General features: G+C 59.4%; 49 protein-coding genes (1 of these 49 only partly in view). 30 read left to right on the top strand and 19 right to left on the bottom strand.

Features of this window, described 5'->3' with window-relative positions:
* The 3 genes from HMPREF3135_RS03220 to HMPREF3135_RS03210 all read left to right on the top strand — a co-directional run.
* On the top strand, window positions 1-1,213 hold the 3' portion of the coding sequence (locus HMPREF3135_RS03220; RefSeq protein ID WP_070437986.1) for a M18 family aminopeptidase. Its footprint begins 170 nt before the window's first position; only the last 1,213 of its 1,383 coding nucleotides appear in the window; the start codon falls outside the window, past its left edge; the stop codon is at window positions 1,211-1,213.
* Window positions 1,214-1,348: 135 nt separating this feature from the next.
* A complete protein-coding gene (locus HMPREF3135_RS03215; protein ID WP_070437983.1) occupies window positions 1,349-2,761 on the top strand; it encodes a M20 metallopeptidase family protein in 1,413 nt (470 codons plus the stop codon).
* A 4-nt stretch (window positions 2,762-2,765) separates the two neighbouring features.
* Entirely contained in the window at window positions 2,766-4,106 is a 1,341-nt protein-coding gene (locus HMPREF3135_RS03210; protein WP_070437980.1) for an alpha-amylase family protein, read from the top strand.
* Between the two features lie 156 nt (window positions 4,107-4,262).
* Here HMPREF3135_RS03210 and HMPREF3135_RS03205 read toward each other — a convergent pair whose 3' ends face one another.
* The gene (locus HMPREF3135_RS03205; protein WP_049172707.1) at window positions 4,263-4,460 is read right to left on the bottom strand and encodes a hypothetical protein; all 198 of its coding nucleotides are present in this window, start codon (window positions 4,458-4,460) and stop codon (window positions 4,263-4,265) included.
* Between the two features lie 89 nt (window positions 4,461-4,549).
* Entirely contained in the window at window positions 4,550-6,601 is a 2,052-nt protein-coding gene (locus HMPREF3135_RS03200) for a DUF2339 domain-containing protein (RefSeq protein WP_070437977.1), read from the bottom strand.
* Window positions 6,602-6,758: 157 nt separating this feature from the next.
* Here HMPREF3135_RS03200 and HMPREF3135_RS03195 point away from each other — a divergent pair, with 157 nt between their 5' ends.
* From HMPREF3135_RS03195 to HMPREF3135_RS03170, 7 genes are all read left to right on the top strand, one after another.
* Window positions 6,759-7,367 (top strand): ECF transporter S component, encoded by a 609-nt coding sequence (locus HMPREF3135_RS03195; RefSeq protein WP_049193647.1) that lies wholly within the window; start codon window positions 6,759-6,761, stop codon window positions 7,365-7,367.
* Between the two features lie 8 nt (window positions 7,368-7,375).
* On the top strand, window positions 7,376-8,992 hold the full coding sequence (locus tag HMPREF3135_RS03190; RefSeq protein ID WP_070437974.1) for an ABC transporter ATP-binding protein: 1,617 nt from the start codon (window positions 7,376-7,378) through the stop codon (window positions 8,990-8,992).
* On the top strand, window positions 8,989-9,807 hold the full coding sequence (locus HMPREF3135_RS03185) for an energy-coupling factor transporter transmembrane component T family protein (protein ID WP_070437971.1): 819 nt from the start codon (window positions 8,989-8,991) through the stop codon (window positions 9,805-9,807). The genes HMPREF3135_RS03190 and HMPREF3135_RS03185 overlap by 4 nt, the downstream gene beginning before the upstream one ends.
* Before the next feature lie 19 nt (window positions 9,808-9,826).
* Window positions 9,827-10,171, top strand: a complete 345-nt coding sequence (locus tag HMPREF3135_RS03180; protein ID WP_246818300.1) for a nucleoside/nucleotide kinase family protein — start codon at window positions 9,827-9,829, stop codon at window positions 10,169-10,171.
* Window positions 10,172-10,203: 32 nt separating this feature from the next.
* Entirely contained in the window at window positions 10,204-10,341 is a 138-nt protein-coding gene (locus HMPREF3135_RS11530) for a nucleoside/nucleotide kinase family protein (protein WP_246818299.1), read from the top strand.
* Window positions 10,341-11,186, top strand: a complete 846-nt coding sequence (locus HMPREF3135_RS03175) for a YdcF family protein (RefSeq protein ID WP_070437968.1) — start codon at window positions 10,341-10,343, stop codon at window positions 11,184-11,186. The genes HMPREF3135_RS11530 and HMPREF3135_RS03175 overlap by 1 nt, the downstream gene beginning before the upstream one ends.
* Window positions 11,187-11,293: 107 nt before the next feature.
* The gene (locus HMPREF3135_RS03170; protein WP_016422383.1) at window positions 11,294-12,478 is read left to right on the top strand and encodes an acyl-CoA dehydrogenase family protein; all 1,185 of its coding nucleotides are present in this window, start codon (window positions 11,294-11,296) and stop codon (window positions 12,476-12,478) included.
* Window positions 12,479-12,891: 413 nt separating this feature from the next.
* On the opposite strand, the gene HMPREF3135_RS03165 is transcribed toward HMPREF3135_RS03170, so the two are convergent.
* The 5 genes from HMPREF3135_RS03165 to HMPREF3135_RS03145 form a co-directional block, all read right to left on the bottom strand.
* Window positions 12,892-14,124 carry an amidohydrolase gene (locus tag HMPREF3135_RS03165; protein ID WP_070437965.1) on the bottom strand — a complete coding sequence of 411 codons (1,233 nt, stop codon included), beginning with the start codon at window positions 14,122-14,124 and terminating at the stop codon, window positions 12,892-12,894.
* A gap of 82 nt (window positions 14,125-14,206) precedes the next feature.
* Entirely contained in the window at window positions 14,207-14,704 is a 498-nt protein-coding gene (locus HMPREF3135_RS03160; RefSeq protein WP_048732907.1) for a hypothetical protein, read from the bottom strand.
* 107 nt (window positions 14,705-14,811) lie between these two features.
* Window positions 14,812-15,423: a suppressor of fused domain protein gene (locus tag HMPREF3135_RS03155; protein WP_070437962.1), complete on the bottom strand. Its 612-nt coding sequence runs from the start codon at window positions 15,421-15,423 to the stop codon at window positions 14,812-14,814.
* Window positions 15,424-15,453: 30 nt separating this feature from the next.
* A complete protein-coding gene (locus tag HMPREF3135_RS03150; RefSeq protein ID WP_070437959.1) occupies window positions 15,454-16,098 on the bottom strand; it encodes a ribonuclease FAU-1 family protein in 645 nt (214 codons plus the stop codon).
* Window positions 16,099-16,194: 96 nt separating this feature from the next.
* Entirely contained in the window at window positions 16,195-16,887 is a 693-nt protein-coding gene (locus HMPREF3135_RS03145; protein ID WP_016422388.1) for an Rv1157c family protein, read from the bottom strand.
* A 635-nt stretch (window positions 16,888-17,522) separates the two neighbouring features.
* Here HMPREF3135_RS03145 and typA point away from each other — a divergent pair.
* The 7 genes from typA to HMPREF3135_RS03110 all read left to right on the top strand — a co-directional run bounded on the left by typA (window position 17,523) and on the right by HMPREF3135_RS03110 (window position 25,909).
* Window positions 17,523-19,436 carry a translational GTPase TypA gene (typA, locus tag HMPREF3135_RS03140; RefSeq protein ID WP_016422389.1) on the top strand — a complete coding sequence of 638 codons (1,914 nt, stop codon included), beginning with the start codon at window positions 17,523-17,525 and terminating at the stop codon, window positions 19,434-19,436.
* Window positions 19,437-19,518: 82 nt separating this feature from the next.
* Complete coding sequence (locus HMPREF3135_RS03135) at window positions 19,519-21,663, top strand: ABC transporter family substrate-binding protein (protein ID WP_070437956.1); 2,145 nt, start codon at window positions 19,519-19,521, stop codon at window positions 21,661-21,663.
* Window positions 21,664-21,671: 8 nt separating this feature from the next.
* The gene (gene mshB, locus HMPREF3135_RS03130; RefSeq protein WP_070429519.1) at window positions 21,672-22,625 is read left to right on the top strand and encodes an N-acetyl-1-D-myo-inositol-2-amino-2-deoxy-alpha-D-glucopyranoside deacetylase; all 954 of its coding nucleotides are present in this window, start codon (window positions 21,672-21,674) and stop codon (window positions 22,623-22,625) included.
* Window positions 22,618-23,139, top strand: a complete 522-nt coding sequence (locus HMPREF3135_RS03125; RefSeq protein WP_069358854.1) for a hypothetical protein — start codon at window positions 22,618-22,620, stop codon at window positions 23,137-23,139. Before mshB ends, HMPREF3135_RS03125 begins: the two co-directional genes overlap by 8 nt.
* 232 nt (window positions 23,140-23,371) lie before the next feature.
* Entirely contained in the window at window positions 23,372-23,695 is a 324-nt protein-coding gene (gene fdxA, locus HMPREF3135_RS03120; RefSeq protein WP_069358853.1) for a ferredoxin, read from the top strand.
* A 54-nt stretch (window positions 23,696-23,749) separates the two neighbouring features.
* The gene (gene dapC, locus HMPREF3135_RS03115) at window positions 23,750-24,877 is read left to right on the top strand and encodes a succinyldiaminopimelate transaminase (protein ID WP_016422393.1); all 1,128 of its coding nucleotides are present in this window, start codon (window positions 23,750-23,752) and stop codon (window positions 24,875-24,877) included.
* Between the two features lie 90 nt (window positions 24,878-24,967).
* On the top strand, window positions 24,968-25,909 hold the full coding sequence (locus HMPREF3135_RS03110; protein WP_070437953.1) for a pseudouridine synthase: 942 nt from the start codon (window positions 24,968-24,970) through the stop codon (window positions 25,907-25,909).
* On the opposite strand, the gene dapD is transcribed toward HMPREF3135_RS03110, so the two are convergent.
* From dapD to HMPREF3135_RS03095, 3 genes are all read right to left on the bottom strand, one after another.
* Window positions 25,906-26,877 (bottom strand): 2,3,4,5-tetrahydropyridine-2,6-dicarboxylate N-succinyltransferase, encoded by a 972-nt coding sequence (dapD, locus tag HMPREF3135_RS03105; RefSeq protein ID WP_070437950.1) that lies wholly within the window; start codon window positions 26,875-26,877, stop codon window positions 25,906-25,908. The genes HMPREF3135_RS03110 and dapD overlap by 4 nt on opposite strands.
* Before the next feature lie 116 nt (window positions 26,878-26,993).
* Window positions 26,994-28,397 carry an amino acid permease gene (locus HMPREF3135_RS03100; protein ID WP_172620259.1) on the bottom strand — a complete coding sequence of 468 codons (1,404 nt, stop codon included), beginning with the start codon at window positions 28,395-28,397 and terminating at the stop codon, window positions 26,994-26,996.
* Window positions 28,398-28,521: 124 nt separating this feature from the next.
* Entirely contained in the window at window positions 28,522-29,514 is a 993-nt protein-coding gene (locus HMPREF3135_RS03095; protein WP_016422397.1) for a 2,3,4,5-tetrahydropyridine-2,6-dicarboxylate N-succinyltransferase, read from the bottom strand.
* An 83-nt stretch (window positions 29,515-29,597) separates the two neighbouring features.
* Here HMPREF3135_RS03095 and HMPREF3135_RS03090 point away from each other — a divergent pair, with 83 nt between their 5' ends.
* The 6 genes from HMPREF3135_RS03090 to HMPREF3135_RS03065 all read left to right on the top strand — a co-directional run bounded on the left by HMPREF3135_RS03090 (window position 29,598) and on the right by HMPREF3135_RS03065 (window position 34,964).
* A complete protein-coding gene (locus tag HMPREF3135_RS03090) occupies window positions 29,598-30,488 on the top strand; it encodes a hypothetical protein (RefSeq protein ID WP_224784005.1) in 891 nt (296 codons plus the stop codon).
* 5 nt (window positions 30,489-30,493) lie between these two features.
* A complete protein-coding gene (dapE, locus tag HMPREF3135_RS03085) occupies window positions 30,494-31,630 on the top strand; it encodes a succinyl-diaminopimelate desuccinylase (RefSeq protein ID WP_070437946.1) in 1,137 nt (378 codons plus the stop codon).
* A 69-nt stretch (window positions 31,631-31,699) separates the two neighbouring features.
* Window positions 31,700-32,527: an LOG family protein gene (locus tag HMPREF3135_RS03080; protein ID WP_070429515.1), complete on the top strand. Its 828-nt coding sequence runs from the start codon at window positions 31,700-31,702 to the stop codon at window positions 32,525-32,527.
* Between the two features lie 45 nt (window positions 32,528-32,572).
* Complete coding sequence (folP, locus tag HMPREF3135_RS03075; protein WP_070437943.1) at window positions 32,573-33,385, top strand: dihydropteroate synthase; 813 nt, start codon at window positions 32,573-32,575, stop codon at window positions 33,383-33,385.
* Between the two features lie 222 nt (window positions 33,386-33,607).
* A complete protein-coding gene (locus tag HMPREF3135_RS03070; RefSeq protein ID WP_005509573.1) occupies window positions 33,608-33,775 on the top strand; it encodes a DUF3117 domain-containing protein in 168 nt (55 codons plus the stop codon).
* Between the two features lie 313 nt (window positions 33,776-34,088).
* Window positions 34,089-34,964 carry a methyltransferase domain-containing protein gene (locus tag HMPREF3135_RS03065; RefSeq protein WP_048732862.1) on the top strand — a complete coding sequence of 292 codons (876 nt, stop codon included), beginning with the start codon at window positions 34,089-34,091 and terminating at the stop codon, window positions 34,962-34,964.
* Between the two features lie 3 nt (window positions 34,965-34,967).
* Here the strand turns inward: HMPREF3135_RS03065 and budA are convergent, their stop codons facing one another.
* The 3 genes from budA to glgA all read right to left on the bottom strand — a co-directional run bounded on the left by budA (window position 34,968) and on the right by glgA (window position 38,770).
* Window positions 34,968-35,717, bottom strand: coding sequence for an acetolactate decarboxylase (budA, locus tag HMPREF3135_RS03060; protein ID WP_083280597.1), 750 nt, complete (start codon window positions 35,715-35,717; stop codon window positions 34,968-34,970).
* 130 nt (window positions 35,718-35,847) lie between these two features.
* The gene (locus HMPREF3135_RS03055; protein WP_070429514.1) at window positions 35,848-37,371 is read right to left on the bottom strand and encodes a glycoside hydrolase family 5 protein; all 1,524 of its coding nucleotides are present in this window, start codon (window positions 37,369-37,371) and stop codon (window positions 35,848-35,850) included.
* 202 nt (window positions 37,372-37,573) lie between these two features.
* Window positions 37,574-38,770: a glycogen synthase gene (glgA, locus tag HMPREF3135_RS03050; RefSeq protein WP_049190040.1), complete on the bottom strand. Its 1,197-nt coding sequence runs from the start codon at window positions 38,768-38,770 to the stop codon at window positions 37,574-37,576.
* Window positions 38,771-38,882: 112 nt separating this feature from the next.
* Between glgA and glgC the strand changes: the two genes are divergently transcribed.
* Window positions 38,883-40,100 (top strand): glucose-1-phosphate adenylyltransferase, encoded by a 1,218-nt coding sequence (gene glgC, locus HMPREF3135_RS03045; RefSeq protein WP_042388575.1) that lies wholly within the window; start codon window positions 38,883-38,885, stop codon window positions 40,098-40,100.
* A gap of 334 nt (window positions 40,101-40,434) precedes the next feature.
* Here the strand turns inward: glgC and HMPREF3135_RS03040 are convergent, their stop codons facing one another.
* The gene (locus tag HMPREF3135_RS03040) at window positions 40,435-41,109 is read right to left on the bottom strand and encodes an O-methyltransferase (protein ID WP_049193703.1); all 675 of its coding nucleotides are present in this window, start codon (window positions 41,107-41,109) and stop codon (window positions 40,435-40,437) included.
* 158 nt (window positions 41,110-41,267) lie between these two features.
* Between HMPREF3135_RS03040 and sigE the strand changes: the two genes are divergently transcribed.
* The 4 genes from sigE to tatB all read left to right on the top strand — a co-directional run bounded on the left by sigE (window position 41,268) and on the right by tatB (window position 44,370).
* A complete protein-coding gene (gene sigE / locus HMPREF3135_RS03035; protein WP_070429357.1) occupies window positions 41,268-41,921 on the top strand; it encodes an RNA polymerase sigma factor SigE in 654 nt (217 codons plus the stop codon).
* Window positions 41,922-41,972: 51 nt separating this feature from the next.
* The gene (locus tag HMPREF3135_RS03030) at window positions 41,973-42,365 is read left to right on the top strand and encodes an anti-sigma factor family protein (protein ID WP_239271898.1); all 393 of its coding nucleotides are present in this window, start codon (window positions 41,973-41,975) and stop codon (window positions 42,363-42,365) included.
* On the top strand, window positions 42,365-43,684 hold the full coding sequence (locus HMPREF3135_RS03025; RefSeq protein ID WP_070429356.1) for a S1C family serine protease: 1,320 nt from the start codon (window positions 42,365-42,367) through the stop codon (window positions 43,682-43,684). Before HMPREF3135_RS03030 ends, HMPREF3135_RS03025 begins: the two co-directional genes overlap by 1 nt.
* A gap of 110 nt (window positions 43,685-43,794) precedes the next feature.
* Window positions 43,795-44,370 carry a Sec-independent protein translocase protein TatB gene (tatB, locus tag HMPREF3135_RS03020; protein ID WP_070437941.1) on the top strand — a complete coding sequence of 192 codons (576 nt, stop codon included), beginning with the start codon at window positions 43,795-43,797 and terminating at the stop codon, window positions 44,368-44,370.
* 281 nt (window positions 44,371-44,651) lie between these two features.
* Here the strand turns inward: tatB and HMPREF3135_RS03015 are convergent, their stop codons facing one another.
* On the bottom strand, window positions 44,652-45,785 hold the full coding sequence (locus tag HMPREF3135_RS03015; protein WP_038628370.1) for an Mrp/NBP35 family ATP-binding protein: 1,134 nt from the start codon (window positions 45,783-45,785) through the stop codon (window positions 44,652-44,654).
* Window positions 45,786-46,104: 319 nt separating this feature from the next.
* Here HMPREF3135_RS03015 and HMPREF3135_RS03010 point away from each other — a divergent pair, with 319 nt between their 5' ends.
* Complete coding sequence (locus HMPREF3135_RS03010; RefSeq protein ID WP_038628373.1) at window positions 46,105-46,587, top strand: YflT domain-containing protein; 483 nt, start codon at window positions 46,105-46,107, stop codon at window positions 46,585-46,587.
* A 43-nt stretch (window positions 46,588-46,630) separates the two neighbouring features.
* Here HMPREF3135_RS03010 and HMPREF3135_RS03005 read toward each other — a convergent pair whose 3' ends face one another.
* Window positions 46,631-47,854, bottom strand: a complete 1,224-nt coding sequence (locus HMPREF3135_RS03005) for a magnesium and cobalt transport protein CorA (RefSeq protein WP_016422415.1) — start codon at window positions 47,852-47,854, stop codon at window positions 46,631-46,633.
* A gap of 43 nt (window positions 47,855-47,897) precedes the next feature.
* Between HMPREF3135_RS03005 and HMPREF3135_RS03000 the strand changes: the two genes are divergently transcribed.
* A complete protein-coding gene (locus tag HMPREF3135_RS03000) occupies window positions 47,898-48,653 on the top strand; it encodes a type 2 periplasmic-binding domain-containing protein (protein WP_069358843.1) in 756 nt (251 codons plus the stop codon).
* Between the two features lie 352 nt (window positions 48,654-49,005).
* On the opposite strand, the gene HMPREF3135_RS02995 is transcribed toward HMPREF3135_RS03000, so the two are convergent.
* The 3 genes from HMPREF3135_RS02995 to HMPREF3135_RS02985 all read right to left on the bottom strand — a co-directional run bounded on the left by HMPREF3135_RS02995 (window position 49,006) and on the right by HMPREF3135_RS02985 (window position 57,533).
* The gene (locus HMPREF3135_RS02995) at window positions 49,006-52,674 is read right to left on the bottom strand and encodes a multifunctional oxoglutarate decarboxylase/oxoglutarate dehydrogenase thiamine pyrophosphate-binding subunit/dihydrolipoyllysine-residue succinyltransferase subunit (RefSeq protein WP_038628381.1); all 3,669 of its coding nucleotides are present in this window, start codon (window positions 52,672-52,674) and stop codon (window positions 49,006-49,008) included.
* A 103-nt stretch (window positions 52,675-52,777) separates the two neighbouring features.
* Window positions 52,778-56,623, bottom strand: a complete 3,846-nt coding sequence (locus tag HMPREF3135_RS02990; protein ID WP_246818298.1) for an ABC transporter ATP-binding protein — start codon at window positions 56,621-56,623, stop codon at window positions 52,778-52,780.
* Window positions 56,624-56,714: 91 nt separating this feature from the next.
* Entirely contained in the window at window positions 56,715-57,533 is an 819-nt protein-coding gene (locus HMPREF3135_RS02985; protein WP_224783718.1) for a hypothetical protein, read from the bottom strand.
* Window positions 57,534-57,671 lie beyond the last annotated feature (138 nt).

The following is a 57,671-nucleotide window of genomic DNA, read 5'->3' as shown; positions in this document are numbered from 1 at the left end:
GAGTGCAGCCGGTGCCACGGTCGTCGACGAGCACGAGCAGTGGCCAAGCGAGCCCGGTGCCTACGTCCTGCGTCGCGATGGCGCTGCCGTTGCTTGGGTCGTCCCGGAGACGCCGGCTGCCGATTTCACCGGTTTCCGTATTGTGGGTTCTCACACGGATTCGCCCGGTTTTCGTATGAAGCCCAACGCGCGCACCTCCGCCGCAGGCTATGCGCAGGTCGCTGTAGAGGTCTATGGCGGCGCGTTGTTGGGAAGCTGGACCGACCGTGAAATCGAGTTCGCTGGTCGGGTAATTGATAAAAACGGCCATGAGCACCTTGCTCGCACTGGCCCGGTCGCGCGTATCCCGCAGTTGGCTATCCACCTCAATCGTGCAGTTAACGAAGAGGGATTGAAGCTCCACAAGCAGAATCACACTGCACCGATCATCGGACTGGAGACCTTCGGTACCGATGTGCACCAGGTCATCGCCGATGCTGCGGGACTGTCTATCGACGACATCGTCGCCTGGGACCTCATTTCCTTCGACACCCAGCAGCCGCGCACCTTTGGTGCTCACGATGAGTTCCTGGCTTCAGGTCGACTCGACAACCTGCTCAGCGTCCACTCCTCCCTGGTCGCCTTCGAGACCTTGCTCCGTCAAAACTGGAGCACGTCAACCACTATCCCTGTCATGGTCGCTTTCGACCACGAGGAAGTTGGGTCCGCCTCCACCACGGGCGCTGCAGGGCCACTGCTTGCCGACGTTCTGTCCCGCATCGCAGCGGCCACAGGCGCAGACCTGGAACGCACCCAGCAGCTCTACCGCGGTTCCATCTGTCTCTCGGCCGACGGCGCACACGGTGTGCACCCGAACTATGCAGGCGAACACGAGCCGGGGCACCAGCCGGAACTCAATGCTGGCCCAGTGGTGAAGATAAATGCCAACCAGCGCTACGCCACCACGGCGGCCGGTCAGGCGGAGGTTGTCCGAATCGCAGCGGAAACCTCCAAGCGCATTGGCCAGGAAGTGCCGGTGCAGTATTTTGTCTCTGCGAACCACAAGCCATGTGGCTCCACTATCGGCCCGATCACTGCAACGCGACTGGGTATCGACACCATTGATATCGGAGCTGCGATGGTTTCCATGCACTCGGCGCGTGAGATGTGCGGCACGATTGATCCATGGTGGTTGGCCGAACTCACCGTGGATTTCTGGGGTGCCGGAAACTAGCAGCTCGCTGGCAGCGCTGAAGTCACCTCTAGCAGGGGAGATGTCGGGGCGCTGTGGCCGTCGTGAAGCGAAAATGGGTGAGGGAGTTTCCGTAGCTGCTCGTCGTGGAGCCTATTTTCTGTCATGCTATGAACCATGACTGATGCTAACGACACCCTGCCGTCGCACCGCCTTGAAGTACCTATCGAAGAGGCGGTGGCATGGCGTCGCCAACTGCACCAGAATCCGGAGCTGAGCTTCCGGGAGTACAGGACCTCGGACATGATTGAGGATTTGCTCAATCAGTGGGACATCCCGACGTACCGGTTGACCCCGACGTCCGTAATTGGCGTCATCGAGGGAACAGCGGGCGACCCCAGCACTGGCCGTGTGATTGGCTACCGCGCGGATATTGACGCCCTGCCGATTCAGGAGGAAACGGGACTGCCGTATGCCTCGCGCACGCCAGGTGTGATGCACGCCTGTGGTCATGATGTTCACACGGCGATGCTGCTGGGCACGGCGAAGGTGCTCTCTGGAATGCGCGATCAGCTGCACGGCAAGGTGCTGTGCATCTTCCAGCACGCCGAAGAAATGCTGCCGGGCGGTGCTCGTGAGCTGGTCGACAAGGGTGCCGCCGATGACTTGGATGAGGTCTATGCCTTCCACGTCGCGCCGCATCCGGTGGGGCATGTGGGAATTTGCGCTGGGCGAGTGACAACCATGTCGGGCATTGTCTCCATCGCGATTCGTGGCCGTGGCGGTCACTCCTCGAACCCACAGCTGTCGATTGACCCGGTGCTCATCGCCAGTGAGGTGACTCTCATGCTGAACACGATTGTCTCCCGCGATGTGGATCCAAAGCACATGAATATCGTCAACGTCGGCTCACTGCATTCAGGTGAGGCCGGCAACGTGATTCCGGATACGGCCAACCTGGAAGTGTCCATCCGCTCGGTGGATGAGGCCGACTGGGAGATTGTCTGCCAGCGTATCGAGGCCGTCGTCAACGGCGTCTGCCAAGCTCACGGCGCACAGGCGACTTTCGACTGGCAGATTCCGTACCCGATGGTGGTCAACGCCGACATTGCAGTCAATCGTGCCTGGCATGCGGCGACGAAGGCGGTTGGCAACTCTAAGGTGTTCGCTGCCGATCCGTGGGCTCCTTCGGATGACTTCTCCTATTTTTCCCGTGAAGCGCCGGGCTGTTACATGTTCCTCGGCACCGGTGGCCCGGAAGCGGGTAATCCCTTCTTTCTCCACAATTCCAAGTTTAAAATTGTGGAGAGAGCCATGGTCAATGGCATGCGCACGGAAATCCAAATCGCGCTCGACGCACTGAACCCGTCGAAGAATCATCCGCCGGAGCGCCCTGCCACATCTCCGACCATGCCCGCAGCAGGTTCCGTGCCTCCACGGCCGCGGAAGGCAGGTCTTGGCACGCCGCAGTCGCATGCGGGGCAGGCGCGGGTGTCGTCAAGCGAATCGGCGGGGGAGACCTCACCGAGTCCTGAGGCGGCGGCATCAGATAATTCCAATCAGCCTCAGGCACCTAGAGAGGATGCATAGGACAATGTCCACGACCCCCAACGCCCCTGATAAGACGCTCGCTGCCGCACCTGAGTGGTCGAAGTGGGCGATTGGATGGCACGTCTATCCACTGGGGTTTGTGGGAGCGCCCATCCGTGAGAAGGGTCGAGGCGCCGCGCCGGGCAATCGAATTCACAAACTGATTGACTGGCTTCCGTACGTCCAGGAGCTCGGGCTCAACGTGCTGCAGCTGGCGCCAGTATTCGAGTCGACTAGCCACGGCTACGATACCGAGGACTACTACCGCATTGACTCGCGCCTGGGTACCGAAGAGGACATGAAGGCTGTCATCGAAGCTGCCCATGAGCGTGGCATCAAAGTGCTTTTCGACGGCGTTTTCAACCACATCGGGGCAGAGGCACCCGCGTTGAAGACCGCGAAGGAAAACCCTGACTCTGAAGAAGCACAGCTCTTTGCGTTTACTCACTCAGATGGCGACATGACCGCGCCGGTGTTTGAGGGCCATGAGAGTTTGGTCGAATTCGATCACACCAGTGACGCGACTGTTGATTTTGTCGTCAACGTGATGAATTACTGGCTGGCGCGGGGGATTGATGGCTGGCGACTGGATGCGGCCTACGCAGTGGACCCACAGTTCTGGCACAAGGTTTTGCCGCGAGTGCGTGCTGAGCACCCGCACGCCTTTATCTACGGCGAGGTCATCCACGGTGACTATGCGGAGATTGTGTCGGTGTCCGGCATGGACTCGGTGACGGAGTACGAGCTGTGGAAAGCGACCTGGTCTGCGCTGAAGGAGGAAAACTTCTTCGAGTTGGACTGGACTCTGAAGCGCCATAACACCTTCGCGGAGTCTTTTGTGCCGGTGACGTTTGTGGGAAACCACGATGTTTCACGCATTGCGACGCAGGTAGGGGCCGACAAGGCCGTGCTGGCGGCGACGGTGCTGTTTACCGTGGCCGGTGTGCCGCTGGTCTACTACGGCGACGAACAGGGCTACACCGGTCTCAAAGAGGAACGCATCGGCGGTGACGACCAGATTCGTCCAGTGTTCCCGGATAGTCCGGAGGAACTCTCTACGCTTGGCGCGGATTTCTACCGCGCTTACCAGCAGCTCGTTGCGGTGCGACGCCGGTTCCCATGGTTGCACTCCGCTCGCGTGGAGACTGATGAATTGCGCAATGGTTTTCTTCGCTACCGCGTGACCGCAACCGACGCGGCGCTCGTGGACGATGCTGCCGAGGCCTTGGGCGAGACTGGAGCTTCCGGCGAGATGCCCTCGCTCGTTGTCGAGCTGAACCTGGAAAACGGCGCAACCAGCGCCGTGATCCGTGATGGTGACCACGTGGAATTTGAGTTTTCCTAGGCTCTCTTGGCGGCTCTAGGCTGCCCTCGGAGAACCAAAACCGCCCGGACACAATGTCCAGGCGGTAATTCTTTCGTGCCCCATCGATGAGTGGGCACAAGGGGTAGTGACTGCGTTTATGTTTGCTGGCTACCCCTGTTTTCGCAGATGCAGTGATTACATCTCTGCGGTCTCAGCAGGGGTCATCTCGTCGGAGGATGCCGGAGTGGTGGCCTTCTGCTCGAAGGTCTCCGACGGGTTGGCCTGGTCGCCGACCTTCACGTCCGAGTCAACCTGATTCGGGGGAGAGCAAGCGACCAGGGCTGCTGCGGCAATGGCGGATGCGGCGATAGCGCCGGCGATGCGGTTACGCATGGATGTGGCTCCTCTGTCGGAAAAACAATAGCTACAAGGGGCTAATAAACTTTTCTCACATTATCTTAAAGCAATATCTTAGAGGATTCTTAACGGCTTGCGGGAACCAAGGGGCCAATCGCCCCCGCGCCGATGCATAGGGTTGCCCCCGGAGTCGCCTTTTCCACATCGACATGGAGAGTATTTCCGCCACCGTTGAGGTACACATAGCGCGGTCGCAGATCGTTGTTCATCTTCACGACTGTGGAACCACCGCGGGTTTGCTCTTCGGTCTCGAAAGGATTGGGGAGCGACAGGCGCACATCCATGTCCTCGGAGGCGGTGGCCGGGAACTCAAGCACCCAGTCACCGAGCTTGATGATGTTCTCCAACTTGATGTCCTCCGACGCGGTGCCGTCCTCGCCAACTGTGATGCGATGGCCACACTGCTCGACAGGGCCGTCAGTGACACGGGTGACCTCGGAGACCTTGGCGTCGATAAGCGAACCGTCTGTATTGAACATGCGCGGGTGACCGGTGACGCGCTCAAACGGCGGGCGATCGGAGACCGCATCAAACACCCGCGAGTACATGTTCATCGGAGCGGCGACGGGCACGAGAACTTCGAAGGGGACGGGCTGGTCGATGAGATTGTAGTCGATCGCCTTGTCGGGGCCAGCGGCATCGGCTTCCTCGCGCAGCGCGGACAGCGACGCCTTGGTGTTGCCGATCCACTCCATTGCGATGTCATCAGACCAGGCATTGCGGTAAGTGACCACGGAAATCGTGGAGGTGACAGCCAGCGCGATGCCCAGCGACCAAATCAGAATGTGCGTACGAGCCGGTAGCAGCGCTGGCGCCTCGTCCTTCGGTGGGAGTCCAGCCAGGGAGATCGCGACGCAGATTACGATCACGAGCGCGACATCAGAGTAGTAGTGCAAAGTGTGCGCCAGCACGCCAGAGGTGTTCTCTCCCGAGCGGAACAGGGTGATGGCGAACAAGGTGGTGAACATGTACGCCACCGATAGCGTCCACGGAGCCCAGCCACGGTAATCGCGGCCGATGAGGGTGGCGGACAGAATCAACAGGATAATGCCGCCGAGAGTAATCAGCTGAGACGAAGCGGAGGCAAACGGCTGTCCCGGAGCCCAGCGTTCCCAGCTTGTTGGTCCGCCGATGATGCCGGCAAAAATCTGGCCGAGGCCGTTGAAGAACAGTTCGGGCTGTAGCTTGTCGGAAATGAAGCCAGTGGTTTCGGCGGGGCCGAAGTAGTACCACAGTGCCCAGGCGCCGGTCAGCAGCATCGATGGGATCCAGATGACGAGGCCACGGCGGAGAACCTGCAGGATATTTCTGCGTTCCATGTAAGCCAACGTGACGACAACCAGCATGGAAATCGGCGCGATAGCCAGGGACTTCTCAAAGAACCCGAGCGCCACGGCCAGCAGCACGAACAGGCCTACGGCCTCCCCCGGGCGAGGGCCGAAGGAACGACGCATAGTCGTGCGAATAGCGACAATCATGAAAACCACGAATGCTAGGTGGAACGGCTGGGAATTGGCCGCGGCCGACCACCAGGTGTCGCCCGGAAGCATCAGCGGTGTCCAGGCGACGACCGTGATGAGGAAGAGCGATACCAGCGTGCGGCCGGTGAGAAGCTCAAAGAGTTTAGCTGTGGCGTATGTCAGCACTACCGACATCACGGCCATGGTGATAGCCGGTAGCCACCAGTTCCACGGCGCGATGAGGTGATAGAGGCCTTGCACCAAGAAGGCCAGTGGTGCAAGGTGCCCGTCGTGATCCTGAAGCAGGTAGTCCTTGCTCAGCAGTGGGGTGTCGTAAAGGTGGCCAACAATGATGAAGTCATCCCAGTAAAAACCATGGCTAGTCAGCACCAGAATGCGAGCGACAAGCTGTATCGCAATAACAACTCCGATGAGTGGCCACCACTGCTTCGCAGACAGGTCAAGTCTCTCGCCCCACGTCAATGTGGGCATGTAGTATGGGCGAGAACTTTCCTGCTCAGCGGTGTTGTCAGCACCAGGGGCCTCGGCAGTTTTCACTGCGGAATCCGCGACTGTCCCCTCATCGCCCACTGTCGGCGTATGAGGGGTTTGGGCAGTTGGGGTATCTCCTGTAGATGACCGCTCGGCTTTAGTCATGGTTCCTTATGTTATCTAGGCCATCTGCTGGGCGCGGTAGGGTAGGCAAAAGTTAGTGCTTAGGGCGTGTCGACACAGGCTTCATACGCCGCTAATGAATACATCAATAATGTTTGAGCAATACCGCTCGAGTTAAAGAAAAATAGGAGCAAGTGGGATGACGCAATCGGCGAGTGCAGCGCGCACTAACTTCTCGTGGCGAAATATTGACATCATCATTGCAGCTGTTATCGGCGTGGCCGTTGGCCTGATTTTTGTTATCTGGAACATCATCGGCGGTGCGGGCTATGAAGCAGTCAACGCGCTTACTCCTGGTCTTGGCGGTTTGGTCGCTGGTATGTGGTTCCTCGGTGGTCCGCTCGGCGCGTACATCATTCGCAAGCCGGGTGCCGCTATCTTCGTCGAGGTAATCGCAGCGACGGTTTCAGCACTGATCGGTAACCAGTGGGGTATCTCCACCCTGTACTCAGGTTTGGCGCAGGGGCTCGGCGCGGAGCTGGTGTTCCTCATTTTGGCGTATAAGAGCTACAACCTGGTCACCGTGGTTATCTCGGGTCTCATGGCAGGTGTCGGCGCGTGGACTTTTGAGCTTTTCACTGGCAACCTGGCCAAGACTTTCGAATTCAACGTCATCTACCTGATCTCCACGGCGCTGTCGGGTGCCGTCCTCGCCGGTCTGCTGGCTTACTTCCTGGCTAAGGCACTGGCGGCAACTGGAGCGCTGGATCGTTTTGCCATCGGGCGAGAGCGGCACGACGACGTCTAGGAAAATCGATGACAGATGAGGCGTTGACGCGGGGGCCGTCGTCAAGCGGAAATGTCCCTGCGGTGAGCGCGCGGGGGTTCGGATATCGGCACGCGGGGCGCAAAGCTGCGGTACTGAACGACATCACGCTGGACATCGAGCGCGGTGAAAAGGTGCTGTTGCTCGGCGCGTCGGGGATGGGGAAGTCGACGCTGCTCGCCGCTATTGCTGGCGTGCTTGGCGACGACTCCGATGGCGAAGCCACCGGAAAGCTCCTGATTGAAGGTCGTACTCCTGCTTCCGCACGGGGTTCGGTGGGCTTGGTGCTGCAAGACCCTGACTCGCAGACGATTAGTGCTCGCGTTGGCGACGATGTTGCCTTTGGTGCGGAAAACCTGGGCGTTGCCCCAGCTGAGATTGGCAACCGAGTGCGCGCCAGCCTGGATTTGGTGGGGCTGGATTTGCCGCTGGATCATCCCACGCACAGACTTTCGGGTGGGCAGAAGCAGCGCCTCGCATTGGCAGGTGTGCTGGCAATGGGCGCACGGGTCATTTGTTTGGACGAGCCGACGGCCAACATCGACCCGGCCGGTGTGCCGGTACTACGCGATGCTGCGATTACCGCGGCGGAGAGAACCGGTGCGGCACTGATTGTGGTCGAGCATCGAGTGGATGCGTGGGTCGATGTGGTCGACCGCATCATCGTGCTGGGCTGCGGAGGTGTGATTGCCGATGGTGCACCGCATCGGGTCTTGGAAGACTACGGGCAGGCTCTGACGGATGCTGGGGTGTGGATTCCGGGTGCTCCGCCCGCGCTGCCGGATGCGCGTTCAGTTGCCTGCGACCAGGACGGGCACCCTAGCGGTGACATCGCGATCGAAACCCGCGAGCTGGACATCGGCTATGGCGCGAAGAAGTCGTGGTTCAGGGGTAGCGAAACTGTTGAGCCTATTGCTCGCGGAGTATCCGTTTCTATCCCATCCGAAGCTTCCACCTGCATCGTTGGTCACAATGGCAGCGGGAAGTCCACGTTAGCGCTGACGCTCGGCGGCCTGCTTGAGCCGATGGCGGGCACGGTCCAAGTGGCCGGCAGCGGTAGTGCGCCGTGGAAATGGCCGTCGAAGAAGTTGGCTACTCGGATTGGCACGGTCTTCCAAGACCCCGAGCACCAATTCGTCACCGGCACAGTGCTGGAAGAGTTGCAGCTTGGCCCGAAGCTTGTCGGTGTCAACGCTGATAAGCGCATCGAGGAATTACTTGAGCGGCTGCGGCTAACGGCCCTGACCAAGGCGAATCCGTTCTCACTCTCGGGCGGTGAGAAGCGACGTCTGTCGGTGGCGACCATGCTGGCGACAGCGCCGGATATTGTGCTTCTCGACGAACCGACGTTCGGCCAAGACCGCCGGACATTCACCGAGCTGCTCACTTTGCTTCGCCAGCTTGCTGACGACGGCCGAACTGTTATCTCGATTACCCACGATCCATTGGTGGTACAAGCGATGGGGGACTACGTCATCGACATGGATTCGTTTCATCCGGAGCGGTCAGGCCGTGCGGCGCCGGGACAGCGTGGTTCAGGGGAGCAGGCCGGTCCGAGCCGCACTAGCGGTGCGCGCGGCCAGGGCGAAGCAGGAGGGAAATCGTGACTGAAGTCGGTTCCGCCGGTACGGCTGAAGGTACGCAGAGCGCCACTTCGAGTAAGCAGCCTTTCCTCGCGACGGTCAACCCGGTGGCGAGAGTACTGGGCCTGTTCTTGCTCACCACACCGCTGCTGATTTCCATCGACTGGGTCTCCGCAGTGGTCGCGCTTGTCTGCACGCTTTTCTTGGTGCCGCTGTCGGGTTTGGGTTTTCGTCGTTTTCTAGGACGCAGCCTGCCACTTCTTATCGCCGCGCCCATCTCAGGAATCTCGATGGCGCTCTACGGCAACCCGGAGGGCAAAGAGTATTTCTCCTTTCTGCTTGCGCATGTGACGGATAATTCCATTTCCCTGGCCATCGCGATTATGTTGCGTGTGCTGGCTATCGGTACTCCAGTTATCGTGCTGACAGCCAATATCGACCCCACCGATCTGGGCAATGGGCTGGCGCAGATTCTCAAGCTGCCCAGCCGCTTTGTGCTGGCAACGGTGGCGAGTCTGCGACTCGTCGGCCTATTCATCAGCGATTGGCAGGCGCTGACCCGAGCCCGTCGCGCACGCGGTTTGGGTGACCACGGCGCAATCCGCCGCATTATTTCCCAGGTGTTCGCTCTGCTGGTGTTCGCGCTGCGCCGCGGCACCAAACTGGCTACAGCCATGGAAGCCCGCGGCTTTGGTGCACCGATTAAGCGTACGTGGTGGCACACCTCGACATTGGCCGCGCGTGACTATGTCACCATGGCCGCCTGCCTTGCCATCGCCGTCGCAGCAATCGGTATTTCCGTGTGGGCCGGGGAGTTCCGCTTCCTGGGCGTGGCGTAGCAAAGGCGTTTCGATCACGATGATTCTGCTTATCGATGGCCGTTCCGGCAGTGGCAAAACCACCTTTTCGGCAAAGTTGCACAGTATCCTCGGTTGGCCAGTTATCCACTTGGAGGATGTCTATCCGGGCTGGTCCGGCCTGCAGAAAGCATCGGCCGAAGTCGCGGAGACCATTTTGAACCCCGCTCTACCGGCCGACAAGCGCGGGTATCGCCGTTGGGACTGGTACGCCAGTGATTCGCCGAGTGGGTCCCCACGCCACCGGACTCCTCGCTCATCGTTGAAGGCTGTGGCGCTGTCACTGAAGCTAACCTTGCTGCTGCCCGCGCCATCGGCGACGGCAACGCCTGGGGAGTCTGGGTAGAGCTGGACACGCAGACTCGATTTGCCCGTGCCATGGCTCGCGACGACCACTTCGAGGAACACTGGGACATGTGGGCCGAGCAGGAATCCCAGCATATGGCGAAGCACAATCCGCAACAGCTCGTCGACTGGACCATCAACGTCCCAGAACAGTTAACGTGGAAGCTCTGATGAGAAAAACACTCGCGTGCCTCGGTGCAGGCTTCGGTTCCATGCTCCTCGTCGGCGGACTACGCGTCGCCGCTAATTCGGAGCTACGCCCACCACGCCTGCCCAATCGCAGACCTCCGCGGTGGGTTCTTCCCACAGTAGGTGCCGCGTGGACACTGGCCAGCTGCCGCGCCTACTACGCTCGCGCATCGCATCGCTTGACGACGCCCCTGCTCGCCGGCCTCGCAGTACCAGGAGCCGCAGCGATCGTTTTCGAGGCCGTTCGTCTTCGATGTGCAGCCAAAAAACCAACTCTGCCGCCACACACCGTGGTTGTACTGGGATGCGGATTGAAGAACAATCGGCCCTCGGCCCTGCTGGCCAGAAGATTACAGCGAGCAGTCTCAGCGTGTGATGAGCGTACCGAGCGAATCATCTGCTCCGGTGGGGTCGGCAGTGAAGCGGTGACAGATGCCACCTGCTCCGAAGCGGACGCCATGGTGGAGTGGTTGAAGGCGAACGCTGGGGACGTCGTAAAGCGTGGCGACATCGAGTTGATCCCCGAGGACCAATCGACGAATACGTCGGAAAACATTGACTATGCGTGCGAATTGATGCGCGGCATGGACGGTGCGTTGAGCGCTGGAACGGTTGTTGTGACCAGTGATTTTCATGCGCCACGGGTAGCGAAGCTCATGCGCGAACGGGGGCTGGAACCCTGGTGTGTCGTCGGCGCCTATACGCCGTTGAGGTACTGGGCGACATCGCTGCTGCGGGAATTCCTCGCGCAGTTTATTCTGTGGGCGCCGAGCGGCAACGCGAGAATTTTACGAATTTCGCGGGTAGAGCGAAGCGTTAGCCACTAGTATCGAACGAAGATAAATACGTCGTGCGGTGATAGTGCTGCGTAGAAATGCGTAGAGCGCGATATCGAACACGACATCGGAATCATTAAATCGGGAGGAACACCCACATGGCTTTGACCCCAGGATTCGACCTGTTCCAGCTGCCAGAGGAGCACCAGGAGCTCCGCGCCGTTATCCGTGATCTGGCGGAGAAGCAGATTGCTCCGTACGCAGCGGACGTCGATGAGAACGAGCGTTTCCCGGAGGAGGCCCTGAAGGCTCTTAACGAGGCTGGCTTCAACGCCGTCCACGTGCCGGAGCAGTTCGGTGGCCAGGGTGCGGACTCGGTTGCGGCCTGCATTGTCATTGAGGAAGTTGCTCGTGTCTGTGGCTCGGCTTCTCTTATCCCGGCTGTGAACAAGCTGGGCACCATGGGCTTGATCCTCAAGGGCTCCGACGAGCTGAAGAGCAAGGTTCTGCCGGACATCGCCAACGGTGAAATGGCTTCCTACGCACTGACTGAACGTGAGGCTGGTTCGGATGCCGGTTCCATGAAGACCCGCGCGGTCCGTGAGGGCGATGAGTGGGTCCTCAACGGCTCCAAGTGCTTCATCACGAACGGTGGCCGCTCCACCTGGTACACCGTCATGGCTGTCACCGACCCGGAGAAGGGTGCTAACGGCATCTCTGCATTCATGGTCCACAAGGACGACGAGGGTTTCCGCGTCGGTGGCTTGGAGCACAAGCTGGGTATCAAGGGTTCCCCGACCGCGGAGCTGTACTTCGAAAACTGCCGCATCCCGGCTGACCGCATCATCGGCGAAGAGGGCACCGGTTTCAAGACTGCCCTGGAGACCCTGGACCACACCCGCCCGACTATTGGTGCACAGGCACTGGGCATCGCGCAGGGTGCTTACGACTACGCCGTTGGTTACGTGCAGGAGCGTCAGCAGTTCGGCAAGCCGATTGCTGCTTTCCAGAACACCCAGTTCATGCTGGCTGACATGCGTATGAAGATTGACGCTGCTCGTCTCATGGTCTACACCGCAGCCGCTAACGCTGAGCGTGGCACCGCTGAGGGCGGCGCTCGCCTGGGTCTGATGGCCGCAAACGCCAAGACCTTCGCCTCTGACGTTGCTATGCAGGTCACCACCGATGCCGTGCAGCTGCTCGGCGGTTACGGCTTCACCCGTGACTTCCCGGTTGAGCGCATGATGCGTGACGCCAAGATCACCCAGATCTACGAGGGCACCAACCAGATTTGCCGCATGGTCGCAGGTCGCCAGATTCTCGCAGACGCACAGAAGCGCTAATCACCAGCGTAAACGCTAAGCCCTCGCTACCAAGGCGGGGGCTTTTTCATGCCACCGCATCACTCAGGATTTGTCGCTTAACCCCAATGCGAGTTACTGACTGCATTTATGACCAGCGGCGGTGGGGCGATGCGAGTTACTGACTGCGTTTATGACAAAAATGGCCCGAAAAACGGCTTCAAAGTGTCATAAACTCACACAGTTTCACATTTGCAGCCCGTAAATTTTGCGTTAAGTAGCAAGAAGCGTGTCCAATCGGCGTGCACCGGGGTCTACTTTTCTCTTAACCCCCGGTTTTTCGGCCGTCCCGCACGAGCCCCGCACGAGTCCCGCACGAGCCCCGCACGAGTCCGGCACTACACCATCCACCAGCTCGCCAGCAGCCGCACGCATCAGCCTCGCTGATCACACCCTCATTTCGCCAACCAAGCACAGGCCGCTACAACGATTGCCTCTGCTCCCCGGTCAAGAGTGGGTTGGAGGTCAGGGGCGAAAGCTGGGTTGTGGTTGCCAACAGCGCTGCTCTCATCCGCGAAACCGCCGAGCCCCCAGTACGTATATGGCACGCCAAGCGCATCGGGGATGATTGAGAAATCTTCAGAGGCGGGCACTGCGTCCAAGTCGGAGACTTCTTCACCGAAGTACGCGTCGAATGCCTCACGCACAGTATTCGTGGCATCCCCGTCATTATTCGTGAGGGGATAGCGGTCGTAGTAAGTGAACTGCGGGTCTTGAGGGCTGCGGGCAGCAACGCACTCTGCTCGTACAATGCGCTCGATTGCCTCTTTGAGGTGTTCGGTCACGGCGCTGTTGTAGGCACGAGTGTTGATGAGCAGCTCTGCGGAGTCAGGAATGATGTTGGACTTAGTTCCCGCTTGAATCGCACCAACGGTCACCACTGCGGTCTCGGTGGCCGCTACCTCACGCGAGACAATGGTCTGAAGGCGCATCACAATGGTGGATGCCAAGACAACGGGATCGACACTGAGCTCCGGCATGGATCCATGGGAGCCATTACCGTGCACAGTGACTTTGACCGAGAATGCAGAGGAGAGAACTGGCCCGCGGCGAGTTCCCACATAACCGCCGGGCAAGCTAGCTAGTACGTGTTGACCGAGATAAACGTCGGGACGCGGAATAGCCCTCTCCAGATCTGCCGCCAGCATTGCGCGTGCACCTTCGGCGGTTTCTTCAGCGGGTTGGAAAATACCGATGAATGTGCCAGACCACTGATCAAGGTTTTCGTTGAAAGCCTGCAGCGCTGTGAGCAAAGACATCAGGTGGAAGTCGTGCCCACAAGCGTGGGCGACGGGGACCTCTGTGCCGGTCTTTTCATCAATCTGCGTTGCCGTGGAGGCGTAGTCTTTGCCGGAAGTCTCCTTCACCGGTAGCGCATCAATGTCTGCGCGCATAGCTACAATCGGCCCGGCACCGTTCTCAATAATGGCAACGATGCCGGTGTCTCCGACGCGATTTGTGGAAATACCTGAAGATTCGAGCTCCTGAATAATCCGGTCTGCAGTGCTGTGCTCCTGCATGGAAAGCTCAGGGTGCCGGTGGAAATATTTGTACAGTTCCTCGCGCTGGGATTGGGTGGACGCGAGACCATTCAGAATCTTTCTGGCGCTCTCAGTATTAGTGGGCATACCTAAAATGTACGCCGACCTAAAGCGGACGGTGGAGGCCCTGGAAGGCATCCCCGTCCCGCCCCAAACCTCTAAGAGCTGCCTACGTCGTCACAAAGAACTTCTGGTTACGCTCGCCGCGGTAGGACTGGGCGGTTGCAGTTGCGGCGATGATAGAGGCAACAATCAGCAGGCCAGCTGTAATCAAACCGAGCGCCGACGAGTCTCCGGAGCGTACCTGGGAAATCGTTCCGACCAGCGTCATTGATGCATTAATGACAAAAACTGCCGCCGCCACGGACAGCACCGTGCGCGCTGCAGTCGATCCTTCAAGGAGTTTGCCAGCAAGCCACCAGCACGCAATCGCCGTTGCCGTCTGCGCGAGAATCGCAAACGCGAAGCTCACGGCCAAGCTGGTCTGTGCAGCAGAAACCTCGATGTTGTTGGCCTTTGCCGCTTCCGTAACAGTCGCGTCCCATTTCAATAGGGAACTGACCACGGTGAGGATTAGCGCTGGGACGTAAACATATACCGCGAGCCGCCACCACCTAAAGGACTGCGCCGCATGGAAAGGAACGTCTTTAGCCGAATTGACTGCCATAATTCCATACTCTAAACCACGCTGTCGCGGCGCGAAACGTCACTGCTAGGTTGAACTTATCGCTTGCCGACGAGCAGATAACCGGCAACCACCACAAAAGCTAACTTTTATACAGCGCTGGTGCGGTGCGGGTCGGTGAAGTCGACACCTTGGGTTTCCCACACGCGACGCAGTTCGTCAACGCCCTTAGCCCGAGCAAGGGCAAATTCGTTGGTCGTGGCCGGGACCGGCTGGAAGATTGTGACTTCGGTTTCCTCCACCGCGACCGGCGGGATTTCTGCCTTGAACAGCACAAAACCGGTGAAGCGCGACTGATCCCACAGTGGCTGGCCGAAGTCAATAAGTGCCCCCTCGGTCAGGACGAGGCCTTCGATGCTTGGGGAAGCGGCAAGAATACCCAGCGGGCGGATGACTTCGTCCAGTCCACCACGAATAGGCAAGATGAGTTCGGCACGCGGGCCAGAGTTGGTGTCCACCACCATTGCGGACGGATCTTGCATCGCCTCGGCACTGCAACCCAGTGTTGCATAGGTGACAATCCGGTCTGTGTCAGGTCCGAAGCGCAGCATCTTCAGTGGCGCAGAGCCAAGGAAGGTCAGCTGGGCTTCGCCGGGGTTGGACTCTTCAAAATAGGAGGTAAATGCTGCTCGGACTGCTTTGATAATCGCATTGCTATCGGTGCCGGCGGGAGGAATGGGGCCGGTTAAGTTATCGAACACGGGCGGTACTCCTTTGTTGAGGTGGTCGTTCTAGGCCGCAGGCGAAAGCTCAACGGCATCAGCCCACGTCGCATCGAGGTTCAAAGTCTGCATCCACGCATCAATGTTGTCACCGTGTGCGGCGATTGCGGCGCGTGCAGTCAGCGTGGTCTCGATGGCGAACTCGGTGAGTTCATCGCTAATCAGTCCCTGAGTGTGGGCAGCGACAAGCTCGTCGACATCTTCAACTCGAATCTGTGTGGCCGCATCGACGGGTAGGGGAGCTATGGCCTCAGAGTCGGTCGGTGCCTGCAGGATGTCGAGGTACAAATCGGTCATACGCCAGCACTGCGGATCAGTCCGGTCGATGCTGACAATATCGACGTAGCGTTGGTGTTCCACCTTCACGCCCGGGCGGAAGTGATAAATGCTGATGCGCAACCCCTCGTCGGCAAGCAGGAATGACTCAAGATATCCAAACTTTGGATGATCCATCCCACGGCGCATATAAAGGCGGCTGGGAGTGAGAGTTCGGAACTCGTCGACATTGCGCCGAAAGCCCTTGGGGTCGGTGTTGACCATTTCACGTAGGTCAAAGGTCTCGACTTTCGGAGGATGTGTGTCCTGACTCGAGCGAATTGGGGAGAGTGCAGGAGCTGCCGCGGTCGAAGCCGAAGTGGCCGGTGAAGTGGACATGCGAATACCTTAACGTGTAGGGGTTGCCTTTTTGGGCATAGAAAAGCCCTTTCTGCATACGTGATGCAAAAAGGGCTAGGGGAGAACTAGAAAAACTTAGTTCAGGCCGACCGGGAAGACACCGGCGGTCGGAGTGTAGCTGCAGTTGGTGGGACCAGGCTCTTCCTGAGTGGTGATACCGCCCTGCATGACAGCGATGACCACGCCCTTGCCCGTGTCAGCGGTGCCGTTGACAGCGCCCGGGCCCTCCTCGGCGTTGATGCCGTTGTTCTCCAGGGTGGTCTTGCCGTACTTGCCGTTAGCAACGTTGACCCAGTAGACATTCATCTCTGTGTCCTGCTGCTTAGCCAGCTGCTTGGTGCCCAGGCCAGTGAAAATGAAGCCAAGCTGGTTTTCTGGAACACCTGGCAGAGGCAGGTCTGCCGGGCCCGGAACGGTAGTGGCCAGGCCGAAGGAACGACCTTCGCCGCCGATGCACTTGTCGGCAACAGTAGGCAGCAGGAACTGGTTGGTCTTCGGGGCACCTTCCGGAACCTTGAAGCCCGGCTCGCCCTCGCCCTCACCAGTCAGGAAGTCAATTCCCTTGTTCAGTGCGCTGGAAATTTCCTCAGGAACGCCTGGGGAGTTAATGATGTCGCGCGCGTTGCCGTAGAGATTCGGCGAAGCGATGTTCAGGGAGTCCAGCGACGGGGAAGCAGAAGCGGCGGGAGTCATGCCCGCAGTGAGAATTGCAGCTGCACCCAAGGTCGCTGCGGCACGGCGCAGGAAGGAGCGTCCAGTCGAAACCACGGTGAAGAACCTCTCATTCGTGGGCTATTGGAGTCGGAATCAAAATTTCGGAATCGTTGCTCATCTTAGAACGACTCCAACGTGAAATGGAAAGATTTGAAAAAGAAATGTTCAGAATCTTCTCAGGAGATTTACGCACGGATTCCCGTGTGTCGCAAGTTAATTAGAGTTGTTTTTGATGTAGAACGAGATGATTGTGAAAATTGAGGCGAAATGTGTATGTATGGGGTTAATGGTGTTTCGCAGTGTGTAAGCGGGTGAAGTCAAGTCTCATCCCGTGGGGTTACAACTATGGCATTTGGTCACATCTATCACATGGTGGGCTGAGAGATTGCCGTCGTGAAGCGTTGTGGCGCTGGCGGATATGCCGTTATGGCTGTCGGTAAAGCGGGGGTGCAGTAAGGGGGTAATTTATCCCTAAGGGTGGCGCGGCAGTGCCACTTTGCATGACGGATAGGTGCTCGGGGTTGCGAGAATCTCTGCCAGATGTGCAGGGGCATTAAGAAGGAGTACACTGTAGAACGCTTTATTACGCGTTGATGCGGGGCGTTAAAGGCAGTCGTAAAGACAGTCCTTTAGAGCAAGGCCGTATCTTTTTCTTTTAGTCCTCTTAGCTTGTTAGGAGCTATCCGCCTGTGAGCGATACCGAGTTCCGTAATGTCGCCATTGTCGCACACGTCGACCATGGCAAGACCACTCTCGTGAACGCCATGCTGGAGCAGTCCGGCGTTTTCAGCGACCACGAAGAAGTTGCAGACCGAGTGATGGACTCTGGTGACCTTGAAAAGGAAAAGGGCATCACCATCTTGGCGAAGAACACCGCTATTCGCCGAAAAGGTGAGGGCAAGAACGGCGAAGACCTCATCATCAACGTCATTGACACCCCTGGTCACGCCGACTTTGGTGGCGAGGTGGAGCGCGCACTGTCCATGGTTGACGGCGTCGTGCTGTTGATCGACTCCTCTGAAGGTCCGCTGCCGCAGACCCGCTTCGTCCTGGGCAAGGCGCTTGCTGCCTGCATGCCGGTGATTATCGTGGTCAATAAGACTGACCGCCCAGATGCACGTATCGACGAGGTTGTCGAGGAAGCACAGGATCTGCTGCTCGAGCTAGCCTCCACCCTGGAAGACCCGGAAGCTGCTGAGGTCGCTGAGCGCAACCTTGAGCTGCCGGTTCTCTATGCCTCTGGTCGTGCCGGTAAGGCTTCTACCGAGAACCCGGGTAACGGCAACTTGCCGGAGTCTGAGAACCTGCAGCCGCTGTTCGACGTCATCACCGAGGTGCTCCCGGAGCCGTCCGCTGAGATTGATGCCCCGCTGCAGGCGCAGGTTACCAACCTGGACTCCAGCTCCTTCCTCGGTCGAATTGGTCTGATTCGTATCCATAAGGGCCGTATCCGCAAGGGACAGCAGATTTCGTGGATTCATTACGACTCCGAGGGCAATGAGCATGTCAAGAATGCGAAGGTCGCGGAGCTGCTGCGTACCGTCGGCGTGACCCGCGTACCTGCTGAAGAGGCCATTGCTGGTGACATCGCCGCTATCTCCGGTATCGACGAGGTCATGATCGGTGACTCTCTCTGTGATGCCGAGCATCCGGACCCGCTGCCGCGCATCCTGGTCGATGAGCCGGCTATTTCTATGACGATCGGCGTGAACACCTCGCCACTGGCAGGCCAGGGTGGTGGCGATAAGCTGACCGCTCGTATGGTCAAGGCCCGCCTGGACCAGGAGTTGATTGGTAACGTCTCGCTGCGCGTGCTGCCGACCGAGCGCCCGGATGCCTGGGAGGTGCAGGGCCGTGGTGAAATGGCGCTGTCCGTTCTGGTTGAAACTATGCGTCGTGAGGGCTTTGAGCTGACCGTCGGTAAGCCGCAGGTTGTTACCAAGACCGTCGACGGCAAGGTTCAGGAGCCGTACGAGCACCTGACCATCGATGTTCCAGAAGAGCACCTGGGTGCTGTCACTCAGCTGATGGCGGCTCGTAAGGGGCGCATGGAGCAGATGGGTAACCAGGGCACCGGTTGGGTGCGCATGGAGTTCCTCATTCCGTCCCGCGGTCTGATTGGCTTCCGCACTACTTTCATGACGGAGACCAAGGGCACCGGTATCGCCAATCACTACTCGGCCGGCTACGGCGAGTGGGCTGGTGAGATTAAGGACCGTCCGACAGGATCGTTGGTGGCTGACCGTACCGGCCAGATCACCGCTTACGCACTGATTCAGCTTTCTGACCGCGGCACCTTCTTCGTCGAGCCGGGTGACCAGGCTTACGAGGGCATGGTCGTTGGCCAGAATCCGCGTGATGAGGACATGGACATCAACATCACCAAGGAAAAGAAGCTGACCAATATGCGCGCAGCCTCGGCTGATGCGACCGTGACTCTGGAGAAGGCGCACAAGCTTTCCCTCGATGAGGCTATGGAGTTCTGTGGCGCTGACGAATGTGTTGAGGTCACCCCGGAGGGCATTCGCGTACGCAAGCAGATCCTCAGCGCCACCGATCGCGCTCGCGCTCGTTCCCGCGCGAAGGCCATGAATAAGAAGTAATTCGGGTTGCTAGGGGACTGGGCCACCTGAAAACCAGTCTCGGGGTAACTGACTCGGCCAGGTGTCGAGTAATCTCGTGGATATGTTTATTCGCAGCCGTCGTCACGCAGCTTCTCGTCGATTTTTCGTAGCATCGACACTCTGCGTGACGGCGGCTTTGGCGTCTTCGTGCATGGCTCGCCCGTCGGACGCTCCGACTGTGCCCGGGCAGCAGGAAGTGCCGGTGCAGCAGGAAGACACCGCTGACCAGGCTAAAAAGATGCGTGAAGTCACGGTCGGTGTCGACGAGTTTGTCGAAGGCTTCAATCCGCATTTGCTTGCCGACGTCTCCCCGGTGACCAGCCTGGTAGCGCGACTGACACTGCCTAGTGTTTTCACCCCTGCGCCGGTAGAGGGCGAGGCTGGTGACGCTAGTGCCTCCGCGCAAGCTCCCGGAGTGGTGGATAACGCTGCCAACGCTCGCTCGGCAGGAGCTCCCCAGTGGCTGCTCAACTCCGACTTGCTGGATTCCGTGCAGGTCATCGAGAGTGATGACAGCAAAGACGGTGACGCCAGAAACGGAACTGGAAACGGAAAAGCGGCCGATGTTGACATCACGGATCCGACGGTAGCGGCAGAGCATGTCCGCTACCGCATTCGAAAAGGGGCGCAGTGGAGCGATGGCACGCCAATCAGTGGCGAGGACTTCCGCTACCTATTTTCCCAAGTCACGTCCACGCCAGGATCGCTGGATACGGCGACTTATGAGCTGATTAAATCCATTGATGTCTCCGATGGTGGCCGTCAGATTGACGTGACGTTCACTCAGCCGATTACGCATTGGCAGCGCCTGTTTGCACATCTCTTGCCAGCGCATTTGATGCGGTCGAACACTGATGGTTTTTCCGAAGGGCTGGCCAGCCGTTTCCCGGCCTCCGGTGGGCAGTACACCGTCGAGTCGATGGATGTCGGCCGCAACATCATTCGACTGGTTCGAAATGACCGCTACTGGGGTGAGCAGCCAGCAGCCTCGGAGGTTATTACGCTGCGTGCCATGCGTAGTGCCATCGATGGTGCGGAGCAACTGCGTTCGAAGCAGATCCATGCCGTGCAGGTCCGTCCGACGGAGACCTCTGAGCTGACGTACGGTCTGGTCCCCGGTGTTGCTGAGTTCTTCCATGAGCCGAACCGGGAACTGGTTTTCAGTACCAATCTCGCGTCGAGCAGGCTTGCCGACGAATCCGTCCGCCGGGCCATTCTGAGCACCATCAACGTTGCAGAGGTCTCAGAGGTGGCCACCGGGCGCCGAATTGCGGGTGGTTCTGGTGACGGTGGTGACCAGGAGCGATTCGAGACACCACAGGCTGGTTTTACTGAGGACAATCCGCTACGAATTGGCATCATCAGCGACGGTATAGCGGCACGCGCTGCGGCTTTTGCGGTCGCTGACCAGTTGACTGCAGCTGGTATCCCCGCCACCGTTGTTTCGTATTCTCCGGCGGACATGCTGCGGTCTTCGTTGCCCTACGGAACTGTCGATGCCGTGGTGGCATGGGCAGAGCAGCCCAATTCTGTCCAGGCGGCCCGGGAACGCTATGTGTGTACGGAAGGCTCGGTCAGTTCGCTGCCGCCGAAGGACCTGGACGAAGCGGGCGCAGAGTCGGCTGCTGAGTCTGAGTCCGAGTCTGATTCTGAGCTCGTCGATAGTTCGACAAGGCCTGCGCCAAGTGGAGATCGGGAAAAGAGTGCTGAAGAGCAGGGCTCGTTGGACGGGACAACACCATCTGAACAGTCCAAATCTTCTACCTCAGCGGAGCCGGCTGACCTAAATGGAGTACCAGTTGCTCCGAAATCGGCTGCTCGGAGCGAGAATCTCTCCGGTCTTTGTGACCCACAGATTGATGAGCTGCTCGCTCCCGACAGTTCTGCGTTGCCCGCTGAACTCGCCGATATCATTGCTGGCCACAGTATCGAGCTGACCTTGGTGAAAGACGGCTTGCTGACGGTGGTCAGCCCGGAAATTACAATTACCGGGAGGAGGGACTCTTCGCAGTGGACCGATGACCCAGTGTTGGGCCGCCTCGGTGTTCTGGGCGAGGTTCGCCGTGTCTCGACACAGAGTGGGGCTCGAGAATCGTCTGAGAATTCTCAGACGAGAGATAATCCGCGCGAAGATACAGAGCAGGACGGTTCGGGTCAGAACCAAGATGGCCGCGATAACATCGACCAGGAGAACAAGGGGAAGTAAGAAAGTCCGTGAAGTTACTTTTTGTTCACGCACATCCAGATGACGAGTCCATTTGGACAGGTGGTTTGATTGCGGCTGCCGCGCGTTCCGGAGCGTCGGTAAGCGTAGTGACCTGCACGATGGGCGAGCTGGGAGAGGTCATCGGTGCGCCGTACCAGGGGCTAGTTGCTGATGAAGCCGACCAGTTGGGCGGTTTCCGCGTCGCCGAGTTGCGCTCGGCGCTGCGTGCGTTAGGCGCCAACGGTCCTGATAACGCGCCGCGGTTCCTCGGCGGCGCTGGACGTTGGCGTGACTCCGGGATGGCCGGTGACAAGGGCAATGAGCATCCGCGTGCCTTCGTGAACTCAGGTGATGAGGCGGTCGCCCAGCTTCGCACCATCCTCGATGAGCTGCAGCCAGACCTGGTCATTACCTACGACGCCGATGGTGGCTATGGGCATCCGGACCACATTCGTGCGCACGATATCACTGTCGCGGCGTGCGGAAATCGCTTTCCGACGCTGTGGGCGGTCACCGATCGTGAGGCAATGGCGGCGGGGCTGGATGCCATTACCGTGGTACCGGAGAGCTGGCAGTCGTGCGATGTCGACGACTTCGCCACCGTGACTGGCCATTTCGAGGTTCAGCTGGATGACGCCGCTGTGGCTGCCAAGGTTGAGGCCATGCGCGCGCATGCGACGCAGGTGTGGTTCGCCGATGGTTCCGTCAGCGAGGTTAATCCGGATGCTGTCTATGGGCAGACCGATGGCTCTGGTCGTGCGCGAGCCGTCTGGGCGTTTTCCAATTTGCTGTGTCAGCCGGTGGCACCGACTGAGGCATACCGTTTTGGTACGGCGACCGCTGCGTCCCTGGAAGAGCTGGGGGAGCTGGTGAATATCCAATTACCGCCAGAGCCGGTAGCGAGCGTCGACTCTGTACCGAGCGTGGATCTGGAAGCGGAGGGGAGTGCGGACGATGAGTAACCCTCAGCCTCACGAAAGCGAAGACTTGATTAACGCTGCTGGCGGAAAGTTGAAGAACGAGCGCTTGAGTATTGAAAAGCGCACATTCGGGGATGAGCGCTATTGGGGTGACCCGGAACGTTCGCAGCCACGCGAGAACTTCCATCAGGGGGAGGTCACAGTAGCGCTAGTCTGGCTGTCGCTGGCTGCGTTGGCAGCGTTGGTGATTGAAGTAGTTTTCCTCGGAGTGTGGATTACCATCGGCTCGGTTGCTATTCCGTTGCCGTGGACCATTCCGCTGGCCTATATTGCCAATCTGATTATCACCAACACAGCGTTGCTGTGGACACGCGATCGCTCCAAAGCTGCAATTCCGACTGTCATCTGGGTGCTGGGCTTTGCAGGCATTCTGCTGTGGGCAGTGCTGCCCTTCGGTGGGGACTTGGCAATGGGGCAGTGGTTGCGAACAGTGCTGCTGCTTGTTTGCGGTGTGCTGGGCGGTGCCTGGCCACTGCGCCATCTGCGGGCACTCTAGCGAAAACCGCAGCGGATACTGCAGGAGACGGTGAGGAATTGATACAGGGCAGGCCCGCATCAATGTGGCTCTTTCTGGAGCCAGTTGAAAACAACACCCACGTTGGGTGTAGACTCCAATCTGAATATACCGCTCTGTCTATTTTGCTCTGTTTCTCGTCGGAACGGCATAATCGACAGATAGCGAAAGCCTCATCCCATATCTTGTGAGAAAGGTTCTTAAACCTAAAACCATGACTTACATCATTGCCCAGCCATGTGTTGACGTCCTCGACCGTGCCTGTGTTGAAGAGTGCCCGGTTGACTGCATTTACGAGGGCAAGCGCATGCTCTACATTCATCCTGATGAGTGCGTGGACTGTGGCGCTTGTGAACCGGTCTGCCCAGTCGAGGCCATCTTCTACGAGGACGATGTTCCGGATGAGTGGGTTGAATTCATCGATGCGAATGTCGACTGGTTCGATGAGTTGGGTTCCCCGGGTGGTGCCGCCAAGCTCGGCCCCCAGGACTTCGATGTGCCATTCGTGGCAGCTCTGCCGCCGCAGGCAGAAGAATAAAACCACAGATGATTAAACCTATTTCTTTTCCCGGGAAGGACTTCATCACCGCCCATGTCAGCTGCCCGTAAGCGCGTAACTCCCGGTTCTCTTTTGCCTCAGTTTCCGTGGGATTCTCTCACGCAGGCGAAAGCCACTGCGGCTGCGCATGAAGAGGGCATGGTCAATCTCTCGGTCGGCACACCGGTCGATGAAGTCGCTCCGATAATTCGGAAGGGCCTTACCGAAGGTGCTGCCGCACCGGGTTACCCTCAGACCGTCGGCACGCCTGAGCTACGTGCTGCGATTGTTGCAGCGATGGCGCGGCGCTACGGCGTGACGGGACTGGAGTCAGCGGTCAATGGCGGCAATGTGCTTCCGGTCATCGGCACCAAGGAAGCGATTGGCTGGCTTCCCTTCCTCCTCGGCGTAGGCGCGGGGCATACCGTCGTCATCCCCGAGCTGGCATATCCCACCTACGAGGTCGGCGTTCGCATCGCAGGCGCTGAGCTGCTGCGTGCGGACTCGCTGACGCAAATCGGCCCCGCCTCGCCGACGCTGATGTTCATCAATTCCCCGGGCAACCCCAACGGCAAGGTCCTCGGTGTTGAACACCTGCGCAAGGTGGTTGAGTGGGCGCGTGCTCGGGAAGTCATTGTCGCCTCTGACGAGTGCTACCTGGGGCTCGGTTGGACTGAACAGCCAGTCAGTATTCTCGACCCGCGAGTGTGCGACGGTGATTTCACCAACCTGCTGGCTATTCACTCGCTGTCCAAGACGTCGAACATGGCGTCGTACCGCACCGGCTGGTTCGCTGGCGACGCGGACCTCATCGCCGAGCTGGTTTCCGTGCGCCGTCACATGGGGCTGATGATGCCGGGACCCATCCAGCACGCCACGATCGCCGCGCTTAACGACGACTCCCACGAGGCTGAACAAAAGCAGCGCTACAGTGACCGCCGTGAGATTCTGCATGATGCACTGGTAGCCGCAGGTTTTCGTATCGATGACTCCGAGGGCGGGCTCTATCTGTGGGCTACTCGCGGGGAAGACTGCTGGCAGACGGTTGATTGGCTGGCTGAACGCGGCATCCTGGTCGCACCGGGTAGCTTCTACGGGCCCAAGGGTGCGCAGCACGTACGGGTGGGGCTCACAGCGACGCTCAGCGACATCGAAGTGGCGGCGGCGCGTATTCGCGGCTAGCCCCGGCCAGATGTGCTGGCTCTAGCAGGCCGAATGCTGCAAACGGTGCCGACATCGGCATAGACCAAATCATAAAAAAGGGAGTGTGCCGTGGGACGTGCCGCAGGCAACCGAGATGCGTGGTGGGGCCTCGAGAAGAACCGTAAGACTGCGCAAGTCGATGCCGCCGCTCACGAGTGCGAGGAGTACATCCCCTTTGAGCCGGCAATTGTGGCCGACACCGATGAGTTTCTGGTCGTAGACAAGCCACCTTTTCTGCCGGCGACTCCCAACGGCCGCATCGTGGCCAATACCGTGCAGGAGCGACTGCGACGTAGTCTCGAGGAACCGGAGATAGTGGCCGTTCACCGCCTGGATTTTCTGACCAGTGGGCTGCTGTTGCTTTCCCGGAATCCGGCTACCCGTGCGCGCTACCAGCAGCTTTTCCAAAACCAGGAAATCACCAAAGAATACGAATGCCTCACCGTGATGCCCGATGATTGGCATGTGGGGGAAACCAGGGATGTCACGCTTCTGCTCGATCCCAACCCGGCGGGGCGCGGAGTAAAAGTCGTGGAGACCGACGATTTCGCTCGCGCTGCCGCGAAGAATCCCAAGTTCAAGCTCGCACGCACAACCGTGACCTTCCTCGGCCGAGTAGCCGCGGACATCGGCGATGTGCTGGCGAACAGCCATGGCGGTGGTGCGACCAGCACCAGCATTCCGCTGCACGCAGTCGGCTGTGGTTGTGGGCATTGCGGGAGTCGCATGCAGGTGGGGCGCTGGCGGCTACAGCCCCATACGGGCCGCACGCATCAGCTGCGGGCGACGATGGACTGGCTAGGCTATCCCATTCTCGGTGAGGACACCTATGGCCGGAAAGCGGGGGCGCAGGGGCCGTCGGCAAGCGCGGGCAGCGCGCCAAAGTACACGCCGCAGCTGCGATTGACGGCAACCGCGCTGGCCTTTGTCGACCCCGTCACTGGTGAGCGACGTGTCTACCGGAGCGCGCGGAATATCGCGGCCCCGGCAGACGTGCCGACCACCCCTTAGTTAGCGTGCAGCTCCGCGCTGAGCTTCACCTTTTCGGCAGCCCACGGCACAACCTCGACTGCACCAGAGAGCGAGTTGCGGCGGAAGAGCATATTCGATCCGCCCGAGAGCTCGCGGGCCTTGAGCGTCTTCTTCACACCGTCTAGGGCAACGAGGCACTTGGTGCCGGCAGTGATGTAGAGCCCGGCTTCGAGTACGCAGTCATCGCCGAGCGAGATTCCGAGTCCAGCGTTCGCACCGAGTAGGCATCGCTTGCCGACGGACACAACTTCCTTACCTCCACCGGATAGTGTGCCCATGATGGACGCACCACCGCCGATATCGGAGCCGTCGTCGACGACGACCCCCTGAGAGATACGGCCTTCCACCATGGAGTGTCCAAGCGTGCCTGCGTTGAAGTTGACGAAGCCCTCGTGCATGACTGTGGTGCCCTCTGCGAGATGGGCTCCAAGGCGCACGCGGTCAGCGTCACCGATGCGGACTCCGGTGGGAGTGACGTAGTCGACCATGCGGGGGAATTTATCGATGGAGTAGACGGTGACAGGCCCGCGGCGCGACAGCTTGGCTCGGGTTACCTCGAAGCCTTCGACAGCACAGGGGCCAAAATTCGTCCACACCACATTGTTGAGCTTGCCGAAGATGCCGTCCAGGTTGATGCTGTTGGGGGTGGCCAGGCGGTGGGACAGCAGATGGAGACGCAGGTAGGCATCGATGGTGTCGACTGGTGCGTCATCGAGTGAAGCGATGGTAGCTGTGACCAGACGGCGGGTGGTGCCGCGGTCCGCATCGGCTACGGCCAGATCTGCGAGGTAGGTGAAATCTTCGGGCAGTGCGTCGGCGTCGATGGTTCCGGTCGTGGTGGAGGTTGCTGTGCCCTCCTCGATGAGCTTGGGGGCGGGGAACCAGACGTCGAGAACAGTATCGTTGTTAAAAGTGGCAATGCCGGTAGCTTGTGCTCCAAATTTCATGGAAAACAGGCTACCGGCATATCCCTATCTATGAAAAGTGTTCCGCAAATGTGTAGCAAGGAAATGTTCGGATAGGGGTAGCAGGGTGGTTAGGCCCTGCAGTCAGTTGCTAACGGCTAGTTGCTATCGCTGGACTCGAGAGCCTCGCGGGCCGCGGTGCGGCTCTTCTTAGTCAGTGCAGCGAGCACCGCGAGGAACGCAGTGACACACACAACGGCGATAACCTGCTGGCGAGCACCAGAATCGGTGAGCATGCCAACAGCGAGGCCCAGGATCAGGATGACCGCTACCCAGGACAGTGCCGGGTAGGCCCACATGCGAACGGAAAGCTCGTTGTTCGCCTCCATCTGCGGGCGCAGCTTAATCTCGGACAGGGCGATGACCAGCCAGATCACCAGCAAGCAGCCGCCGACAGCGTTCAGCAGGAAGACCAGGACACTCGAGCCGTCGAAGACAACCTGCAGGCCAACGGAGACGAAGGCGAAGACCATCGACATGATGACCGCACGGTTCGGAACTGCGCCCTCATTGGTGTGGGCGAAGAAGCGCGGTGCCTCACCGCGGGTGGACATCGAGTAGACCAGGCGAGAGGTTGCGTAAATCTGAGCGTTGAACGCGGACAGCAGCGCCAGAACGATAATGGCCTCCATGAAGCCAACGGCACCCGGAATGTTTGCCTGCTTCAGAACCTGGGTGAACGGCGACTCAGCTGCGGAGTCAGCGCCGTCAATCTGGGAGTACGGCAACAGCAGGATGATGACGGTCACGCAGCCCAGGTAGAACACAGAGATGCGGAAGATCACCGAGCGGACAGCAGCAGCGATGGAGCGTTGCGGATCTTCAGCCTCAGCAGCGGCGATTGTGACAATCTCGATACCGCCGAAGGCGAAGGCCACAGCCAACAGACCAGCGGCAATGCCGGACACTCCATTCGGGAGGAATCCGGACTCGGCAATATGCGTCGTACCGACGAAGCTGGTGCCTGGCAGCAGACCGAAGAAAAGAAGAACGCCAATGACCAGGAACGCGATAATCACCGCGACCTTGATGAACGCGAACCAGAACTCGAACTCGCCGAAACCGCGCACATTCGCCAAATTCACTACAGCGAAGAAGACAACACAGATCAGGCCTGGAATCCAGCCCGGAATACCGAACCACGCACCCATGATGGCACCGGCGCCGGTGATCTCAGCACCGAGCACCATGATGAGCATGAACCAGTAGAGCCAGCCGAGGACAAAGCCAGCCGAGGAACCAAAGGCCATCTCGGCATAGGTGGAGAAGCTACCCGGTGTCGGGCGGGCAGCGGCCATCTCGCCGAGCATCTGCATGACGAGGACGACAATGAAGCCAGCGATGACATAGGAAACTAGAACACCCGGGCCAGCTGCCTTAATGCCGACGCCCGTACCAAGGAAAAGACCGGCACCGATTGCGGAGCCAAGACCCATCATGGTCAGGTGTCGAACCTGCAGCCCCTTGCCCAGCTGAGCTGTCTCGCCGGAGGTGGAGGTAATTTGCGATTCGGTCATGTCGCAAACATTACCTCGCTGATAACAGGGGCAATAACCGTATTACGGGTTTACCCCCATTCACCGTTTCGGGGCCAATTAATGTGTCTTCAAGAGCACCGAAAGTAGGTTATCCGGCCAGCTCATCCGGCACGTCGGCAAGCTGAGTGAAAGCAGCGGCACCTTCGTCATTGCCCGGGCGTTCCGTGCGGCGGACGCACACCGCCGAGTGGTCCGGGTGATGGTAGAAGTGCATGTTGTCGCGGCCCGAAATTTCCCATGCCTGAATACGGCGGTTCTCCGCGGGGACATCGATGGGCGTATCGGGGGCAATGAGGATGCTTCGGTCAATAATGCAGTCATTACCGAGGCTGACGCCGACGGTGCCGGCCGCGATATCGATGTGGCAGCGCTCGCCAACCGTGAGCGGCTTACGCTGACCGGAATCGTCGTGAGCGGCAATGATGGAGGCCGACAGTCCCACCTTCGTGTGCGCGCCAATGACGACACCGGAGGATAGACGTCCCTCAATCTTGCATGGGCCCAGAGTGCCCGAGTTCAGCGAGACAAATCCCTCGCGCAGTACGGACGTACCCGGTGCCAAGTAAGCGCCCAACCGCACGCGCTCGGCCTCTGCAATGCGCACACCGGCGGGCAGCACATAATCGACCATGCGCGGCATGCGGTCGATGGCGTAGACGTGAATCAGACCGCGGACGCGCAAGTGGGTGCGCAGTTGCTCGAAGTTGTCCGGCAGACATGGCCCCTTGTTGGTCCACGCCACCACATGGAGTAGCTCGTAGAGCCCCTTGGTGTTTAGCTGGTGCGGCTTGACCAGGCGGTGGGAGAGCAAATGCAGGCGCAGGTAGGCATCGTGCGGGTCGACAGCAGGCTTGGACAAATCCTCAATGGACGTGCGCACTGCCACCTGCTCCACGCGGCGATCCTCGTCCAAAATCACCTGACGAAGCAACTGTGGGGTCAAATCAGCGGCGCCGAGCCGGTGAGTGCTCGATTCTACGACCTCATCGCTTAACTGAGGTGCGGGAAACCAAGTATCGAGAACTGTACCGTCCATTGCGATGTTGGCGATTCCCGTAGCGACAGCACCAGATGTAATCATGATTCTTAATATTAGTATCCCTTTAAGGAATCTTCGCGGAAGGATGAACTATGCCCCTAGCTGGCCTTGAAAGCACACAGAAAATGAAGCAGTGGTTCTTAGTGAGCCTCATCATTGCTGTCAGTGTGCTCGGACTCGGCTTCGTCCTGGCCTTGCCGGTGGTCTTCTACGTGGGATTCGCACTGCTGAGTGCCTGGATTCTTGCCGTAGCCAGCTTCTTTGGTTTCGTTCTGCCGCCGCGAGCAATGCCAATTGGCGCAGTCGGTGTGGCTATCGCCGCAGTGGTTGCGCTCATCGCGCCGAACCGTCTTGTGCTGGTTATCGCAGTTGCCATCGCGGTGGGGCTCGGCGGTGGCATGATCGCCCGTCTTCTGCTGGAGCGCAAGAACCGCGATCAGCAGGCACGCATCGATGCCCTGCCGATGTGGGAGCGCGATGAGCTGGGCGATGTCGCCGAAACGCTTCGTCCTGCTTATCGACGAGACATCGATCCCACTCCGGTGCAGCTGCCACATGCAACGGCCAAGATTGTCGCGGCCGTCTGTAAGCCGCTGGCCGGTTCTACGGTTATTGTCAGCACGAATGAGCTGCGTCCGGTAATTGCGGTCTATGGCTCCCGTGTGGCTGTGGTCTATGGTCCCGGCGCGGGCGTTGTCGAGGAAGAACGTGGCAACGGAGAGGCGACCGATTCTGCGGGGGAGGAGCGGGCGCTGGGGTCGTCGGCAAGCGAAACTCCGGAGGCAATCATTGCCCAAACTCTCCCGGAAGGAGCGAAAACCCTGGTCTTTGAGGTGGCTGATGGGCTCAAGCGCCCGGCGGAGGGGAGAATTGGTGTGACCTCCGCCGAACCGCATGAGCTGGCGCTGTTCCTCGGCGGTGGCGCGCCCGCCAATGGAGATGCGATCAATGGTCGTGCGGCGCATATTCATCACAAAATTCTGGTTTCGCTGGCGCACAATGGTTTGTACGCTTAATTGATGTGAAATCGAAGTTAAATCTGCTCCAAGATCCTGTAGACCTCACGGCGGCACTGGTGGACATCGAATCGGTGTCCCACAATGAGACCGCGATAGCGGATGCCGTCGAGGCGGCATTGCGTGAGGTCGCGCAGGCAGATGAGTCGATTGAGGTCCTGCGCATTGACAACAACGTGATTGCGCGGACCCATCGGGGGTTACCGCAGCGCGTGATTTTGGCAGGGCACCTGGATACGGTGCCAACTGCGGACAATGTGCCCTCGACGCGTGGGGTAGACGCGCAGGGGCGAGACACACTGTTTGGGTGTGGAACTGTGGACATGAAAAGCGGTGACGCGGTCTACCTGCATGCTTTTGCGACGCTGGCGGCAAGCCAGGAGTTGCAGCGCGATCTGACGCTCATCATGTACGAATGCGAAGAAATCGCCGCGGAGTTCAACGGGTTGCGGCACTTGAGTGAGTCGCATCCGGAGCTCCTGGCTGGCGATGTCGCTTTGCTGGGCGAGCCCAGCGGCAATGTCATCGAAGCCGGCTGCCAGGGCTCTATTCGCCTGCGTCTGACCGCTCACGGCACACGTGCACACTCGGCTCGGGCGTGGCTCGGCGACAACGCCGTGCACAAGTTAGCACCGGTGCTGTCACGCATTGCCGCCTATGAACCGCAGACCGTGGATATCGACGGCTTGGCCTACCGCGAAGGGCTCAACGTCGTCTGGCTGGAGGCCGGGGTTGCTACCAATACGCTTCCCGACGAGGCGGTGCTGCGAGTCAACTTCCGATTCGCGCCCAACCGCAGCGCCGATGAGGCCATGGCGCACTTCCGAGAGGTGCTTGGACTCGACGAGTTCGCGCCCGAGGACCTCACCGTCGATGTCGAGGATGTGAGCCCTGGGGCGCTGCCTGGACTGCATGCGGCGGCTGCGAAGGAGTTGGTTGCGGTCGCAGGCGACGTCGTAAAGCCCAAGTTTGGGTGGACCGATGTGGCGCGTTTTTCGGCGCTCGGCATTCCTGCGGTGAACTTTGGCCCGGGTGACCCGGCGTACTGCCACAAGAAGGATGAGCAGATTCCGGTCGAGTGCATAACGGCACTGTGGGAGGATGTGCGGCGGTACTTGACCACCGCGCCGGTGGCTGAGTGAGCCTAGAATCACACCCCACCCTCGCCGAGCGGGTGCGCGTATGTCATTGCTGGCATACATTGTGAGGTTATGAAACCTGTACGTACTCCGTCCCCAGCTAAGCGCCGTGCACTCCGCGGCCCAATCGCGATTCGACAGGCGGGCGAACCGCAGGCGTCTACGACCGACCGCAGGCTGTTGTCACACAATCCGAACACGGACTGGCTGCACAACGATACCTGGCGTGTGCTGCGCATTCAGTCGGAGTTCGTTGACGGCTTTGGTGCGTTGGCGGAGATTCCGCCGGCGGTGACGGTATATGGTTCGGCACGTCTGCCAGAGGATAGCCCTTACTACCAGTGGGGCTTCGACCTGGGCAAGGCGCTGGCGGAGGCGGGTTACGCGACCATCACCGGTGGCGGCCCGGGCATCATGGAAGCCGCCAACCGCGGCTGCTACGACGCCGACGGCCTGTCCATTGGGTTGGGCATTGAGCTGCCGCACGAGCAGCACTTGAATGACTGGGTCGACCTGGGCATGAACTTCCGCTACTTCTTCGTGCGCAAGACCATGTTCCTGAAGTACTCGCAGGCGTTTATTTGCCTGCCGGGCGGTTTCGGCACTCTCGATGAACTCTTTGAGTCACTGGTGATGGTTCAGACCGAGAAGGTGGAAAATCACCCAATCGTGCTGCTCGGCACTGAGTTCTGGTCGGGGCTGGTTGATTGGATGCGTGAGAAACTAGTGGCCATGGAGCTGATTTCTCCGACTGATATGGACCTTTTCCTGGTCACCGACTCCATTGACGAAGCGGTCGAGTACATCGAGGCCGCGCACGAAAAGCTGTTGGAAGAGTGTGAGCCGACCTCTGACGTTTCCGAAAAGCTCCGCCGAGTCCGTCGCTTCAGCGAAAGGTAGGACGCTGTGCGGAGTTTTTATCAGGACTCCGCGGTGCCGACGGTGATGGCCATCGTCAATCGCACCCCGGATTCCTTCTATGACCGTGGCGCGACGGCTGCGGAGGAGGCTGCGCTTGCTCGCGTCGACGAAGTTGTTGCGGCAGGCGCGGGCATTGTCGACATCGGCGGCGTCAAGGCCGGTATCGGTGCAGAAGTAACTGTTGCCGAGGAAATCGAGCGCGTGGTGCCGACCATCGCGAAGGTCCGCGAGCGCTATCCTGACCTGCACATTAGCGTCGACACCTGGCGCGCCGAAGTCGGAGAGGCCGCCATTAACGCTGGCGCCAACCTCATTAATGACACTTGGGCGGGCCATGACCCGGAGCTGCTGGAAGTCGCGGGTTCCCACGGGATGGGTTACGTCTGCTCGCACACAGGTGGGGCACTGCCACGCACCAATCCGATTCGCGTGCGTTACGACGACGTCGTGGACGATGTCATCTCAGAAACCGGCAAACTCGCCCAGAGGGCAGTGGACGCTGGCGTGCCGGAGGACCGCATCCTCATCGATCCCACCCACGACTTTGGCAAGAACACCTACCACGGCCTCGAACTTCTGCGGCGCTGCAATGAGCTCGTGGCTACAGGCTGGCCGGTGCTTATGGCGCTGTCGAATAAGGACTTCGTCGGTGAGACTCTGGACCGCCCGGTCGAGCAACGTGTGCCCGGCACCTTGGCCGCGACTGCCCATGCGGCAGCTGCCGGCGTTGCGGTGTTTCGTTCGCATCAGGTGTCCGAAACCCTTGATGTCTGTCGCATGACTCTGGCTATTTCTGGTGATTTTGCACCACTGCATCCGGTGCGTGGGCTGGTGTAAGGGGCGTAGTTTGAGGCGCTTCACCCATGCCGCTGCGTGAAACAAAAGACTATGATGAAGAGAAGTAGTCGAAATGCCGACCGGGATTCTAAACCGGGATTTTAAACCGGGGTCTTAGACCGAGGTCTTGAACCGGGATTGTCAATCTCCCAGCTACCACAGCTGAGCTGGGGTAGCTGTTCGTCTCCTGCATCGACATTGTCTTAGAACGAAGGAGTTCACATGGCAGCAATGAAGCCGCGTACCGGTGATGGTCCGCTGGAGGCAGTTAAAGAGGGCAAGAAGATTGTGATGCGCGTCCCCGCAGATGGTGGTGGGCGCCTGGTGGTGGAACTGTCCCCGGAGGAAGCCAAGGAGCTCGGTGCAGAGCTTGTAGCAGTAGTGGAGTAGCAGAGTAGTGGGGTATCGGGTAGAGGCCGGGTAGTGGCCGGGCCTGTCCGGTTTTGACCCAGCGGCGACCTACACCAGTGGTGTAGGTCGCCTTTTCTTTTTCAGGTGATAACGGCTCGAATGAGGGTTTATGAACAAAAAATACGGGCTGCAAATGTGAAACTGTGCAAGTTTATGACACTTTCAAGCCAGTTTTCGGGCAATTTTTGTCATAAACGTAGTCAGTAACTCGCATTGGAGTTACTTGGCTGAGCTCGACACGGGCTAAGATAGTGAAAATTATTTTTCTAGCTCAGTTTGAGGAGTGACCGACGTGCTAGCTGACATCATTGATGTGCTTGCTGACCCCATCGATGGCACTGATTTGAAGTTTGGTGATGCCGAACGAATGACTCTGAAGTCCGAATCCGGACATAGCTATGATGTCGCCCGCCAGGGTTACGTTACGCTCGCCGGAGGGGCTGGTCTGCGCTACACCGGCGATGACGCCAAGATGATTACCGCCCGCGAGGAGTTCCTCTCTGGTGGCCACTATGCTCCATTCGTTGAGGCAGTTACAGGCAACGTCCAGGACGTGCTTGACGACGCCAACGTGTCCGAGGCCGCCAGCCCAGTCATCTGCGAAGTCGGTGCGGGCACTGGTTACTACCTCGCACACACGCTGGACAGCATTCCCAATTCCCGTGGCGTAGGCATTGATGTGTCTGTGCCGGCCGCCAAGCACCTGGCCAAGAGCCACCCGCGCCTCGGCGCCGTTGTAGCCGATGCGTGGGCGCGTCTGCCGCTGCGTGATGGCTCCATCGATGCGCTTACAGTCGTCTTCGCACCTCGCAACGCGGAGGAGTTCGCTCGCGTGCTCAAGCCGGGCGGCCAGGTTGTGGTTCTGACTGCCACCACTGGTCACTTGGGTGAGCTTCGTGAGCCACTGGGCATCATTGATGTCGAGCGCGGCAAGGTCGAGCGCATGATTTCCCAGGCAGAGGGGCACCTCGTGCCTGTTGGCGACCCGGAGCTGGTGGAGTTCGGTATGAACCTCAACCAGGGTGCAATCGCCGCGCAGATCGGTATGAGCCCGTCGGCACGCCATATTCACCCGGAGGTGCTGCAGGAACGCATTGCGGCGCTACCTGCAGAGATGCACGTCACCGCCCGTGCCTACGTCACTCGTCTTGGCCGCCCGGGAGACTAGCGTTTACTCCTTGACCTCGGTTTTGTGAATCTGCTCATCCAGGTCTTCCGGATCCAGGTCAGCATCCGAGAATTCCGCCGTTAGCGGAAGGCGAAGCTGCAGGTCAGTGCCCGGGCACAGTTCGATAGTGCCCGAGCGCAGCTTAAAGTCCAGCACATGCCCGCCGCCGGTGCCGCCTTCCGCGAGGAAGTGCACGTGACAGCCGGGCACCGAAATTCCCTTCTCATAGACCGGCGTGCGGAAGCCCGCAATCGTGCCCTGCAGGTTCTCAAAATCAACCGAGGCGTCTTCTTCCGTCGCATCAACCATCTTCTGGTACGGCTTTTCCTGCTTTACGACGGTTCGAGTCTTCACCCACTCAAATTCGCCGGTAATCCGCAGTGCGTACATAAAGTTTTGGCTCGGCACCAGGGAATCGATGATGGGGCTAATTTCCTTGCGAGTCAGGTTTTCCGGCGCATCCATCACCGTGTGGGGAACGAAGTTGGTGACCACCGTGTAGGGGCTGCGCTGATCCATGGTGGCCCGGGTCGCGGAGCCGTCGTGACGCACCTGCCAGCAGACACCGTCGAGGATTACCATTTCGCCATCGAGACCGTCGAAGGTGCCGATGCCGAAGTTTCCATGACCAAGGATTTCGCCAATGGTCATCTCGCCGTCGTAGATGCCATCGAGCAGTGCGGACATCAGTGAGTTTTGGAAAATTGTGTGTCGGACCGTTGGAAAATTCTCGTGAGTGGTCATGGAAGCCATTATATTCCCGATATTTGTAGCCCAAGCTGAGGTGGGTTTTCGGTCCGATGGTGTGGGAGGACCCTGCGGCACGAAAAACGCCCTGCGGAAGAATCCACAGGGCGTTATTTGGTGAATCGAGCGGTTGGTTCTACTTCGGCTGGATGGTGACTGACACGTGGTCAGCAGTGGAGACGATATGAACCGTCTGGCCATCGGCAGCGACAGTGGCGTGGCCACCCTCGACATTCACTGTGAACCCATTCGGGAAGTTGATTGAGGGCACAACGAGCTCGCTGGTGGAACCAGGTGCGAAAACTCCGGTGCCGTCGACGCGGCTATTGTTCCAGCTGGCCTTGTAGACACGGGTGTCGCGGTTCCAGTCAGTAGCCTGCGGGGTGCCTGCGACCGCTCGCAGGTGTGGAGCGGCGAGAATGGTCATCTTGTCGCGGTTGAAGGCATCGGCACCTACAGGTCCTGGAACCTTCGGGTCGAAGACCATGCCCTGTTCCTTCTGATTCTGCGTCGTCGGGTCGTCGCATCCACAGTAGGACCAGTACTGCCAGCCGACCATGTGGCGCCGGGCAAGCGAAATTACGCCATTGAGGGTATCGGCATCGTCGGTGGCGCCGAACTCGGAAAGCAGTGTGGCCGAGCCGTTACCGGATGAGACGATTTCCGCATTGTCGAAGGTACGACCATCGAAGAAATCACAGCCCGTGTAGGTGTTGAACAGGGCATTCGTGGTGCAGTAGACATGCCAGCTGAGAGCCGTACCAGCGGTTTCAGGAACCTCCGGGGCTGCCGGATTCGTGTTCAATCCGGTGTTCCACATGGAGTAGGGCTCGTAGTGGACAATAGCGTCCGGGTCCTTGTTGACAATCTGATTGGCAGCCTTCTGGTGCAGTTCATCGAGCTTTTCCTTAGCCGGGCCGCAGTCGCCGAGAGCCAGATAGCACAGTGGGTATGCCGAGCCTGGCCACGGTTCATTAATGATGTCGTAGCCCATCAGTCCCGGCATGTCGCCAAGGCGTTTGGCGACATGGCCCCACATGGCTGCGTAACGCTCCTGCAACCCAACACCGCCCGGCCCTTCGCGGTTATTCAGGAAGTTGTCGTATGCCCTAATGAGGCCGATATTGAGGGCCTGGTTAGCGGGGAAGCCAACCTTCAAGAGGCTGGGAACGCCGTCGTCAATGACAGCCCAATCCGGGGCAAATTCGCCTTCGAACTTCTCGTTGTACATGTCCTGGTGGGCATCGACCAAGACCGCGATTCCACGCTCAGTGAGCATGGAGATAGTGCGGGCAATGGAATCCAGGTATTTGTCGTTGTACTTGCCGGGCTTTGGCTCTACTGCTTTCCAGATAATGCCGACTCGCATGGAGTCGAAGCCCTGCTGCACGAGCCAGTCAGCATCGTCCTCGTTAAAGCCTCCGGCCTCTGGGGTGTAAGGATCGTGCTTGTAGACGATGTTCGACCCCTGAGTGAGGAAAGCACGGCCATCACCGTCGGTAAACCAGCGACCGGACTGTCCAAGGGGACCACGCTCGGTGATGGTAGCGGTACTAGGGGATGGGGCTACTTCTGTAGCGAGCGCCTGATGCGGTAGTGCACCCGCTAGCGCTATGGCAATGGCGGCACCAACTGCTGCCACCTTCTTAGTGAATCTCATACTCAGGATGCTATTGACCAGTAATGATAAATTCAGCCAAAACTCAAATTAGGTTTAGAAAAGTGGGCAAGGGCATAAGTAAATGTCCTGAACGGGGTTAGTAAAAAGGCTAAGAAAGGCCCACCGCTTCCTTCTCGGAAGCGATGGGCCTTATGAGGAGACTCCGTCCACCGCGCATCCGTGGCGTCTCGCAGACAGCCAGCTACATCAAAGACTTATAAACCTCAACGGTCTGCTGAGCGATGTTCTCCCAGCTAAACACATCTTCAGCACGCTTCTTACCCGCCTGGCCAATCTTGGTAGCGCGGTCGCGGTCGGCGACCATGTTGTTAACCGCGGCAGCGATTCCACGCTCGAAGCCCTCCGGATCAGACTCGTCGTAGTGAACCAAAGTGCCGGTTTCGCCATCGACGACAACCTCCGGAATGCCGCCGACATCAGAGGCGACAACGGCGGTGCCACAGGCCATAGCCTCAAGGTTAACGATGCCCAGCGGCTCGTAGATGGACGGACAGACGAACGAATCCGCGGCTGTCAGGATCTCCTGGATCTTCTCCTTCGGCAGCATGTCCTGCACCCAGAAAATGCCATCGCGCTTCTCCTGGAGGTCATGGACGAGCTGCTCAGTCTCCTTCGCGATTTCCGGGGTGTCCGGAGCGCCGGCGCACAGAACGAGCTGCACACCGTCGTCGAAAAGCGATGCGGCCTTGACCAGGTGAGCGACACCCTTCTGACGGGTGATGCGGCCGACGAACGCGACCATCGGGCGAGACGGGTCAACGCCGAGCTCCTCCAGGACAGACCAGCCGTTCTGTTCCTTGGACTCTTCCCACGTCGGGCGCGGGTGCCACAGCTCGGTGTCGATACCGTTCAGGACAACGTGAACCTTGTCGGGGGAGATACGCGGGTAGGCGTCCAGGATGGCGTCCTTCATGCGCGCGGAAACAGCAATGACAGCGTCTGCGTACTCCATAGCATTGCGCTCGGACCAGCTGGAAACGTCGTAACCGCCGCCGAGCTGCTCGCGCTTCCACGGGCGGTGCGGCTCCAGTGAGTGCGCGGTGGCCACATGCGGAATGCCCTTGAGTAGACCGGTGAGGTGACCGCCCAGGCCTGAGTACCAGGTGTGAGAGTGGACGACATCAATGTCGGTTGCCGCGGCGGCATTGGCCATGCGCAACCCCGTGGACAGCGTCTTAATCGAGGCGTTGGCATCCTTCAGCTCCGGGTCAACGCCGTGGACATATACATCCGCCTCATCGCGAGGAGCACCCATGCAGTGCACATCGACGTCAACGCCGTCGAGGCCGCGCATGAAACGAGTCAGTTCAGTTACGTGAACACCTGCTCCGCCGTAAATCTCCGGAGGGTATTCCTTGGTCATCATGGCAACACGCATAGTTCCAGCGTAACCAGATTTGACAATTTCCGTCGCTTGATATGCCTGGGTGTGGGTAGCGGGGAGGGGAGACTGGCAGCGAGGAACGTAAATCGCATATAGGTTGGTTGGTGTGAGGAGTCAACCACATGTTTTGTCCATTGTCCTTGCCGGTGGCGAAGGCAAGCGTCTCTTCCCGCTGACGGAAGACCGCGCTAAGCCCGCCGTGCCTTTCGGCGGTAGCTATCGGCTTATCGACTTCGTGCTGTCGAACCTGGTCAACGCAGGTTTCCTGAAGATCTGTGTGCTGACCCAGTACAAGTCCCACTCGCTCGACCGTCACATTTCGCAGGCGTGGCAGCTGTCCGGCATCACCGGCCAGTACGTCACCCCGGTGCCGGCTCAGCAGCGTCTGGGTAAGCGCTGGTTCACCGGTTCGGCGGACGCGATTCTGCAGTCACTGAATTTGGTTTATGACGAGGATCCGGAGTACGTCATCGTCTTCGGTGCCGACCACGTCTATCGCATGGATCCGCAGCAGATGCTGGAGGCCCACATCGAGTCTGGCGCTGGCGTGACCGTCGCTGGTATCCGCGTCCCGCGTTCTGAGGCCAGCGCATTCGGTGTCATCGATGCCGATGACAACAACCGAATCACCGAGTTCCTGGAGAAGCCGGCAGATCCGCCCGGCACCCCGGATGACCCGAACTCGACGTTCGCGTCGATGGGTAACTACATCTTCACTACCTCCGCGCTTATCGACGCTATTAAGCGTGACTCGGAAGATGAAAACTCCGACCATGACATGGGCGGAAACATCATTCCGATGCTGGTAGAGGAGGGCGAAGCTTTCGTCTGGGACTTCAAGGACAGCTACGTTCCTGGTGAGACCGAACGTGACAAGGGCTACTGGCGTGATGTCGGTACCATCGATGCCTTCTACGAGGCCAACATGGACCTGATTTCCGTCCACCCGGTGTTTAACCTCTACAACAAGAAGTGGCCAATCCACACCTTCTCGGAGGAGAACCTGCCTCCGGCCAAGTTCGTCCAGGGCGGTATTGCTCAGGCTTCGATGGTCGGTGCTGGTTCGATTGTCTCCGGTGGTACGGTCCGCAACTCGGTGATTAGCACCAACGTTGTGGTCGAGGACGGCGCGACGGTGGAGGGCTCGGTTCTCTTCCCAGGCGTTCGCGTCGGCCGCGGAGCAGTGGTTCGCCACGCGATTTTGGACAAGAACGTTGTAGTTTCAGATGGCGCCATTATCGGTGTCGATCCGGAGAAGGACGCAGAGCGCTTCAAGGTCAGCGCTGGCGGCGTTGTGGCCGTTGGTAAGAACCAGGTTATCTAGGCTGGTTGAGTCCGAGCGGCTGCAAAAGGGCACGTACCGTGGGGTACGTGCCCTTTTTCTTCTAACCCTTTTTGCTACCTAGTTGCTACCTAGCCCCAAAACCGGCAGCCCCAAAAATTATGGGCTGCACGTGTGGCTACGGGCTTCGCATGTGAATACGGGCTGCAAATGTGAAACTGTGCGAGTTTATGTCACTTCCAGACGATTTTTCAGATCATTTTTGTCATAAACGCAGTCAGTAACTTGGCTTGGCCCGCCGCCGCGAGTCATAAACGCAGTCAGTAAGTCGCAGTGGCCCACCGCTGCCGCTAGCCGGCCGGCCAACAGTAGAAAACTACTTCTTCACCAGCACAGTGGTGCCAGCTGCTAGAGGTAGGCGCATCACGTAAGCGTCGTCAAGCTGGAGCATATATTCGTCGGCTTCGCGGGCAGCGACGGTGTCACGGTCAGTGCGTGACGAGTCAGCGACAGTGCCGTCGAGGAGCGCGCCGGTCAGGACGAGCGCGCCACCGGAGCGAAGCAGCGGCCAGGCCTTTTCCTGGGCGGCGCGGAGGATCGCCGGGGCGACGTCCAAGTAGACCAAGTCGTAGGAGTCGGCGGCCAGTCGATCCATGACCTCCAGCGGCTGCGAAGGCAGGAAGCGCTGTCGGTTGGGGCGGATGCCTGCGGCTCGGAAAGCGGACTTTGCCAGAGACTGGTGCTCGAGCTCCGGGTCGATGCAGGTGAGAACGCCGTCATCGCCGAGGCCGGCGGCCAGGTGCAAACCGACTACGCCTGCCGCAGGCGATGCGATGACAGCGGCGGGGTGACCGTCGCGGCGGGCACTGGTCAGAGCCATGAGCGAGGTCAAAGCGGCGCCGGTCATCGTATCGGGGACGGCAACTCCGTATTCGCGAGCGCTCTCTCGGGCGCTTTCAAGGGCCTCGGAGACTACGGTCGTGTTGTTGACGTGCTGTGCAATAGCGTCACGTGCGGATAGCGGGGTAGCAGAAGAACTCGTTTCGGACACGTTCTATAGCGTAGGAAAAAACTCCGGGCAGGGCAGCGGGGCGCGCCGGTCAGTGCCGGACTAGGTGGGTAAACAAGCCTCAAGTTTGTCTGGACTCTCAAACTATTTTCAGGGTAAGGTCACTACAAACCTAAGGTTGGTAAGGAACACTGAACCTCATGCCCGAACGAGTCAAGTCCGAACGAGTCAGCGTAGGCGCCAGCCGCGAGGACGCCGCGTCCGCTGACGTAACTGAGCAACTGTCCGGCACCGCGGCTTTTGACGCAGGTGTGGGGGAGATGCCGTCGTGGTCGGAGCTGGTCCAGGCCCACGCGGATAGTGTTTATGGGCTCGCATATCGGTTGACTGGTAACCAGCAGGACGCGGAAGACCTGACGCAGGAGACATTCATGCGTGTGTTCCGCTCGCTGAAGTCATACCGTCCCGGCACTTTTGAAGGCTGGCTGCATCGGATTACCACTAACCTGTTTTTGGATATGGTCCGGCATCGGCAGGTCATCCGGATGGAGGCGTTGCCGGAGAACTACGACCGCGTCCCGGGTACGCTGAAGACCCCGGAGCAGGCCGTCGATGACGCGATGCTCGACCCGGATTTGGAAATCGCGCTGGCTGAGCTGCAGCCGGACTATCGCGCGGTGGTTGTCCTCTGTGATGTGGTGGGGCTGACCTACGAGGAAATTGCCAGCACCCTTGGGCTCAAGATGGGCACTGTGCGTTCGCGTATTCACCGGGCACGTTCCAGCTTGCGGGCGACGTTGGAGCGCCTGGAGAAGGAACGACAGGAGCTGCCGGAGTCGGTCACCGCAGGCTAGATTTCCCGCACTCAATCCGCGGGAGCGGCTATTGTGGGGCTAGTTAAATAGGTGCGATTTCTGGAGGTGCTGCAGTCTGTGATTCAGCAGGGCGATGACAAGCGTTTTTTGTCAACGGAGCATCTCGGCACCGAGGCGATTGCCGCTTTTGTTGACGGCGAGTTGTCGGTCGTAGCTGAGCGTCGTGCGCAGGCGCACCTGATGGCATGCCCGGAGTGTCGCCGGGAGGTCGCGAAGCAGCGGCAGGCAGCCAAGCGTCTGCGTGATAGTGCGCCCTTGCACATTCCAGCTGAGCTGCGCGCTCGTATTGCTGATTTCGCAGGCAGTTGCGAGGACTCAGAGCCCCATCGGTCGGCGCGGCATCTCACGCACCGTCCGCCGGAGTCGCTGAGTGCCGCGTTGGAGCAGATCGTTCGCGGTTTTCGTAAAGGTGGTAGTCACTAGTGGGCAAACATCGCTCTTTCGATGATTCCGCGTTCGCCCCGGACTCCGATCGTGCCGCCGCAACTGGCGGGTTACAGCGTGCTCCAGGGCAGAAGCTTGACGACGACACAAGTGCGACCGCCCAAGAGTATTCGCCGTGGCAGGATTCGTCGTCACGCATGACGACGGGGCGTCCAGCCCGCAAACCCGAAGCGAAAAAGAAGCCTCGCCCGAAGACGGCTCCCCGCGTCAGCGCGCGGGAAGTGATTTTTGGCCGCGAGGTGCCGTGGCGTGTGATTGCGGCATCGTCGGCCGTGGTGCTGCTCATTGGCGGTGTTGGCGGCTTTGTTGGAGGTTGGGCTGGCAAGTCTTTCCGCTCGGACTACCAGCGTGTGGAGCTGCAGCAGATCGAGGGGCGGCCGGGCAACGGTGATTTGACTGAAATCGGCAAGGTGGCGGAGGCTCTTCGTCCCGCGGTGGTGTCGATTGCGGTCAGTGCCGGTGAGGTCTCGGGCGTGGGCTCGGGGTTTGTCATTGATGGTGACGGTCATATTTTGACGAATAACCACGTCGTTTCGGCGGTGGCGGACCGGCAGGATATGCAGGTCTCCGTAACGTTTTGGGACGGCGGAAAGCTGAAGGAAGTGCCGGCCAAGATTATTGGCCGCGACCCGAAGACCGACCTCGCTGTGATTAAGGTCGAAGATGTTGCGGGGCTGACTGTGGCGCAGCTTGGTGATTCCAACGCGGTTGCGGTCGGTGACACAGTGATTGCGATGGGCTCGCCGCAGGGGCTTGGCGGCACGGTGACCTCGGGCATTGTCTCGGCGCTCAATCGCCCGGTGCGCCTGGCTGCTGAGGGGACCGACACGGACGGTTACGCCGATGCGATTCAGACCGATGCCTCCATCAACCCGGGTAACTCGGGTGGTCCACTGGTGGATATCCGCGGTGCCATTATCGGTATTAATACGGTGATTTTCAGTAGTTCGGGTGGCTCACAGGGGTTGGGCTTTGCGATTCCAATCAATTCAGCCGTTGCCATCGCGGAGCAGCTCATCGCCGGTGAGCAGCCGGTTCATCCGGGGATTGGCGTGACAGCGCGCACGGTTTCCAATGGCGCACTGACTGGTGCCGAGATTGCCAGCATCCTGCCGGGAGGCGTTGCCGACCGGGAAGGCCTGCAGGAAGGCGATGTGATTACGGCTGTGGGAGACCGCGCGGTATCGTCCGCAGATGAGCTCACGGTGGCGCTGTGGACTGTTGGCGCTGGTAATGAGGCGGTATTGAAGATCGTTCGCCACGGAGCCGAGCTGGAGGCGAAGATCACGCCGGAGTAGGGGGCGCTGGTTTCGGCCGGTTTCGGCTGGTTTCTGCGGACTTAGCAGATTTGGTGGATTTGGCCACGCAATGCTGCATGCGAGGTGCACTGTAACTAAGGTGGTATAACGTGTTTTCTAATGTTGGCTGGGGCGAGATTCTTGTCCTCTTTATCCTCGGACTAATTCTCATCGGACCTGAGCGGTTGCCGAAGGTAATTGAGGACGTCCGCGCATTGCTCTTGGCTGCGCGCACCGCAATCAATGACGCACGCGATAACCTCTCGGACGAGTTCGGCGAAGACTTCGACGATCTTCGCAAGCCGCTGCAGGAGCTCAACGATCTCCGTCGTCTCAACCCGAAGACCGCCATCACCAGGACGCTTTTCGACGGCGATGACACCTACCTGGACATGCTCTCCGGTAAGCCCGCAGCGGGTGGTGGCGGAACTGGTGCAGCCGGAGCTGCAGGAGCGGCAGGAGCGGCCGGGCCTGCGGGTCAGCAGTACCAGCAGTCCAATACGAACCAGCCAGTGCAGCCGGCTCCGTCGCAGCAGCCAGCCCCGCAGCCAGCCCAGCAGCCGGGAACGTGGCAGGATCCAGTTGCCCAGGCCCGCCAACAGCAAGCGCAACAAACACCACAGCAACCGCAACAACCTCAGCAGCCCCGTGGGGTGCAGGCCTGGGTCGACGACGACAACCTATAGAGGTTGCAAACCGTTCCCGACCGCAAGTTACTGACTAGGTTTATGACACTTTGAGCACAAATTTTGCCACGAAACTGTCATAAACCTAGTCAGTAAGTGCACGCAGCCGCGTCGGTGGATACACCGCCCGCAAACCCCGGACCACCGACAACACTTACACCGCCGAAAACCCCCAAACCACATACGCCCCAGACACTGCAGCCACAATGAGCAAAGGCCCCCTTCCCGGCACTGAAAATACCGGGGAGGGGGCGTCGCTATGATCGTCGTAAAGCGAAGGACTACTTCGGCGTCACGCCCAAGCCTAGCGACTTGCCTGCGAGCGACTCGCGACGAACAACCAGCTTGTCGGCGATAGCGTTCAGGGCCTCGCCCGCGCCCGAATCCGGCTTGGATAGGACAATCGGGGTGCCCTTGTCGCCACCCTCGCGGAGTTCGGTGTCCAGTGGCACCTGGCCGAGCAGCTCGACCTTTCCTCCGGTGATCTGGGTAAGACGACGGGCAACGGTCTCGCCGCCGCCTGTGCCGAAGACTTCCATCTTGGAGCCGTCGGGCATTTCCATCCAGCTCATGTTCTCAATGACACCGGCGATCCGCTGGCGGGTCTGCAGCGAGATGGTGCCGGCACGCTCGGCAACTTCGGCGGCGGCCATCTGCGGGGTAGTAACAATCACTAGCTCAGCGTTCGGCACGAGCTGCGCCACGGAGATGGCGATGTCGCCGGTTCCCGGGGGCAGGTCGAAAAGCAGGACGTCCAAGTCGCCCCAGAACACGTCCGCGAGGAACTGCTGGATAGCGCGGTGCAGCATTGGCCCACGCCAGACAACCGGTGCGTTGTCGTCGACGAAGTGTCCGATAGAAATCAGCGACACGTCGTGTGCCTGCGGAGGCATAATCATGTCGTCGACCTGGTGCGGCTTTTCCTCGGAGCCCATCATGTGCGGGATGGAGTGGCCGTAGACATCGGCATCGAGCACACCGACAGATAGACCCTTCGCAGCCAGCGCGGCAGCGAGGTTCACGGTCACAGAGGACTTACCAACGCCACCCTTACCGGAGGCGACGGCGAACACGCGGGTGCGGGAGTCCGGCTGGGCGAATGGGATCACCGGCTCGGAGGCGGTGCCGCGGACGGCGTTGCGGAACTCGCGGCGCTGCTCGTCATTCATCACATCGGTGGTGACGGTGACGTTGCCAACGCCCTCGATACCGTTGAGCGCATCTTCGGTGCGCTCGATGATGGTGTTTTTCATGGGGCAACCGGCGATGGTGAGGTAAATCTCCACGGCCACGTCGTTGTTGTCCGCCACCGAGATGGACTTGACCATGCCAATCTCGGTAATCGGGCGACGTACCTCAGGATCTTCGACCTGCGCCAGGGCGGTGCGAACTTCAGCTTCAGTAATCGTAGACATTATGTAGTGAATCTTATCGTGAGACCCCGTAAGACAAAGAACTACTGACAAAATCAGCAGTTTTCCGCTTTACGACGGTCACAGCGCCCAACCCTTCCGACAAGCGCGGTGGCGGTGGAATGGGTGGTGGGCCAGACGGTGGAACAATTGGAAACTGTCAGGCGTTGTCCTTGATAGAACGCTTTTTAGCGATAGTTTTAGCAATATTTTCAGCAACTGAGTCACCAATTGCTGTGACAACAACTGCAAGGGAACGGTGAAAGTACCGATGGCAAATGGGGAAGCGAACAGCGGTTGGGGGAGCGGCCGGAAACAGAGCATGAAGTCCCGGTTGCCTCAGCGGCAGGTGCCCGAGGGGTGGCCGGTGGGTAGCTTCACCAACTACGCCGATGCCCAGGCTGCGGTTGATTCGCTCAGTGATCGCGATGAGTTCCCGGTTTCCGACCTCACCATCGTCGGCGTTGACCTGATGCAGGTGGAGCGCGTGGTAGGTCGGTTGACCTGGCCGAAAGTGCTCGGTGGTGGCGCGCTGTACGGCCTATGGATGGGCCTGTTCTTCGGCCTGATTCTGGGGCTTTTCCAGGAAGATTGGGTTAGCCCGTTGATTGTTGGCCTCGGGATGGGCGCCATCTTTGGCATCGTGCTGGCGGCAGTCCCATACGCCATGCAAAACGGCAAGCGGGATTTCTCCACCACCACGGAGATTGTTGCTCGTCGCTACGATGTTTTGTGCAATCCCCGCAATGCCGAGCGTGCTCGCGACCTGTTGGCGCAGCGGGCTCTCGGTGGGAACCGCGGGTAGGTTGCTGTATCCGTCGTAAAGCGATGCCTGCCAGAAGCAGAGCCTATAGCCACTTGTTGCGGCGCAGGACCCACACCAAAAACGCCACGATGGCGAACATGATGGCGAGGACGATGAAGTAGCCGTACTCCCAGTGCAGCTCGGGCATGTGGTCAAAGTTCATGCCGTAGATGCCGGCCAGGGCGGTCGGGACGGCGAGAATAGCCGCGTACGCCGAGATGGTACGCATATCCTGGTTCTGCTGCAGCTGGATTTTCACGGCGGCGGCGTCGATGAGGGCGGAGAGTCGTTCGTCGAGTCCGGAGACGAGGTCCGCGGCGGCGAGCTGGTGGTCGAGAACATCGGAAAGATAACGGCTGACGTCCTTAGGCATGATGTCTTCCCGCAGATTCATCAGGGAGCGCAGTGCCGGTGTCAGCGGATCGATCGCGTGGCGCATTTCCAGAATCTCTCGTTTGAGGATGTAAATGTCCTCAATATCCGAATCCAAGTTCGGCTCGAAGACTTCGTCTTCCATGATCTCCACGCGATCTTCCAGCTGCATCGCGATGCGCAGGTACGCATCGACGAGATTGTCCGTCAGCGCCCACAGCACGCCCGCGGGGCCGTAGTCGATGGCGTCGGTGGTGTTCTCCACGCGTGCGCTAATGCGCTGCATATCCGAGCTCGGCATGCCCATGCGAATGGTGATGACGTACTCCGGGCCGATAACAATCATCAGCTGGCCGGAGCGAATAATCTCATTTTCGTCATCCGCGAGGCCTTCCGGGGAGTAATGAATCGAGCGAATTACAAAAACCACGTGATCATCGTGGATCTCAATCTTGGGACGCTGGCGGTTAGTCAGTGCGTCCTCCACCGTCAGCTCATCCAGCCCGTAAAGCTCGGCGATGGCGTCCATCTGTGTCGCGTTGGGACGCGACAATGACAGCCACGTGAAGCCCTCGCCAAAATTCCGTACCTCGGACAGCCCGGAGAAGTGGTCGTAGGTGCCGGGCAACCGCTTGCCGCCGATGTAGACGCCGCAATCGCGCAGGGCATCGCGCACCGCCCTCGACTGTCCTGTTCCTGTGCTTGACGACGAGCCGTTGGTGCGCGTCACCTTCGAGACAGCCGACTTCGCTGCGGATTTAGCCGCATTCGTCGCCCGAGCGGTTTTACCGGGTTTTGCTGTGGCCGACGGTTTTTGGCTTTGACTGGCCGAGCTAGTTCGCGGATTGCGAGCCTTCGCCGAAGCGCTGATGTTGCGGCTTTTCTCTTCGCCCATTCTGGGTGACCTCACAATCCGTTCGTAGGTTACGCTGGTGTCGATGATTGATTTTAGACGTGCGAACGCCGGGTTCCACTTTCGCATCCGCTCAATGGGGTGCAAGGGTAGCTCCACGGCTACTGCGTGCACTTTTACCGCCCTGGCATTGGTCACTGGGGCGACGGGGTTCGGTCTTGCCGCATGTTCTGATTTGGATCCGCAGATGCCCGTTCCTCCCGAGCAGGAGGCGGTAGTGACTGTCGGGGCAGACCTACGCAACCCTGAGCAAGCAGCTCTTGCGTACGTGTATGCGCAAAGCTTCGAGAGAATAGGGCGGCAAGCGGAGGTCGTCGGCATTCGCAATGCTGACGACCGGTTGCGGGCCGTACGCAATGAAGCGGTCCTGGTCTCCTTCGGATGCACAGGTGAGCTACTCGGCCTGAGCGACCCTGCGTCGGCGGCTTCACTGGCGGAGGAATACGCCGACGACTCCACCCCGGACAAGCAGTTCAGCGGAGAGTGGCGCGACCGCGTGTACGACGCATTTTCGCGGTCGCTGCCGGGCGAAGTAATGGCCACCGACGCGGGCATGGCACAGGGCTGCGCGGATCTGTCAGCTGACAATGCTGGGGCTGACTTGCCGCAATGGCTTGTGCCTTTCTACGTCAAGCCAGCGCTGGACCGAGATGATCGAGTCCGCGTGCTCAATGAGATAGCGGGTTCGCTGAGCACTGAGGACTTAAAGCTGATGACCCGGGCTGTGGCTGGTGGCGCCAGCCCTGAGTTGGTCGCTCAGGAGTGGCTGGATAAGGCGTAGTCGGGGTGGCGGGGGCTAGTTGTGGCGGTATCGGACGTGTATCTGCTGTTGGCTGCCGCCAAGTTTGTTGATTAACCCATGAATGCGGGCTGCAAATGTGAAACTGTGCGAGTTTATGACACTTTCATGCCATTTTTCGGGACATTTTTGTCATAAACGTAGTCAGTAACTCGCATTGAGGACTAAGTAGTAAATGGTGCCGACCCGGTGGCACGCCGACCGGACACGCTTTTTGACTATTCGCCCTTGATGCCTGGCAACGATCGCCCAAGCAACAGGAAAGGGGCTCCAACCGAACGGTTGGAGCCCCTTAGCGTTTACACGCCAACTGGCGAAGACCAGTCAATGAGACCTACTTAAGAGCCTCTTCCAGAAGAGCCTTCTCCTCAATCTGGTGGACCTTGGCCACACCAGTTGCGGTGGAGGACTGCGCACGGCGGGAAACGCGAGTCAGCTTCGGCATATCCGGCAGAGCCTCTGGGAGGTTCAGTGCCAGGAATGGCCATGGGCCCTGGTTAGCCGGCTCATCCTGGACCCAGCGGACTTCCTCAAGATCCGGGTAAGACTCGAAGAGGTCGCGGAGACGGTTGTGCGGCAACGGGTGCAGCATCTCCAGGCGAGCGATTGCGATGTCGTCGCGCTTGTCCTTCTTGCGCTTCTTCTCCAGCTCCCAGTAGATCTTGCCGGAGCAGAGCAGCAAGGTCTTGATGCCGGACTTGCCCTTAGACTCGAAGTTCGGGTCATCGATGACCGAGCGGAACTTGTTCGGGTTGGTGAAGTCCTCGACAGCGGACGCTGCCATCTTGTTGCGCAGCATCGACTTCGGAGAGAACACAACCAGCGGACGGTGCAGGTCGGACAGGACGTGGCGACGCAGCAGGTGGAAGTAGTTAGCCGGCTCGGACGGCTGAGCAACGGTGTAGGAACCCTCGGCTGCGAGCTGCAGGAAGCGCTCGATACGTGCCGAAGAGTGGTCCGGGCCCATGCCCTCGTAGCCGTGCGGAAGCAGCAGAATCAGCTTGGAGGTCTGACCCCACTTAGCCTCGCCCGAGGAAACGTACTGGTCAATAGTGGTCTGAGCGCCGTTGGCGAAGTCACCGAACTGTGCCTCCCAGAACACTGCTGCATCCGGGTTACCCAGGGTGTAGCCGTATTCGAAGCCCATGCCTGCGTACTCGGTCAGAGCCGAGTTGTAGATCATGAAGCGGCCACCGTTCTTGGACTTACCGTAGGCGTCGATCGGGTTGTATTCCGAACCGTCCTCGGAGTCAATCAGAACTGCATGGCGAGAGGTAAAGGTACCGCGGCGGACATCCTCACCTGCGAAGCGGACGTCGATGCCAGCACCGGTGAAGGAGCCGATTGCCAGCAGCTCGGCCATACCCCAGTCGATGCCACCTTCCTGAGTCATCTCCGCGCGCTTCTTAGCGACCGGCGCAACACGCGGGTGAATCTTGAAGCCCTCAGGGAGGTTGACGTAAGACTGACCAATCTCGACGATTTCAGCCTTCTCGATACCGGTCTTGAGGCCATGCGGCAGCGGCTGAGAACCGGCGATACCGGTCTGCTCGCCCGGCTTTGCGTCCTGAGCTGCGCGGACCTCGTTGAAGACAGCTTCCATCTGGTCGTGGAAGTCTCGGCGTACTGCTTCGTACTCTTCCTCGGAAATATCACCGCGACCGATGAGGTCCTCGGTGTACTGAGCGCGAACGCTTTCCTTCTCGTCGATGATCTTGTACATCATCGGCTGAGTCATGGACGGGTCATCGGCCTCGTTGTGGCCGCGCTTGCGGTAGCAGACCAGGTCGATGAAGACGTCCTTGCCATAGCGGTTACGGTACTCAACAGCCAGCTGGCCGACCCAGACGACAGCCTCCGGGTCGTCACCGTTGACGTGGAAGACCGGGCAGCCGTATGCCTTGGCAATGTCGGTTGCGTAGTAGGAGGAGCGACCGGAGTCCGGTGAAGTGGTGAAGCCAATCTGGTTGTTCACCACGATGTGGACGGTACCGCCGACCTTGTAACCACGCAGGGACATGAGGTTCAGGGTCTCCTGGACAATGCCCAGGCCGGCGAAGGAAGCGTCACCGTGCAGCAGCAGCGGCATGACGGAGTAGCCCTCTTCGCCCTTGTTGATCTTGTCCTGGCGTGCACGAGCAAGACCCTCAACGACCGGGTTGACGGCTTCGAGGTGGGACGGGTTCGCAGTCAGGGTGACGTCGATCTCGCCCTCGCCGAACATCTGGATGTGACGACCAGTAGTGCCCAGGTGGTACTTGACGTCACCAGAACCGCCGACCTGTGCCGGGTCGATGTTGCCCTCGAACTCGGTGAAGATCTGGCGCAGTGGCTTGCCGACGATGTTTGCGAGCACATTCAGTCGACCGCGGTGTGGCATACCGATGACGACCTCATCCAGGCCAGCACCAGCAGCGGTATCGATGGCGGAGTCCATCAGCGGAATCAGCGACTCTGCACCCTCAAGGGAGAAGCGCTTCTGCCCGACGTACTTGGTCTGCAGGAAGTTCTCGAATGCCTCAGCTGCGTTCAGTTTCTGCAGGATGTACTTCTGCTCAGCGTGGGACGGCTTCGGCTGGCCGCCCTCAAGGCGCTCTTCCAACCACTCGCGCTCTTCGCGGTCGAGAATGTGAGCGTACTCGGAACCGACCTTGAGGCAGTATGCGTTGCGCAGCCGAGAAAGCACCTCGCGCAGCGTCATCGTCTCCTTGCCGCCGAAACCACCGACGTTGAAGGTGCGGTCCAGATCCCACAGGGTCAGACCGTGCTCCTCGATATCGAGGTCAGCATGGTTCGGAGCGGAAGTATTCGGCTGGTCAGAACGCAGCGGGTCGATGTCAGCCAACAGGTGACCGCGGGAGCGGTAGGCCTCAATCAGACGCATAACGCGGGTGTTCTTGTCGATACCCGTGTTCGGCAGGTCCTGTGCCCAACGGATTGGGGTGTACGGGACGCGCATGGTCTGGAAGATGTGGTCCCAGAACTTGTCGTCGACGAGCAGGTTGCTCATCGTACGCAGGAACTCACCGGACTCTGCACCCTGGATGATGCGGTGGTCGTAAGTAGAGGTGATGGTCACCAGCTTGCCGATGCCCATCTCTGCCAGACGGTCAGCGGAAGCACCGGCGAACTCAGCCGGGTAATCCATGGAACCGACACCGATAATCGCGCCCTGGCCCTTGGTCAGGCGCGGGACGGAGTGGCGGGTACCGATGCCGCCCGGGTTGGTCAGGGAAATGGTGACACCCTGGAAGTCCTTGCCGGTCAGCTTGCCGTGGCGAGCACGAACGACGATGTCCTCGTAGGCGTCGACGAACTGCTTGAAGGTCAGGGTCTCACACTCACGGATAGCGGCAACTACGAGAGAACGAGAGCCATCCTTAGCTGGCATATCAATGGCCAGGCCGAGGTTAATGTGTTCCGGGGTAACCAGAACTGGCTTGCCGTCAACCACCTTGTAGTTGTTGTTCATGTCCGGGTGGAGCATGACAGCCTTCACCATGGCGTAACCAATGATGTGGGTGAAGGAAATCTTGCCGCCGCGGGCGCGTGCCAGATGATTGTTAACCAGAGTGCGGTTTTCAAACATCAGACGTGCCGGCATATCGCGAACCGACGTAGCAGTCGGCATCTCCAGGGAGACATCCATGTTCTTAGCGATAGCCCGTGCGACGCCCTTCAGAGGCTCCTCGCCGGATTCAACAGCCGAAACCTTGGCTGCTGCATCCATCGGGGACTTCTTCGGCTTCGGAGACGACGGCTTGTTCGGGGTCTTGGTTGGTTCGACCCCCTTGGACTCACGACGTCCGGTTGCCTTTGCTTCCTCCTTCGTGGCTGCTGCGGGCTTTGCCATGTTGGAAAGGTCCTCGCCCTTTTGGGACGGGGTGTGGGTTGCGAAGAATTCGCGCCATTCCTGACCCACAGACTGTGGATCCTTCTGGAATTGCTGGTACATCTCGTCGACCAGCCATTCGTTCTGGCCGAAGCTCATGTCGCTGCTCACGGCAGGTACTCGCCTCTTTTCGTCTTAGTTTTACTAACTCACGTTTATTCTAATGAGCGCAAGCGTCAAAGTGTCATTCAAGGATAACGAAAATTCTGAATTACTACACCGTCGCGCTCCCCATATGGTACTTGCTCCAGAGCTCTGCGTATTGGCCACCCGCCGCGAGAAGCTCGTCATGGGAGCCGTCCTCGACAATACGCCCGTGGTCAAGTACCAAAATCCGGTTGGCCCGAGCAGCCGTAGCCAGGCGGTGGGCCACAATAATTGCCGAGCGTTGACGCGACGCACGGTCAGTGGCTTCGAGGATTGCCGACTCTGTTGCAGGGTCGAGTGTCGCGGTGGCCTCGTCGAGAAGCAGCAGTTCAGGACGCATCATTTCGGCACGAGCGAGTGCGATGAGTTGACGCTGTCCGGAGGAGAGCCCTCGGCCATCTGGGCCGACGGGGTGGTGGAAGCCACCGGGCAGGCTGGCAATGGTGCTGAGAGCGCCGACATTCTTCGCGGCTTGCTGGATTTCAGCATGACTGCTGTCCGGCAGACCGTAGGAAATATTTGTTGCTACTGTCCCCGAAAATAGGTGTGATTCTTGGGGGACATAGCCGAGGGGGCGTCGCCAATCGTTAAGAGGGAAGTCGCGGATGTCAGTTTCAGAGGCTCGCACCACACCGTCAACTGGATCGTAAAAACGGGCAAACAACTTAATGATTGTTGATTTTCCGGCACCGGTGGACCCGACAATTGCGACTGTTTCTCCGGCAGGAATCTGCAAATCGAGAGCATCGAGGACCTGCGGGCGTTCGTGCTCAGAGTTGGCGGCGGGGTAGGAGAAAGTCACCTTGTCTAAGCGCAGGTCGCCAGCGGCTGCACGGGACGCGCCGTCAGTAGTGCCGTAATCTGGCATGGGGGCGGTCTGTAGGAGGTCACCAATGCGATTGAGACCGACCTTCGCCTGCTGGTAGCCGTCGAAAACATGGGACAGCTGCTGAATCGGGCCAAAGAGCATTCCCAGGTATAGCGTGAAGGCGACGAGTACGCCGGGCGTCGTAGTTCCCGCAGCAACCTGTTGGGCGCCGACAGCCAACACCGCAGCTGTTGCCAACTCAGAGACGAAGTTGATGCCGGGGAAGAATAAGGCCACGGCCAGCTGTGCTCGCTGACGAATTGCGCGATACTTATCGGATTCCTCGGCAAAGGAAGATTCGATATCGGCGACGCGGTGGTACATCTGAATCTCGCGAAGCCCACCAATGGTCTCCTGGAAATCAGCGTTGACCAAGGAAAGTTGCTCGCGTGCAGCCTTGTATAGGCGCGAGGAGATTCGGCGGAATACCAGGGTGGCCGCCACAATGATGGGAAGCGTCGCCAACGCCACCGCGGCGAGTGACACCTGTGTGGCAAGCAACAGCACTGAGACACCGAGCAGAGTGAACGTGGCAATCGCGCCCTCTGCCAATCCCGTTTGTAGGAACGACGACAGCGCGTCGATGTCGGTTGTCATCCTCGTCATGATGGCACCCGAGCGATTGGCCTCGAAGTAGTTAATGCCAAGCGACTGCAGGTGACGGTAGCAGCGCACACGCAGGGCATAGAGCAGCCGCTCACCAGTACGCGCAGTAATAACAGCATTTGTGGCTACGGCAATCCAGCTGATGAGGACTGTCGCCAAACCGCCTGCGGCGCAGGCCCACAACACGGCTTCATTGTGCTCACGGATGCCGTGGTCAATGGCGTAGCGCACGAGCATGGGGAACGCGAGATCGGCAACGGCAATGAGGGCGAGCAGCGCAATGACGCTTATAAATAGGCCGCGGACGTAGGAGAGCAGCCGGCGCAGAGAAAAAGGCTCGGAGTTGTCGAGTGCTCGAGCTGGTACACGCGGTTTTTCGCTAGCGGGTGGGAGGTTTCGCACACGCTCGAGAAGCTCTGGCGTCGCAGGAGCATTGGCGAGAGCCGCCCCCATGCCGCCACGCCCGCCGCCGCGGCCACCGGGACCACCAGGGCCACCGGGTCCACCTGGACCGCCTCCGGCTCGGCCAGCCCCGCGGGCCATTTGAGAAGTGGCGCCTCCGGGAAGCCGCGCAGAGGTGTCTGACGTGGAGTCGTCGGAGGTTGGTGCGGATTCGTCGGGCCAGAGTTCCTCGGGGCTGGGGTCCTCACTGTCGATGGGGTCGAGAACGAGGTTTTCGATTTCGGGGTAGGCACTCTGGTCGATGTCCATCAGCTCGGTGAAGCGCGGATGAGAAGTAATCAGTTCGGCCTTGGTTCCAATGCCGGTGAGGGCACCGTCTTCGAAAATGGCGATGTGGTCCGCCTGCTCGAGAGTGGAAGATCGATGCGCCACGATGACGATAGTCGTATCCGCCAGCTGTGAGGTCAGCGCGTTGAAGATTTCCAACTCAGTTGCAGCATCGATTGCTGAGGTTGCGTCATCGAGAACCAAAACTCGAGGAAGGGCGAGGAATGCCCGTGCTAATGCCACGCGTTGAGCTTGTCCGCCGGAGAGATTATGCCCGTGCTCGCCGATGGCTGTGTCCCACCCCTGAGGCAGGTCGTCGACGAAGTTGACCTGGGCGGCGGTCGCTGCGGCGATAATCTCTTCCTGGGACGCCGCGGGATTGGCGAATGCAATGTTCTCACGCAACGTGCCCGCAAATAAATAAGGAGTGTCCGGAACGACAGTAATAGCGTCATATACGTCGCTGGAGAGAGTGCGCGCGGTATCTGTGGATGTGCCGTGGCTGGGCGCATCGATAGTGATAGTTCCCGAATCCGGCAGATAGTGACGGCCGAGTAACTCCGTGGCGATAGTCTTTCCGGACCCCGGTGGGCCAATCAACGCTAAGGTCGCCCCTGGCGCGACGGAGAATGAGACATCGTCGATAAGCGTGCGTCCGCCACGGCTGTGGGTGACGTGGTTGAAGCTGATGCCAACGGGGCCGTCGGGGAGAGGAAGCGCGTCGGTGGGTTCGGGGTTGTCTGGTCGGGCGTCGATGACATCGGAAATGCGGTCGATGCTTGCCGACGTCAGCTGTATCGAGATGACCATGTTGGAGACCAGACGCGACAGGGCAGTCAGGCTGGTGAGATACGTGGCAAAAGCTACGAACGTGCCTAGGGTGATGTGTCCGTGAATCGCTAGCCAGCCACCGACCGCGATATTTCCGACGAGGGACAGTTGCGGCAACGACTGCAGCGCCGGTTGGAATCGAGCGCTGAGTTTTGCCGCTCGCAGGCGGAGGGAATAGAGCAGAGACGAGTTACGCTCCATCTTCACAACTTCGTTGTCACCCTGCGCAAACGCCTTGACAACACGGATGCCGGAAACGGTTTCCTCGACTTGTCCGGCAATCTCGCCTGCTTGCTGTTGGGCAGCCCAGGTTGCGGCATGGAGTTTGTCACGCGAATTCACTGCAATGTAGACAATCGCTGGCACCACGGCGAGGCCGACCAGTGTCAGGGGCAGCGAGAGGGCGAGCATGATGCCGATAGTGATGAATAGCTTGACGACGGACCCCAGCGTCAACGGCAGCATCGCCAGTAGTCCGGACACAGCCTGGAGGTCGGAAATTGACCGTGACACAACCTGGCCGGTGTTGACTCGGTCTTGTGCTGGACCATCGAGGTTTTGTAGGGAGCGAAGGATTTTTAGTCGCAGGTCGTGCTGAACATCAATGGAGAGTTTGCCGGAGAAGAATCTGCGCCCCACCTGGGCGATGAAGCGTACTAACGCGATGGCCAGAAATACGGAAATGACTGCCTGCAGGGGAGTTAGGGACGGCAGCAGGCGCGCGGGGACACCGCCATCGGACGAGCCCGTTGCTACATCAATGGCATCTCTAGTGAGAAGCGGAAGTACGGACTCCACCCCGACAACGATTAGCGCTGCAACAACGACACCATAGAGCGGTAGTGGCCTGTGAAGAGACTGTTTCCACAAGAACTTCATAGGAGAGGTTCTGCGGGGTTTGCTCTGGGCCATGGTGGGTACCGCTCTTCCATTGAAAAACGTCGCTGAAGGGTAATCGGAGTAAGAGGAACTACTTATTCTTCTTTTTCTTCGGCCACTTCAGCGCCGAGGGAATCGAGAACCTCGATGACTTTGAGTCCTTCTTCGAGTCTTCAGAGGTGTTGGATTTAGCCGGTAGCTTTCGTTCAAAGTCCGACCAATCCTGGGGAAGTGGGCCCAGAGATGCGCGAGTGGAGCTGATAAGAATGCCACCGAGCTTGCGGTTTGCGGAGGCCCCAACCACGGCGCCAATTCCAAATGGCAAAATCTTACCGATGATGGCCAGACGAGCGTTCTTCATCAAGCGCTTGCGTGCCTCGCGAATTAGCAGACGGTTTGCTGCACCCAGCTGCGGAACGCCAAGCCGTGGCAGTAGGGAATTCACGGAAGTTTTGGTCTGCTTCCGCAGCGATTCCTCGCCAAGCAGGGAGGCCATAATAGCTGTCCCTTCAGAACCGCTCATGGCCGCAAGAATCAGCGTGCGACGGCGTTGTGGATCGGTGATGTCAATATTGCGCAGGGTTGCTGAGGCCAGTGTGTACCAGGCGGATGCTTCCAGGAACAGCAGCGATTCACCGGTAACTGCAGCCAAGCCCGTAATCATGCCGACGCCGGGAAGAACCGCGCTGCCCCCAGCTGCACCACCGGTGCCGGTGACCAGGTTCAGGTAGTGGGAATCAATACGTTCCTGTACCTGCGCCGGAGTTTCATCTTTTTTGCGCTTGTGCAGGGAACTGACGTACCCGGTGATGGCAGATGACTGCCAGCTCATGGTCTTATCCAGGGTTTGGATAAGAAGGGTTCCCAGTTTTCCGGCATCACGTTCAATCGCTTCGGGGGTTGAGTTCACTGCATCAGTTACTGTGCGAGTTGAATCCTTCTTCGTCTTTTGGAACAAAGTAGTAGACCTCCTAAACGGGTCCGTTGAGAGCCATATGCCCATATAAACACTACTGAGCTGTGGGGAAATTCCGTAGTCGGTGGAAAA

Source organism: Corynebacterium sp. HMSC14H10 (genome assembly GCF_001807105.1).
In the GTDB taxonomy this organism is placed as follows: domain Bacteria; phylum Actinomycetota; class Actinomycetes; order Mycobacteriales; family Mycobacteriaceae; genus Corynebacterium; species Corynebacterium jeikeium_D.
Note: the sequence above shows the minus strand (reverse complement) of the source record. Positions and strands in the feature narration are given on the sequence as shown.

Bases quoted from the DNA above. Each gene is read 5' to 3' on its own strand.
- HMPREF3135_RS03215 (WP_070437983.1), top strand. From the start codon at position 1,349: ATGACTGATGCTAACGACACCCTGCCGTCGCACCGCCTTGAAGTACCT.
- HMPREF3135_RS03210 (WP_070437980.1), top strand. From the start codon at position 2,766: ATGTCCACGACCCCCAACGCCCCTGATAAGACGCTCGCTGCCGCACCT.
- HMPREF3135_RS03205 (WP_049172707.1), bottom strand. From the start codon at position 4,460: ATGCGTAACCGCATCGCCGGCGCTATCGCCGCATCCGCCATTGCCGCA.
- HMPREF3135_RS03200 (WP_070437977.1), bottom strand. From the start codon at position 6,601: ATGACTAAAGCCGAGCGGTCATCTACAGGAGATACCCCAACTGCCCAA.
- HMPREF3135_RS03195 (WP_049193647.1), top strand. From the start codon at position 6,759: ATGACGCAATCGGCGAGTGCAGCGCGCACTAACTTCTCGTGGCGAAAT.
- HMPREF3135_RS03190 (WP_070437974.1), top strand. From the start codon at position 7,376: ATGACAGATGAGGCGTTGACGCGGGGGCCGTCGTCAAGCGGAAATGTC.
- HMPREF3135_RS03180 (WP_246818300.1), top strand. From the start codon at position 9,827: ATGATTCTGCTTATCGATGGCCGTTCCGGCAGTGGCAAAACCACCTTT.
- HMPREF3135_RS11530 (WP_246818299.1), top strand. From the start codon at position 10,204: ATGGCTCGCGACGACCACTTCGAGGAACACTGGGACATGTGGGCCGAG.
- HMPREF3135_RS03175 (WP_070437968.1), top strand. From the start codon at position 10,341: ATGAGAAAAACACTCGCGTGCCTCGGTGCAGGCTTCGGTTCCATGCTC.
- HMPREF3135_RS03170 (WP_016422383.1), top strand. From the start codon at position 11,294: ATGGCTTTGACCCCAGGATTCGACCTGTTCCAGCTGCCAGAGGAGCAC.
- HMPREF3135_RS03165 (WP_070437965.1), bottom strand. From the start codon at position 14,124: ATGCCCACTAATACTGAGAGCGCCAGAAAGATTCTGAATGGTCTCGCG.
- HMPREF3135_RS03160 (WP_048732907.1), bottom strand. From the start codon at position 14,704: ATGGCAGTCAATTCGGCTAAAGACGTTCCTTTCCATGCGGCGCAGTCC.
- HMPREF3135_RS03150 (WP_070437959.1), bottom strand. From the start codon at position 16,098: ATGTCCACTTCACCGGCCACTTCGGCTTCGACCGCGGCAGCTCCTGCA.
- HMPREF3135_RS03135 (WP_070437956.1), top strand. From the start codon at position 19,519: ATGTTTATTCGCAGCCGTCGTCACGCAGCTTCTCGTCGATTTTTCGTA.
- HMPREF3135_RS03125 (WP_069358854.1), top strand. From the start codon at position 22,618: ATGAGTAACCCTCAGCCTCACGAAAGCGAAGACTTGATTAACGCTGCT.
- fdxA (WP_069358853.1), top strand. From the start codon at position 23,372: ATGACTTACATCATTGCCCAGCCATGTGTTGACGTCCTCGACCGTGCC.
- dapC (WP_016422393.1), top strand. From the start codon at position 23,750: ATGTCAGCTGCCCGTAAGCGCGTAACTCCCGGTTCTCTTTTGCCTCAG.
- dapD (WP_070437950.1), bottom strand. From the start codon at position 26,877: ATGAAATTTGGAGCACAAGCTACCGGCATTGCCACTTTTAACAACGAT.
- HMPREF3135_RS03095 (WP_016422397.1), bottom strand. From the start codon at position 29,514: ATGATTACATCTGGTGCTGTCGCTACGGGAATCGCCAACATCGCAATG.
- HMPREF3135_RS03090 (WP_224784005.1), top strand. From the start codon at position 29,598: ATGAAGCAGTGGTTCTTAGTGAGCCTCATCATTGCTGTCAGTGTGCTC.
- HMPREF3135_RS03080 (WP_070429515.1), top strand. From the start codon at position 31,700: ATGAAACCTGTACGTACTCCGTCCCCAGCTAAGCGCCGTGCACTCCGC.
- folP (WP_070437943.1), top strand. From the start codon at position 32,573: ATGGCCATCGTCAATCGCACCCCGGATTCCTTCTATGACCGTGGCGCG.
- HMPREF3135_RS03070 (WP_005509573.1), top strand. From the start codon at position 33,608: ATGGCAGCAATGAAGCCGCGTACCGGTGATGGTCCGCTGGAGGCAGTT.
- budA (WP_083280597.1), bottom strand. From the start codon at position 35,717: ATGGCTTCCATGACCACTCACGAGAATTTTCCAACGGTCCGACACACA.
- HMPREF3135_RS03055 (WP_070429514.1), bottom strand. From the start codon at position 37,371: ATGAGATTCACTAAGAAGGTGGCAGCAGTTGGTGCCGCCATTGCCATA.
- glgA (WP_049190040.1), bottom strand. From the start codon at position 38,770: ATGCGTGTTGCCATGATGACCAAGGAATACCCTCCGGAGATTTACGGC.
- sigE (WP_070429357.1), top strand. From the start codon at position 41,268: ATGCCCGAACGAGTCAAGTCCGAACGAGTCAGCGTAGGCGCCAGCCGC.
- HMPREF3135_RS03015 (WP_038628370.1), bottom strand. From the start codon at position 45,785: ATGTCTACGATTACTGAAGCTGAAGTTCGCACCGCCCTGGCGCAGGTC.
- HMPREF3135_RS03010 (WP_038628373.1), top strand. From the start codon at position 46,105: ATGAAGTCCCGGTTGCCTCAGCGGCAGGTGCCCGAGGGGTGGCCGGTG.
- HMPREF3135_RS03005 (WP_016422415.1), bottom strand. From the start codon at position 47,854: ATGGGCGAAGAGAAAAGCCGCAACATCAGCGCTTCGGCGAAGGCTCGC.
- HMPREF3135_RS03000 (WP_069358843.1), top strand. From the start codon at position 47,898: ATGATTGATTTTAGACGTGCGAACGCCGGGTTCCACTTTCGCATCCGC.
- HMPREF3135_RS02990 (WP_246818298.1), bottom strand. From the start codon at position 56,623: ATGAAGTTCTTGTGGAAACAGTCTCTTCACAGGCCACTACCGCTCTAT.